This is a genomic window from Actinacidiphila rubida (assembly GCF_900110255.1).
Classification (GTDB): domain Bacteria; phylum Actinomycetota; class Actinomycetes; order Streptomycetales; family Streptomycetaceae; genus Actinacidiphila; species Actinacidiphila rubida.
In genome coordinates, this window is record NZ_FODD01000012.1 from 1 (window position 1) to 57,671 (window position 57,671).

At 71.4% G+C, this 57,671-nt stretch carries 47 protein-coding genes, 1 tRNA gene and 1 riboswitch (1 of these 49 running past the window's edge); of the genes, 25 read left to right on the forward strand and 23 right to left on the reverse strand.

Going from position 1 to position 57,671, the window contains the following annotated elements; translation table 11 throughout:
• The 4 genes from secY to BMW99_RS13765 all read right to left on the reverse strand — a co-directional run.
• Positions 1-779, reverse strand: a 779-nt coding sequence (gene secY, locus BMW99_RS13750) for a preprotein translocase subunit SecY (RefSeq protein WP_075016881.1), incomplete at its 3' end; no start/stop codon positions are given.
• 307 nt (positions 780-1,086) lie between these two features.
• Positions 1,087-1,881: an SDR family oxidoreductase gene (locus BMW99_RS13755; RefSeq protein ID WP_069461898.1), complete on the reverse strand. Its 795-nt coding sequence runs from the start codon at positions 1,879-1,881 to the stop codon at positions 1,087-1,089.
• Between the two features lie 300 nt (positions 1,882-2,181).
• Positions 2,182-2,535, reverse strand: coding sequence for a nuclear transport factor 2 family protein (locus BMW99_RS13760; RefSeq protein WP_069461877.1), 354 nt, complete (start codon positions 2,533-2,535; stop codon positions 2,182-2,184).
• A 110-nt stretch (positions 2,536-2,645) separates the two neighbouring features.
• On the reverse strand, positions 2,646-3,392 hold the full coding sequence (locus tag BMW99_RS13765) for an SDR family NAD(P)-dependent oxidoreductase (RefSeq protein ID WP_069461878.1): 747 nt from the start codon (positions 3,390-3,392) through the stop codon (positions 2,646-2,648).
• 193 nt (positions 3,393-3,585) lie between these two features.
• Here BMW99_RS13765 and BMW99_RS13770 point away from each other — a divergent pair, with 193 nt between their 5' ends.
• The 3 genes from BMW99_RS13770 to BMW99_RS13780 all read left to right on the forward strand — a co-directional run bounded on the left by BMW99_RS13770 (position 3,586) and on the right by BMW99_RS13780 (position 5,278).
• A complete protein-coding gene (locus BMW99_RS13770; protein WP_069461879.1) occupies positions 3,586-4,200 on the forward strand; it encodes a TetR/AcrR family transcriptional regulator in 615 nt (204 codons plus the stop codon).
• A 192-nt stretch (positions 4,201-4,392) separates the two neighbouring features.
• The gene (locus tag BMW99_RS13775; RefSeq protein WP_141725980.1) at positions 4,393-4,671 is read left to right on the forward strand and encodes a hypothetical protein; all 279 of its coding nucleotides are present in this window, start codon (positions 4,393-4,395) and stop codon (positions 4,669-4,671) included.
• A 100-nt stretch (positions 4,672-4,771) separates the two neighbouring features.
• Positions 4,772-5,278, forward strand: a complete 507-nt coding sequence (locus tag BMW99_RS13780) for a hypothetical protein (protein ID WP_069461881.1) — start codon at positions 4,772-4,774, stop codon at positions 5,276-5,278.
• A 656-nt stretch (positions 5,279-5,934) separates the two neighbouring features.
• Here the strand turns inward: BMW99_RS13780 and BMW99_RS42055 are convergent.
• From BMW99_RS42055 to BMW99_RS13805, 4 genes are all read right to left on the reverse strand, one after another.
• Positions 5,935-6,459: an NUDIX domain-containing protein gene (locus tag BMW99_RS42055; RefSeq protein WP_069461882.1), complete on the reverse strand. Its 525-nt coding sequence runs from the start codon at positions 6,457-6,459 to the stop codon at positions 5,935-5,937.
• 118 nt (positions 6,460-6,577) lie between these two features.
• A complete protein-coding gene (locus BMW99_RS13795; protein ID WP_245791450.1) occupies positions 6,578-8,986 on the reverse strand; it encodes a hypothetical protein in 2,409 nt (802 codons plus the stop codon).
• A 2-nt stretch (positions 8,987-8,988) separates the two neighbouring features.
• Positions 8,989-9,061 (reverse strand) — tRNA-Pro (locus BMW99_RS13800).
• A 671-nt stretch (positions 9,062-9,732) separates the two neighbouring features.
• Entirely contained in the window at positions 9,733-10,104 is a 372-nt protein-coding gene (locus BMW99_RS13805) for a hypothetical protein (RefSeq protein ID WP_069461883.1), read from the reverse strand.
• A gap of 250 nt (positions 10,105-10,354) precedes the next feature.
• Positions 10,355-10,437, forward strand: a riboswitch (Fluoride riboswitch).
• A 143-nt stretch (positions 10,438-10,580) separates the two neighbouring features.
• Between BMW99_RS13805 and BMW99_RS43070 the strand changes: the two genes are divergently transcribed.
• The 3 genes from BMW99_RS43070 to BMW99_RS13820 all read left to right on the forward strand — a co-directional run bounded on the left by BMW99_RS43070 (position 10,581) and on the right by BMW99_RS13820 (position 12,709).
• Positions 10,581-10,784, forward strand: a complete 204-nt coding sequence (locus BMW99_RS43070) for a DUF2180 family protein (RefSeq protein ID WP_075016883.1) — start codon at positions 10,581-10,583, stop codon at positions 10,782-10,784.
• A gap of 207 nt (positions 10,785-10,991) precedes the next feature.
• The gene (locus BMW99_RS13815) at positions 10,992-12,071 is read left to right on the forward strand and encodes a cation diffusion facilitator family transporter (protein ID WP_069461884.1); all 1,080 of its coding nucleotides are present in this window, start codon (positions 10,992-10,994) and stop codon (positions 12,069-12,071) included.
• 32 nt (positions 12,072-12,103) lie between these two features.
• Positions 12,104-12,709, forward strand: a complete 606-nt coding sequence (locus BMW99_RS13820) for a cation transporter (RefSeq protein ID WP_069461885.1) — start codon at positions 12,104-12,106, stop codon at positions 12,707-12,709.
• Positions 12,710-12,721: 12 nt separating this feature from the next.
• On the opposite strand, the gene BMW99_RS13825 is transcribed toward BMW99_RS13820, so the two are convergent.
• On the reverse strand, positions 12,722-13,141 hold the full coding sequence (locus BMW99_RS13825; RefSeq protein ID WP_069461886.1) for an ArsR/SmtB family transcription factor: 420 nt from the start codon (positions 13,139-13,141) through the stop codon (positions 12,722-12,724).
• Positions 13,142-13,237: 96 nt separating this feature from the next.
• Between BMW99_RS13825 and BMW99_RS13830 the strand changes: the two genes are divergently transcribed.
• The 3 genes from BMW99_RS13830 (at position 13,238) to BMW99_RS13840 (ending at position 17,003) form a co-directional block, all read left to right on the forward strand.
• Complete coding sequence (locus BMW99_RS13830) at positions 13,238-15,229, forward strand: heavy metal translocating P-type ATPase (protein ID WP_069461887.1); 1,992 nt, start codon at positions 13,238-13,240, stop codon at positions 15,227-15,229.
• Positions 15,230-15,558: 329 nt separating this feature from the next.
• Positions 15,559-16,524, forward strand: a complete 966-nt coding sequence (locus tag BMW99_RS13835; protein WP_069461888.1) for an acyl-ACP desaturase — start codon at positions 15,559-15,561, stop codon at positions 16,522-16,524.
• Positions 16,525-16,613: 89 nt separating this feature from the next.
• Positions 16,614-17,003, forward strand: a complete 390-nt coding sequence (locus BMW99_RS13840) for a BlaI/MecI/CopY family transcriptional regulator (RefSeq protein ID WP_069461889.1) — start codon at positions 16,614-16,616, stop codon at positions 17,001-17,003.
• A gap of 151 nt (positions 17,004-17,154) precedes the next feature.
• On the opposite strand, the gene BMW99_RS13845 is transcribed toward BMW99_RS13840, so the two are convergent.
• The 4 genes from BMW99_RS13845 to BMW99_RS13860 form a co-directional block, all read right to left on the reverse strand.
• The gene (locus BMW99_RS13845; protein WP_069461890.1) at positions 17,155-17,889 is read right to left on the reverse strand and encodes a phosphatase PAP2 family protein; all 735 of its coding nucleotides are present in this window, start codon (positions 17,887-17,889) and stop codon (positions 17,155-17,157) included.
• 217 nt (positions 17,890-18,106) lie between these two features.
• Positions 18,107-18,808 (reverse strand): DedA family protein, encoded by a 702-nt coding sequence (locus BMW99_RS13850; protein WP_069461891.1) that lies wholly within the window; start codon positions 18,806-18,808, stop codon positions 18,107-18,109.
• 284 nt (positions 18,809-19,092) lie between these two features.
• On the reverse strand, positions 19,093-19,854 hold the full coding sequence (locus BMW99_RS13855; RefSeq protein ID WP_107451402.1) for a phosphatase PAP2 family protein: 762 nt from the start codon (positions 19,852-19,854) through the stop codon (positions 19,093-19,095).
• 149 nt (positions 19,855-20,003) lie between these two features.
• Positions 20,004-20,630, reverse strand: coding sequence for a dihydrofolate reductase family protein (locus BMW99_RS13860; protein WP_069461893.1), 627 nt, complete (start codon positions 20,628-20,630; stop codon positions 20,004-20,006).
• A gap of 203 nt (positions 20,631-20,833) precedes the next feature.
• On the opposite strand from BMW99_RS13860, the gene BMW99_RS13865 reads away from it, so the two are divergent.
• Positions 20,834-21,925, forward strand: coding sequence for an RNA polymerase subunit sigma-70 (locus tag BMW99_RS13865; protein ID WP_069461894.1), 1,092 nt, complete (start codon positions 20,834-20,836; stop codon positions 21,923-21,925).
• 33 nt (positions 21,926-21,958) lie between these two features.
• Here the strand turns inward: BMW99_RS13865 and BMW99_RS13870 are convergent, their stop codons facing one another.
• Positions 21,959-23,227 carry an SGNH/GDSL hydrolase family protein gene (locus tag BMW99_RS13870; protein ID WP_069461895.1) on the reverse strand — a complete coding sequence of 423 codons (1,269 nt, stop codon included), beginning with the start codon at positions 23,225-23,227 and terminating at the stop codon, positions 21,959-21,961.
• 30 nt (positions 23,228-23,257) lie between these two features.
• Positions 23,258-25,873, reverse strand: a complete 2,616-nt coding sequence (locus BMW99_RS41310; RefSeq protein WP_069461896.1) for a hypothetical protein — start codon at positions 25,871-25,873, stop codon at positions 23,258-23,260.
• 379 nt (positions 25,874-26,252) lie between these two features.
• Between BMW99_RS41310 and BMW99_RS13880 the strand changes: the two genes are divergently transcribed.
• The 7 genes from BMW99_RS13880 (at position 26,253) to BMW99_RS13910 (ending at position 36,233) form a co-directional block, all read left to right on the forward strand.
• Positions 26,253-26,537 carry a hypothetical protein gene (locus BMW99_RS13880; protein WP_069461897.1) on the forward strand — a complete coding sequence of 95 codons (285 nt, stop codon included), beginning with the start codon at positions 26,253-26,255 and terminating at the stop codon, positions 26,535-26,537.
• Between the two features lie 173 nt (positions 26,538-26,710).
• Positions 26,711-28,771, forward strand: coding sequence for a SpoIIE family protein phosphatase (locus tag BMW99_RS13885; RefSeq protein WP_245791451.1), 2,061 nt, complete (start codon positions 26,711-26,713; stop codon positions 28,769-28,771).
• A gap of 371 nt (positions 28,772-29,142) precedes the next feature.
• Entirely contained in the window at positions 29,143-30,222 is a 1,080-nt protein-coding gene (locus BMW99_RS13890) for an MBL fold metallo-hydrolase (protein ID WP_069464500.1), read from the forward strand.
• Positions 30,223-30,287: 65 nt separating this feature from the next.
• On the forward strand, positions 30,288-31,079 hold the full coding sequence (locus BMW99_RS13895) for an SDR family NAD(P)-dependent oxidoreductase (RefSeq protein WP_069464499.1): 792 nt from the start codon (positions 30,288-30,290) through the stop codon (positions 31,077-31,079).
• A 193-nt stretch (positions 31,080-31,272) separates the two neighbouring features.
• On the forward strand, positions 31,273-32,262 hold the full coding sequence (locus tag BMW99_RS13900) for an alpha/beta fold hydrolase (protein ID WP_218108393.1): 990 nt from the start codon (positions 31,273-31,275) through the stop codon (positions 32,260-32,262).
• 94 nt (positions 32,263-32,356) lie between these two features.
• Entirely contained in the window at positions 32,357-33,190 is an 834-nt protein-coding gene (locus BMW99_RS13905; protein ID WP_069462675.1) for an alpha/beta fold hydrolase, read from the forward strand.
• 274 nt (positions 33,191-33,464) lie between these two features.
• Positions 33,465-36,233 (forward strand): helix-turn-helix transcriptional regulator, encoded by a 2,769-nt coding sequence (locus tag BMW99_RS13910; protein ID WP_079176042.1) that lies wholly within the window; start codon positions 33,465-33,467, stop codon positions 36,231-36,233.
• 23 nt (positions 36,234-36,256) lie between these two features.
• Here BMW99_RS13910 and BMW99_RS13915 read toward each other — a convergent pair whose 3' ends face one another.
• The 4 genes from BMW99_RS13915 to BMW99_RS13930 all read right to left on the reverse strand — a co-directional run bounded on the left by BMW99_RS13915 (position 36,257) and on the right by BMW99_RS13930 (position 39,578).
• Positions 36,257-36,883: a YceI family protein gene (locus BMW99_RS13915; protein WP_069466852.1), complete on the reverse strand. Its 627-nt coding sequence runs from the start codon at positions 36,881-36,883 to the stop codon at positions 36,257-36,259.
• A 140-nt stretch (positions 36,884-37,023) separates the two neighbouring features.
• Positions 37,024-37,677 (reverse strand): helix-turn-helix transcriptional regulator, encoded by a 654-nt coding sequence (locus BMW99_RS13920; protein ID WP_075016885.1) that lies wholly within the window; start codon positions 37,675-37,677, stop codon positions 37,024-37,026.
• A 155-nt stretch (positions 37,678-37,832) separates the two neighbouring features.
• Positions 37,833-38,627: an SDR family NAD(P)-dependent oxidoreductase gene (locus tag BMW99_RS13925; protein ID WP_069462301.1), complete on the reverse strand. Its 795-nt coding sequence runs from the start codon at positions 38,625-38,627 to the stop codon at positions 37,833-37,835.
• 297 nt (positions 38,628-38,924) lie between these two features.
• The gene (locus BMW99_RS13930; protein ID WP_079138220.1) at positions 38,925-39,578 is read right to left on the reverse strand and encodes a response regulator transcription factor; all 654 of its coding nucleotides are present in this window, start codon (positions 39,576-39,578) and stop codon (positions 38,925-38,927) included.
• 906 nt (positions 39,579-40,484) lie between these two features.
• Here BMW99_RS13930 and BMW99_RS13935 point away from each other — a divergent pair.
• The gene (locus BMW99_RS13935) at positions 40,485-41,507 is read left to right on the forward strand and encodes a methyltransferase (RefSeq protein ID WP_069462300.1); all 1,023 of its coding nucleotides are present in this window, start codon (positions 40,485-40,487) and stop codon (positions 41,505-41,507) included.
• Positions 41,508-41,602: 95 nt separating this feature from the next.
• Here BMW99_RS13935 and BMW99_RS13940 read toward each other — a convergent pair whose 3' ends face one another.
• On the reverse strand, positions 41,603-42,043 hold the full coding sequence (locus BMW99_RS13940) for an SsgA family sporulation/cell division regulator (protein ID WP_069462299.1): 441 nt from the start codon (positions 42,041-42,043) through the stop codon (positions 41,603-41,605).
• A gap of 369 nt (positions 42,044-42,412) precedes the next feature.
• Between BMW99_RS13940 and BMW99_RS13945 the strand changes: the two genes are divergently transcribed.
• The gene (locus BMW99_RS13945; RefSeq protein ID WP_075016886.1) at positions 42,413-44,671 is read left to right on the forward strand and encodes an ATP-binding protein; all 2,259 of its coding nucleotides are present in this window, start codon (positions 42,413-42,415) and stop codon (positions 44,669-44,671) included.
• Position 44,672: 1 nt separating this feature from the next.
• On the opposite strand, the gene BMW99_RS13950 is transcribed toward BMW99_RS13945, so the two are convergent.
• The gene (locus BMW99_RS13950; RefSeq protein WP_079138475.1) at positions 44,673-48,767 is read right to left on the reverse strand and encodes a Kelch repeat-containing protein; all 4,095 of its coding nucleotides are present in this window, start codon (positions 48,765-48,767) and stop codon (positions 44,673-44,675) included.
• 465 nt (positions 48,768-49,232) lie between these two features.
• Here BMW99_RS13950 and BMW99_RS13955 point away from each other — a divergent pair, with 465 nt between their 5' ends.
• Entirely contained in the window at positions 49,233-49,508 is a 276-nt protein-coding gene (locus tag BMW99_RS13955) for a WhiB family transcriptional regulator (RefSeq protein ID WP_075016912.1), read from the forward strand.
• A gap of 19 nt (positions 49,509-49,527) precedes the next feature.
• On the opposite strand, the gene BMW99_RS13960 is transcribed toward BMW99_RS13955, so the two are convergent.
• On the reverse strand, positions 49,528-50,181 hold the full coding sequence (locus BMW99_RS13960; protein WP_069463960.1) for a hypothetical protein: 654 nt from the start codon (positions 50,179-50,181) through the stop codon (positions 49,528-49,530).
• 380 nt (positions 50,182-50,561) lie between these two features.
• Between BMW99_RS13960 and BMW99_RS13965 the strand changes: the two genes are divergently transcribed.
• From BMW99_RS13965 to BMW99_RS13985, 5 genes are all read left to right on the forward strand, one after another.
• Positions 50,562-51,524, forward strand: coding sequence for a helix-turn-helix domain-containing protein (locus tag BMW99_RS13965; RefSeq protein WP_069463961.1), 963 nt, complete (start codon positions 50,562-50,564; stop codon positions 51,522-51,524).
• Positions 51,525-51,538: 14 nt separating this feature from the next.
• Positions 51,539-52,600 (forward strand): helix-turn-helix domain-containing protein, encoded by a 1,062-nt coding sequence (locus BMW99_RS13970; RefSeq protein WP_141726169.1) that lies wholly within the window; start codon positions 51,539-51,541, stop codon positions 52,598-52,600.
• 145 nt (positions 52,601-52,745) lie between these two features.
• Positions 52,746-55,289, forward strand: a complete 2,544-nt coding sequence (locus BMW99_RS13975) for a SpoIIE family protein phosphatase (RefSeq protein ID WP_322899656.1) — start codon at positions 52,746-52,748, stop codon at positions 55,287-55,289.
• A gap of 162 nt (positions 55,290-55,451) precedes the next feature.
• The gene (locus tag BMW99_RS13980) at positions 55,452-56,027 is read left to right on the forward strand and encodes a transketolase-like TK C-terminal-containing protein (RefSeq protein WP_069463962.1); all 576 of its coding nucleotides are present in this window, start codon (positions 55,452-55,454) and stop codon (positions 56,025-56,027) included.
• Between the two features lie 316 nt (positions 56,028-56,343).
• Entirely contained in the window at positions 56,344-56,868 is a 525-nt protein-coding gene (locus tag BMW99_RS13985; RefSeq protein WP_075016888.1) for an Ohr family peroxiredoxin, read from the forward strand.
• A 181-nt stretch (positions 56,869-57,049) separates the two neighbouring features.
• Here BMW99_RS13985 and BMW99_RS13990 read toward each other — a convergent pair whose 3' ends face one another.
• On the reverse strand, positions 57,050-57,671 hold the final stretch of the coding sequence (locus BMW99_RS13990) for an L-aspartate oxidase (RefSeq protein ID WP_069466117.1). The gene runs 1,112 nt beyond the window's last position; only the last 622 of its 1,734 coding nucleotides appear in the window; its start codon lies off the right edge, out of view; its stop codon occupies positions 57,050-57,052.

Below are 57,671 nucleotides of genomic sequence, written 5' to 3' on the forward strand. Positions count from 1 at the left end.
TAGGAACGCCGGCCGATCATGCGCTTCGCGTACTGCACCGGGATGCGGCGCTGCGCCTGCTCGACGAAGACCACGAGACCGACGATCACCAGGCCGATCGCGATCACCGACAGGAACTCGACCCACCCGTCGGCGATCTTGCCGGAGACCTTGATCGCCCACAGCTGACCGGGGAGGCCGGCGGCGATGGAGACGAACATCAGCAGCGACATGCCGTTGCCGACACCGCGGTCGGTGATCAGCTCACCGACCCACATGACCAGCCCGGTGCCCGCGGTGATGCAGACGACCATCGTGATGGTGGTGAAGATCGACTGGTTCGGCACGATCTGCGAGGCCTGCGTGCAGTTGGAGAACAGGCTGCCGGAACGGGCGGTGGCCACCAGGCCGGTGGCCTGGAGCACGGCGAGCGCGACGGTCAGGTACCGCGTGTACTGCGTGATCTTCGTGGTGCCGGACTGCCCCTCCTTCTTGAGGGCCTCCAGACGCGGGATCACGACCGTGAGCAGCTGCAGGATGATGCTCGCCGTGATGTACGGCAGGATCCCGAGCGCGAAGATGGTCAGCTGCAGCAGCGCGCCGCCGCTGAACATGTTCACCAGGCCGAAGAGGCTGTTGTTCCCCTTCGTGTCCCTGATGCAGTTGGTGACCACGGTGTAGTCGATACCCGGCACCGGCACGTGCGCGCCGAGCCGGTAGACCACCAGAATGCCCAGCGTGAAGAGCAGCTTCTTGCGCAGGTCGGGCGTCCTGAACGCCCGGGCGAACGCGGTGAGCACGGTACCTCCTGCACCCCGACCATGGCCGGAATTCCCTCACTGAACGGGCGGGGACTGACCGATGGGGAAAGGCCTCATCGTCAGGGTCAAAATACCGTCGGACCGGATTGCGGAGACGGAGGCGGGCGCGCCCGCGTGTTCGCGTGACCTCACCTTTGTTCGTGCTCCTGCCACTCATGACCGCACACCGATCGCCGCACGCATTCGCCTCGCGCCGCACTGGCTTTCCACGGCTTCCTTTTCCGGTCGATCGCCCATGAGGGGTATTCGGCCGTAGCGCGCTCGCACGGACGCTCACGCGGACGCTTCAGCCGCCGGTGGCGAATCCGGGGAAGAGCGTCATACCGCCGTCGACATACAAGGTGGCGCCCACGACGTAGTCGAGCAGGTCCGAGGCCATCGCGACGACGGCGTCGGCGATGTCCTCGGGATCACCCACGCGGCGGTACGGGATGAGCTTGAGGAGTGCGGCCTCGGCTTCGGGAGTGTCCCAGGCCGCCGTGTTGATGGGCGTGCGGATCGCGCCCGGCCCGATCGCGTTCACGCGGATGTGGTGCGGGGCCAGCTCCTGGGCCAGGGTCTGCATCATCATGCCGACCCCGCCCTTGGAGGAGGCGTAGTTCACGTGGCCCGTCCAGGGGACGATCTGGTGGACCGAACTCATGCAGATGATCTTCCCGGCCGAACGCGAGACCTCCGGGACGACGCCGCGCCGCATGAACTCCTTGGCGGCCTCCCGGGCGCACAGGAACTGCCCGGTGAGGTTGACGTCGATGACCTTCTGCCACTGGGCCAGCGACATGTCCACGAGCGAGGAGTCCCGCTGGAGGCCGGCATTGGCCACCATGATGTCGAGGGTGCCGAACTCCTTCACCATCCGGGCCACCATGGCGACGACCTGCTCCTCGTCGGACACGTCGGCCTCGTGGGCGTAGGCGCGGACGCCGTAGCGCCTGATCCGCGCCACGACCTCCTCGGCCGCGTCCGCCCCGACGACGTAGTTGACGACGACGTCGGCTCCGGCGCGGCCCAGCGCGATGGCCGTGGCCTTGCCGATGCCCGAGTTCCCGCCGGTCACCATGGCCTTCTGCCCGCGCAGCAGCCGGGCCTCCGGCGATGGGTGGTTCTCGTCGGAGCGTCCCGCCACAGCGATCCCTCCTTGTCCGTTCCCCGAAAGCGGACTCGCACCCGGCTTGCGGCCGGCACCCGCCGCGCTTGCCGTCACGTCCCCGCCGTCCGACGAAACCACCCGCGCCCCGCGGGGAGCCCCGTCGGCGCGCCCACTCGGACGCCCTCCGACCTGAGTGGCCTAAGCCTCGTGGCGGCCCGACGACCGGCACCGCTCGGCCCGGACGCCGGCCGGGAGGGGAGCTCGGCCCCGGGTCCGCGTTCCAGGTGCGGCTCAGGCGGCGAAGAGGGTGAGGAGCGTGGCGATCCTTCCCTCGCGGACGGTGATGATGTCGATGCCGCGTGCCGCGGGTTCCCCCTCCGGGCCGAAGGTCCACGCCAGGGCCCCGTTGTGCGCGCTGACGTAGCGCTCACCGTCCTCGTCGAAGCGGAAGGCCGGCGGAACCCTCTCCAGCAGTGCACGCGCCTTGTCCTCGAGGGCGTCCCAGCCCGTGATGACGCCCTCCGGATCGGTGAACTCGACGTCCTCGGTGTAGATCCGCTCGATCGCCGCACGGCGGGAGGCGGCGTCGCGGTTTCCGAAGACGTCGTGCAGGTTGGCGGACAGCAGGTCGCTCACGCTGGGCATGGTGCTCCTTCGAGGGGGTTCGCCGGGGCCGGCCGGTGCGGGGGCCACGGCCGGCACCCGGCGTGGTGCACGGTGACGGGCTCATTCGATCATGCGTCGCCCGGCTGCCGTCAGATCTGGCTGGCGCCGCCGTCCACGTAGATCTCCGCGCCGGTCATGTAGCTGCTCGCGTCGGATGCGAGGAACAGCACGGTCTCGGCGATCTCCTCGGGGCGTCCGAGCCGGTTCATCGGCACACCGGCGGCCAGCCCCTTGAGCAGCTGCTCGGCCGCTCCCGGGTCGCCGGCCAGACCGCTCAGCCCCGGGGTCGCGATCGGCCCGGGGGCGATGCTGTTGACCCGGATCCCGCGGGTGACGAGTTCGGCGGCCCAACTGCGGGTGAGCGAGCGGAGCGCGGCCTTGGTGGCGGCGTAGACGCTGAACGAGGCGGCGCCCTTGGTGTCGATGTTGGAGCTGGTCACGATGATCGAGGCGCCCCGTGTGAGCAGGGGCAGCGCCTTCTGCACGGTGAACAGGGTGCCTCCGACGTTGGTGTTGAAGGTGTCGGCGTAGTGCTGCCAGGTGATGTCGGGCAGGGCCGCGAATTCACCGCCGCCGGCGTTGGCGAAGACGATGTCGAGGTTTCCGCGCTGTCCGATGGACGCGAAGAGCCGGTCGAGGTCGCCGGGATCCGCGACGTCGGCGCGTATCCCGGTGGCGCGGTCGCCGATCGAGGCCACCGCCTCGTCCAGTGCCTGCTGCCTGCGGCCGGTGAGGAAGACGTGTGCGCCTTCCGCCGCGAACCGCCGGGCGGTGGCGAGTCCGATGCCGGAGGTGGCTCCGGTGACGAGGGCGGTCCTGCCGTCGAGCTGTCCCATGATCGTTACTCCTTGGAAGGGCGTTGCGTACTGGTGCGGACGGCCGGTGCAACCAATTTCCGTACCGTTCGGTACTGAATAACCACGGGGTCGCGCCGCCTATTTCCGTACCGATCGGTTAAGATTTGGCAACGGCCCGCGGAGCCCGGAGACGGCCACGGGCGGCGCGGAACGGTCACGAGCGGAGGTGGCGATGGCGGAGCGAGGCAGACCCCGGGGGTTCGACGCCGGTGCGGCGCTCGACCGTGCGGTGGAGGTCTTCTGGCGGCAGGGGTACGAAGGCGCGTCGCTGACCGATCTCACCGACGCCATGGGCATCAACCGGACCAGCATGTACGCGGCGTTCGGCAACAAGGAGGATCTGTTCCGCCGCGCGGTCGCCCGGTACGCCGAGGCGGACATGGCCTACGCGCGCGAAGCGCTCACCCGGCCCACCGCGTACGACGTCATCGAGACCTTCCTGCGGGCCAACGCCGATGCGCTCACCCGGCCCGACCGCCCCGCCGGATGCCTGTCCGTGCAGGGCGGCCTCGCCGAGGGCGGCGACCACGGCCACATCGCCAGGTTCCTCGCCGGCAGTCGTCTTGCCGGCGAGCAGGAGCTGGCCGACCGCCTCGCCCGCGCGGTCGCCGAAGGCGACCTGCCCGCCGGCACCGATGCCCGCGAGCTCGCCCGCTACGTCATGGTCGTCAGCGAGGGCAACGCCGTCCATGCCGCGGCGGGGGCGGCGCGCGCCACCCTGCACGCGACGGTCGACATCGCGCTGCGCGCGGTCCCCCGCGCACGAGCGGGCAACTCCGCCGGCTAGACCGGCGACACGTGTCTCACCCCCGCGACCCCGAATCCGCCGAGATGCGCGCCGCTTCCACCGCACGGAGGGACGCGGCCCGCCCCGGGTCGCCAACGAGCACCACGACGCCACGAGACACCGGGCCCCTGCCAGACTGACGCCGCACACGTCGCGACATGCGGCGTCGAGAGGGTAAGGAACTGCTCGCGCATGCCTCGGTGGATAGTCCTGGCCGTGCCTGTCAGCGGCGTGTCGGACGCAGGTCGTGACGGGCGGACCGTCGCGGAGTTCGAAGCAAGCCCGGAAGAGGCGGAAGCGGCACTCCTGAAGGCGGCGCACACCTACGAGCACGGTGTGTGGAAGGTGCGCCGCCGCGAGATCTTCAAGTGCTCGAACACGTCCTACGTCATTCGCCTCCGCAACCGCCTGGCGACGTACAGCTTCCTCATCCAACTCGCCGAACTCGTCCACGACTCCGATCCGCGTTAAAGAGTGTTTTGTCCCGGCTGGGCTGTTTGGGAAGTCGACGGTTGGTCGCCGCTCGGGACTGCGTTGATCCCAGGAAGGGCGCCTCTGGCAAGATGACGTCATGTTCGATTTCGGCATCCCGGGCTACCAGCCAGCATGGTTGGACAGCCGTGGTGATGTCGTGCAGGAGCATGGGCATCGTTTGCGCGGTCTTGCTGGCCGGACGCTCACGAGAGTGTGGATGGTCTGGAACCTCAGGGATGACGAGTGGTTCTGCGACTGTCCGGTGCTGTTCGACTTCGATGGCCAGCAGGTCGAGATCAACCATCACAAGCTGGGTGATGTCTCCCTGACGTGGAACACGATCGACCCCACCTGCCCCGTTCGGTGGCCCGGCTTCGACCTGCAGTGGCGCCCTGAACCTTTTCCCGGGCTGCATGCTCTGCGGGGGCTGCCACTCAGGGTGGCCGAACTCCTCGAATGGACGAGCAGGGACGTCGCGCTGGGAAACGTCGACATCAGCTTCGCCTTCGAAACGGGTCGCGTGACCGTCTTCAACGCAATCGACGAGAACGGGGTGAGCTTTGACCCTCCCGGTCTGAGCCAGCGATCCCACCCGTTCCATTGACGTCGGAGTTCAGGTATCGCGCCACCTCCATCTCGACGAATGCTTCCGAAGCACCGAAGACCACGGATACACCAGTCCCGGCACTCCTTCAGGTGACCGGGTTTTCAGCAGGGCACCCACCGTAGACGTACGGGTCGATTTCGTTACCGTTCCTGTCGCTGAGGTGGAAGCAGTGGCCGTTAACCCACACCGTGACCCAAGCAGGTCCATGGCCAACGTGAAACGGTTCGTCCCCAAGCTGCGTCCCGGGCCAAGAACCATCTCCCGCAGAGGAATGAGTGACAACGACGCACGTCTCCTTCGGCAAGATCCGATGGACGTCGCCCCAGGGCTCTAGTATCAGATCCAGCGGCTCCTCGCCGTCGTTGCTGACCACCAGCCGTGCCGCTCTCCCGGCGAACATTTCCGTCACCTCTCTTTGGCCCTTCGGGCACGCGCGCGACTGCCGCCCTCTTCGGTCCACACACAGCAAAATCCTCACATGTACGATCACGCCAACCAGGGGTCTATGCCCGAGTTACCAAACACTCCTGCTGGGGCAAAACGCTCTTTTAGGCCGCGTCCGGGGTGGCGATCACGGGGCAGGGGCCTGGTGGTCTGGTGGCCGGGTGATCGATCCGCGCGGCTGAAGTCCGGCGAGGTGGCTCTGGGACCCCTCACCAGGCAGCGGCACCCGATCTCAGAAGCTTCACGTACTGCCGGACGCGCAGGACGTCATCGGGGAAGCAGCTGTCCCAGCCCTGGTCGAGCCGTATCCAGCTCACCGGCTGTCCGGCCTCCGCGATCAGCGGCACTTCCGGGTCGGCGATCGCCGCGTACGACAGCGACAGAGTGACCGGCAAACCCGGGAGGAACGACCGCACCGCCACCGCGGCGGGACGCTCCGACAACCGCGGCCGCAACCCACTCTCCTCGGCCAGCTCCCGGGCCGCGCCCTCGCGCGGACACTCCCCGGGCTCGACCTCGCCGCCCGGCGGGACCAGCCCGCGCACCGAATGCGTGACCAGCACGATCTGCTCCAGGGCCGGATCCAGCACCCACACCTCGGCGCCCAGTGGCTCCACGACCCCAGCCATCGCGGCTTGCAACCAGGCCCTGGCCTGGTCGAACTCCAGCGTCGCGGCCGCGGCATCAGCGACGGCGGCATCAAGCGGACGCTGCTCGAACGGGCTTCGCATCATGACGGCACGCTACAGACCCCCACTGACACCACCTGGCCGGCTCGGTCGGCCGCGAAGGGGGCCGTCGCCGCGGCGACCGCGCGCGCCGCGACATCGACGCACGATTCGACATCACCGATCACCACCCCGAACAGGCACCAGGAGGTCTCCACGGCCGGGCTCGCCGACCGCCGCGGACCCTCCTCCAGAAGGTGGCTCTAGGCCTGGAGCCAGTGGCGGCCCGCAGGTGCCCAGCCGACGAGTCGGCGTACTCCCCCCCGTTCGCCGGGCTGCCGGTGGGGGCGAGAGCGCCACCCTCGCGGACGAGGTGCAGACCCGCCAGGACGGGGGCAAGGCGCGCGCGGGCATGGCCGGGACACCGCGTGGCGTCGTCGTCGAACCGGGCCAGGGTCGCGGCCTGTGCGTCGGGGGTGGCCAACGATAGGTAGAACAGGGCCTGACGCCATGCATAGGCCATGTCCTTGATCGTTGTCAGCGGTCGCGGGTTGCCGTGGATCCGCGCGGCCAGGCGGCAGGTGGTGGCGAACGCGCTGCGGGCCAGCGGCGCCCAGCCGGACGGCGGGGTCACCCCGACCGGTCCCGCGAGCAGGGCGAGGTTGTGCGTGGTGAGGATCTGGGCCTGCTCGATCACCGCGCCCGCCTGGGCGACCGACAGCCACGTCGTCCTGTCGACGCCCGCACGTTCGTGGCACAGTGCCGCGAACCGCGGAGCGTCGCGGTGCCCTCTGCTGTGAGGGGTCGCCTCGTCGATGCCGGCGAGGTTCGCGTAGTCGATGCCGTAGTAGGCCGCGTACAGGGTGCCGTCGAGGAGTTCGGCCGCGGCCTCGGCGGCGGCGGGGAACTTGGGCGTGAAGGTGCCCATGAAGATGTCGGCCGCGAGCTCCTCCGTCCACGGCAGCATGAGCCCGGCGGTTCGGGCGAGCGTGGCGAGCTCGCTGACCAGCGGGTTGGGCAGGACCGTACCGGCCCAGCCGTGCAGGGCGAGTTCGCCGAGGTCGGCGAGGGTACGGGCTGCCGTGGCGCGTACCGGGTCGGTCGTCCGGCGGTGCTGTTCGACGGCCCGCACCCAGGGCAGTTCCTCGAAGCGGACCTGGTGCTGGAGGTCGACCAGGAGCAGCGAACGCCGGTTGCGGAACGCCCCGTAGACGGCGGTCATCAGGCGGCGCAACTCGGGGTCCGGGTAGGCTGCGGCGCTCGCGGTCGCGACGAGCTGGGGTACGAGGGCAGCCAGCACCTCAGCGGACGGCACGATGCCGGCACCGATGAGCGTCGGAACGTCGGCGGCCAGCGATCGGCGTACCAGGCGGGCGATGGCCTCGGGCACGTCGGCGCCGGTGGGCAGACTCGTGGCCTCGTGCTCGGCCGGGGTGACTGGGACCGTGAAGGTGCCGGCCTGCGGCGTGCCTGTGTCCGGTGGCAGGTCCGCGAGACGCCCGGTGACCAGCTGGGCCATGGCGTGATGGGTGGGACGAGCGGCGTCCGCGGCCTGGCGGGAGCGCAGTGCCGTGTGCTCGGGTGTGCCGGGAGCCCCGCGGCGGCGCACCATCGCGTCGACGGTGTTCTGCACCATCCCGCGGCGCCGCGCATCCAGGTCGCGCCCACGGACCAGCTCTTCCATCGCCGTCCGGAGAATGAACGCGTTCTCCTTCGGACGGCGGTGCTTGCCGCAGCGGGTGTGCTCGGCGGCGAGGGTGCGGTAGCGCTCCAGCAGCGCGGCCGCGTGCCTGAGCCACGCCTGCTTGGGGGCCCTGGCCAAGACGCGGCCGTTCCGTACGGTCGTCAGCCAGTGGTCGAGCAGTTCGTCCGCGAAGGGGTTCCACACAGCCAGCGCCTCGTTCATGGCATCGACATCGGCCCGCGGGCGTCGTTCCTGCAGCCGCCCCCGCACTTCTCCGACGGTCCAGCGGAACACGATGGCGCCGTCGGGCCCGGAGGGCGGGGCAGGAACCGGGCGCGGCAGGAATCGCAACCGGTCGGCGAACGGCTCCAGGATGTCGAGGAGTTCCAGTGCGGCTGCGGTCTCCCCCTGATCGGCAAGCCACGCAACGGTCAGCAGGGCCGCCTCTTCGGGCAGGTCGACGGCGTAGGCGCCTGACCTCAGCAGGTCCGTCAGGTCGGCGAGCCCCGTCGTGGTCAAGGCGTGCGCGAACAGGGCACGGCGCTCGGCGGGCAGACCGGCCTGGTGCGCAACCTGGGTCTCATGCGGAAGCAGCGGCCCGCTCGCGGCTGGTGTGCCGGTGGCGAACCCGCCGCGGACCACCTGCGGGGTGACCCACCCAGGCAGTGCCGCCACGGGAGTACGTGATCCGACGGCCAGCGTGCCGTCGGCCATGCCGGCCAGAACCTTCCGCCAGCGGTCCACACGGTCCTCCGCGCGGGCACGCACGCGCCGGTCGTGGTGGGTCAAGGCGGTCGTGAATGCCTTGGCCAACTCGCCCAGTGGATACGCCGAGTGCACGTGCACGGGCTCCCGGCCGGGCGTGATCGCGTCGTGGCCGTCGTTGCGGCCGGAATCGTTCCTGTCCATAGCCGACGTGGCGGGCTCCGCCCCCGCGCCCTCCGGGTCCCGAGCCCGATGCTCTCCTGACTGAGCTACACGCCGATATGCCTGGTGAGGCTACTGGTCGGGCACCGTGCCCGGCCAACGGTTTCTTTGCGATCGCAGAGCCAGGGCTGCTTCTTCGGCTTGGAGTCCGTGCCGACCTTCGAACGGGTCCTTGAGGCCGGAGCCGACAACCCCATCACCGTGGCATTCCAACACCCGGCGAGAATGCCGTCGCGGCGATCCTCAGCGACGCAGCCGGCGGACAAGCGATGGCCGTCCTCCGCTCGGCCAGGGAGACGGCTCCCGTCCGACCTGGATCGGCCACAACACCTCCGGAGGCATGATCGCCTGGCCAAGCGCGGTGACCCGTCTTCCCTTCGGCCGATTTGGCTTCGTAGGCGTTTCGGCCTGAAGTTTCTTGTCGGTGATGTGCCGCAGGCTCTCCTGTAGGCCGGCGACCTCACCGCGCCACTGCCTCCGTTGGGCCTCTCGGAGCGCTGACGGGTGCTGGCTTCGATCTCCACCAGTCGGGATTCCAGGGCCAGGTCGAGGCGGAGCATCGGACACCCGTAGCGATACAAGGTCCTCGCCTGCTCCGGCCCCCGTCGGCGGAACAACGCGACGGATCGCGTCCGGGCCGTCCGCGCCGCGTCGGCGGTCGGCCACACGCGACGGTCAGCCGCACGCGCCGGCCGCGACGGGGCACCGTGGGCGACGCCCGGCAGTGGTCAGTTGTCGGGGCCGAAGTAGTACGCGCCGTTGGCCTCGTCGATCACCTCGACCGAGAGGGTCACGCCGGGGCCGTCGTAGACGCCGTCGGGCTGCGGCTGGTCCCCGGCGGGCGACCACGTGTCGAAGGCCGAGTAGCCGGTGTTCATATTGACGATCAGGTAGTAGCAGGAGCTGTTGTCGACCGTCGGGTCCACGAACATGTGGTCGTGACCGTCGATGATCTTGGTGAGCTCCAGCGCCTGGCACGCCGAGTCGGCGACCACCGCGGTGGGGGCCACGCTGGCACTGGCCACGCCAGAGGTGCAGATCACCATCGCGGAAGCGGCGGCCGCCAGCCCACCGACCCGGTAGAGGCCCTTGCGAGACATGTTCCACTCCTTCCCGCCCACGGCCCCAGCGGCCGCCGGTCTCCACCGATTCTGGGGAAGGGGCCTAGCGTCCACCGTGACGCCGCCTATCGCGCGGCCAACGTCAGGCGCGGACGCGCGGTGAGCGCGTAGGCACATAGGCACAGACGCCGGTCGCACGTCGCCGTCGCACGGTGGCACCCGCCACTGGAGGTACCCGGGGCCGACGTGCTGCGCGGTGCCTTGACCACGCGGCAGCGCGCGAGTTCACTCACGAACTGGCGATGGACCCCGCCAGGGACGGCGCGATGCCGCCCCGAACCGCCCCTCCGGGCTGATGGCTCCTGACCGAGTGTCAGCGACGCACGCCCACCGGAGGTGCCCAGGAGTCTTCCCCACCGAGACCACGCGGCAGACCACTGCCGCCCTGTGCACCCCCGCAGTCCTCACCCGGGTCCGTACCTTCCCACCCCTTTCCCAGAACGGAGTCCACCCCCATGAACTGTTTCGACTGCGACACGAGCGGCCTCGCCACGCCGGCCGTGGCCGTCTGCAACGGCTGCGGGGCCGGAATGTGTTCAGGTCACTCGACGAGCATGCCGCGGTCCGTGCAGCGCCCGAACGGCCTGGGTCAGTCGGCCACTCCGCGCTCGGCACGGCAGATGCACTGCGCCACCTGCGCCGACGCACACATCGCCTGACGTCGCAGCGGCCCGCTGGAGGTGTGGGCCCACACCTCCAGCGACCCACACCTCCGGTGACCCGCCGCGTCCGCGTCGAGCGACCCGCGGCCGTGCCAGGTGGGCGGCACCTGGTCGTGGTAATCGATGTCGTTGCAGCCTTTGACCTGTGCAGATAGCGGCGATTGACTGGTCGGTGACGATCGTTCCCGGCATCTGGAGGGCCCCGTGGCCGACCACCACGACCACGACCACACAGGCCCATCGGGTCATGCGGGCGGCGATCACGCGCACGGTGGACACGAAGGCCACAGCCACACCGTCGCGGCGGACGCCGACCGGGGCTGGCTGACCACCGCGCTGGCCCTGATCGTGGCGTTCATGGCGGCCGAGGTCGTCGTCGGCATCGTGGCGCACTCGCTGGCACTGCTGTCGGACGCGGCACACATGCTGACCGACGCCGGCGCGCTCGGGCTCGCCCTGGTGGCGATGCGACTGGCGGCACGGCCGGCCCGCGGCGGTTACACCTTCGGCCTCAAACGGGCCGAGATCCTCTCGGCGCAGGCCAACGGCATCACGTTGCTGGTGCTGTCCGTGTGGCTGACCTACGAGGCCGTGCGGCGGCTGATCTCACCCCCGCCCGTGGCCGGTGGCCTGGTCCTGGCGACCGCCCTGGTCGGCGTGGCCGTCAACATCGCCGCCGCCTGGTCCATCTCGAAGGCCAACAGGACCTCGCTGAACGTCGAGGGCGCCTTCCAGCACATCCTCACGGACCTGTACGGGTTCATCGCCACCGCCGTCGCCGGCGCGATCGTCCTGACCACGGGGTTCTCCCGCGCGGACGCGCTCGCCTCGCTCGTGGTCGTCGCACTCATGCTCAAAGCCGGCATCGGCCTGGTCCGCGCGTCCGGGCGGATCTTCCTGGAGGCCGCGCCCGCAGGGCTCGACCCGGACCTGGTCGGTGACGCGATGGCCCACGCCGACCAGGTGGTGGAGGTGCACGACCTGCACGTCTGGCTGATCACCTCCGGCCAGCCGGCGCTGTCCGCCCACGTCCTGGTCCAGCCGGGGGGCGACTGCCACGCCGTACGCCGTCATCTGCAGGGCTGGTTGCGCGACACCCACGGCATCACCCACACCACCCTGCAGGTCGACCATCTGGGCGAGGACCAGGACGACGGCTGCGGCGACCTCCTCCAGATCACCGGCCCCGACGACGAGCCGGACGACAGCTCGGCGCACGAGCAGTCCGGGCACGCCGAGGACACCCACGGGCCGGTCCACCGCCCCGGCCCCCACGAGCACTGACCACCGCGCACGGCACACCCGCCAGGAGCCCCGTGACCACTGTGCAACCGCCCGCCCGCGTCGCCCTGTTGCGTCGCGGATTCGCCCTGGAGTACGCCACCCTGGCGTGGAACGTCGCCGGTATCGCCGTGCTCGCCTACGCGGCGGTCGCGGCGAGGTCGGTGGCGCTCGCCGGATTCGGCCTGGACTCCCTGATCGAGATCGGCGCCTCGACCGTGGTCCTGTGGGAACTGTCCGGGAGCGGCGAGGAGCGACAGCGCCGCGCGATGAAATGCATCGGGGTCGGTTTCGCCCTGCTGGCGGCCTACCTGCTGGTGCAGTCCACCTGGGTCCTGGCCGCCGGGTTCCGCCCCCACCCCTCCCCGCTCGGCATCGCGTGGACGGCCGTCACCGCGGCGGTGATGTTCGCCCTGGCCGCCGGCAAGGCCCGCACGGGTGCCGCTCTGGGCAATCCGGTCCTCGCGACGGAGGGCCGCGTCACCTTCATCGACGGGCTGCTCGCGGCGGCCGTGCTCCTCGGCCTCGTCCTGAACGCCGCGGCCGGCTGGTGGTGGGCGGACCCGGCGGCCGGGTACGTGCTCGTCCATTACGCGGCCCGCGAGGTCAGGGAGGTCTTCCGGCACGGTCACGGGGGCTGAGCGGGCCACGCGTCAGTACAGGGACGGCTCCGTGTCGCCCGCGGCGGCGTCGGCGCTGACCGCGGCGGCATCGGCGCTGGCCGCCGGGCTGTCGACGACACCGAGGCGGAGGTGCTCGATGTGGTGGACGGCCTGGTCGAGCAGTGCGGCGACGTGGTTGTCGTGGAGCGCGTAGACGACGGAGCGGCCCTGGCGGGTGCCGGTGACCAACCCGAGGTTGCGCAGCAGGCGCAGCTGGTGGGAGCAGGCGGACTGCTCCATGCCGACCGCGGCGGCCAGTTCGGTCGCCGCGCAGGGCCCCTCGCGCAGCCGGGCCAGGATCAGCAGTCGTGAGGGCGTCGAGAGGGCCTGCAGCGTGGTGGCGACCTGCGCGGCGTTCGCCGGCGTCAGGCGGGTGCGCGGCGTGCTGTCGTTGCGTGCTCCGTGGCCCATGGCACCATCCTACGAAATGAATGCATGAACGAGTCTTCATGTATTCCTGTTACCGTGGTCGGGTCGTACCCCCTTCGCGAAGGAACCGCTCCCGTCATGACCTCCGTCCTCGTCCGGCGCCCGGCCCAGGCTCCGCCGGAGCCCGCACCCGCCGTACCCCCGCGCCGGCGCACCCGGATCCTCGCGCTGCCCGAGGCCCGCTGGGCGGCGGCCGCCCTGGTGTCGTTCCTGGCGGCACTGCCGCTCCATCTGGCCGGGGCTCCGGCCTGGGCGTGGGGGCCGCTGTTCGCGCTGGCCTACGCCACCGGGGGCTGGGAGCCGGGCTGGGCGGGCCTGCGGGCGCTGAAGGACAGGACCCTCGACGTGGACCTGCTCATGATCGTCGCCGCGCTCGGCGCGGCCGCGATCGGGCAGGTGCTGGACGGCGCGCTGCTGATCGTCATCTTCGCCACCTCCGGTGCGCTGGAGGCCGTGGCCACCGCCCGCACCGCGGACTCCGTCCGCGGCCTGCTCGACCTCGCCCCGACGACCGCCACGCGACTGGGCGACGACGGCGGCGAGGAGACCGTACCCACCGGCGCGCTCGCCGTGGGCGACACCATCCTGGTGCGGCCGGGCGAGCGGGTCGGCGCCGACGGCCGCGTGCTCGACGGCACGAGCGACGTCGACCAGGCCACCATCACCGGCGAGCCCCTGCCGGTGGCGAAGGAAGCCGGGGACGAGGTCTTCGCCGGGACACTGAACGGCACCGGGGCGCTGCGGGTGAAGGTCGAGCGCGACCCGTCGGACTCGGTGATCGCCCGGATCGTGGCCATGGTCGAGGAGGCCTCCGAGACCAAGGCGCCCACGCAGCTGTTCATCGAGAAGATCGAGCAGCGCTACTCGATCGGCATGGTCGCCGCGACCGTCGCCCTGTTCGTCCTCCCCCTGCTGCTCGGGTCGGCGCTCCAGCCGACACTGCTGCGGGCGATGACGTTCATGATCGTCGCCTCCCCGTGCGCGGTGGTGCTGGCGACCATGCCGCCGCTCCTGTCCGCGATCGCCAACGCCGGACGCCACGGGGTGCTGGTGAAGTCGGCCGTGGTGATGGAGCGCCTCGGCCAGGTCGACGCCGTCGCGCTGGACAAGACCGGGACCCTGACCGAAGGCGCGCCCCAGGTCACGGACGTCCGCCCGCTGGCCGCCGCCGGCCCGAGCTCAGGCGTGGGGGGCCGCCTGAGTGAGGACGCGCTGCTGCGACTGGCGGCCGCCGCCGAGCACCCGAGCGAGCACCCGCTGGCCCGAGCTGTCGTGAACGCCGCGCGCGCCCGCGGTCTCGACATCCCGGCGGTGCGGGACTTCGCCTCCGCGCCCGGAGCCGGTGTCACCGCCACCGTCGGCGGCACCGTGGTCGCGGTCGGCAGTCCGGCCCGGCTGCTGAACGGCCGCGCCCACCCCGCCGCCACGGTGGCCGCCGCCCTGGAGGCCGAGGGCCGCACCGCCGTCCTCGTCACGGCCGACGGCACCCCGGTGGGCGTGCTGGGCGTCGCCGACCGCCTGCGCGACGACGCCGCCGCGACCGTCACCGCGCTCACCGCCCTGACCGGCGGCGCGCCGGTGCTCGTCACCGGCGACAATCCCCGCGCGGCCACCCGCCTGGCCCGCGACGTCGGCATCACCGACGTGCGCGCGGGCCTGCTGCCCGAGGAAAAGGTCCATGCCGTGCGGGAGCTGGAGCAGGCGGGGCGCAAGGTCCTCGTGGTCGGCGACGGCGTCAACGACGCACCGGCGCTCGCCGCCGCGCACACCGGTGTCGCCATGGGCCGCGCCGGTTCCGACCTCGCCCTGGAGACCGCCGACGCGGTCGTCGTCCGCGACGAACTCGCCACCGTCCCGACCGTCGTCGGCCTGTCCCGGCGGGCCCGGCGCATGGTGGTGCAGAACCTCGTCATCGCCGCGGCGTTCATCACCGGCCTGGTCGTCTGGGACCTCGCCGGCCACCTGCCCCTGCCCCTCGGCGTGGCGGGCCACGAGGGCTCCACGGTCATCGTCGGTCTCAACGGCCTCCGCCTGCTCGCCGACCGGGCCTGGCGCCGCGCCGCCGGGTGACGACCTCGCGCCGGTGCCGCATCGCGACGTTCCGCACCCGCCCCGATTTCTACATCATGTAGTACGCTCCCGTGAGGCCACGGCCCGCGACGGAGCCGTGTCGTGCGGTCCGCAGCTGCTCGCCGCCCCTCCCGGGCGTGGTTCCCGCGCCTGGCCGGTACCGTGGCCCACGCTCGTGCGTACGGGTCGGACGGGCCGGACGGCGGCATTGCGTCCGCCCCACCCGAACCGCGGGGCGAACACGACGGGCCACGTGCTCGCTCTCGTCCCGCGGGCCCGCTCCGGTCGCGCCCCCACCGCGACCTGCCCCCACCGTCTCAGGAGTACTCATGCCCCTCGGTTCGCCGTACCTCGCCCCCTCGGAGACCTGGAGCGACACCTCCCTGCTCCATGCGCTGGAGGAGGTCGTGGAGCGCGAACTCGACCGGCACCTGGGGGTGGCCAAGGAGTGGATGCCGCACGAGTACGTGCCCTGGAGCGACGGCCGCAACTTCGACGGCGTGCTCGGCGGCGAGGCGTGGGCCCCCGAGCAGTCCAAGGTCTCCGAGGTCGGCCGCGTCTCGCTGGTGGTGAACCTGCTCACCGAGGACAACCTGCCGAGCTACCACCACGAGATCGCCACCCTCTTCGGCCGGGACGGCGCGTGGGGCACCTGGGTGCACCGGTGGACGGCCGAGGAGGGCCGGCACGCGATCGTGATGCGGGACTACCTGCTGGCCAGTCGCGCGGTCGACCCGTGCGAGCTGGAGCGGTTCCGGATGCGGCACATGGCGGAGGGGTTCGAGCACGACCACCGGCACAGCGTGCTGCACTCGGTCGCGTACGTGGCGTTCCAGGAGCTGGCCACCCGGGTCTCGCACCGCAACACCGGCCGCGAGTCGGGTGATCCGGTGTGCGAGCGGATGCTGACCAGGATCGCCACCGACGAGAACCTGCACATGGTCTTCTACCGGAATCTGCTGGCCGCGGCGCTCGAACTGGCCCCGGATCCGGCGCTGGTGGCCATCCGCGACGTCGTGGTGGACTTCCGGATGCCGGGGCACGGGATGCCCGGTTTCGAGCGCGCCGCGGCCCGGATGGCCCTCGGCGGGATCTACAACCTGCGGGTGCACCACGACGACGTGCTGCTGCCGGTGCTGCGGCATCTCAAGGTGCTGGAGCTCGGCGGGCTCGGCCCCGACGGGTTGCGGGCGCAGGAGGAACTGGGCGTGTTCATGGGCGGTCTGAACGATCAGGCGGTGCGTTTCGACGAGCGGCGCGCCGCCCTGCTCGCCCGCCGCCGGGCCCGCGCCTGACACGGGGCCCGGATCGCCGGGTTCCTCCCACCCGGAGGAGCTGGGCCGGACGGACGAGATCCCACTGGTGACCGATCGGGAGGTGCCGGGTGACGGAAACGCAGGGCCGTGGGGAGGCCCGGCGGCGAGCACGCGGTGAGCTGGAGGGCGAGGTGCTGTCGGCCCTGTGGGCGGCGGGCGGGCCGGTGACGGCGGCCGTGGTCCAGGAGAGCGTGCCCGGCGCCGCGTACACGACGGTGCTGACGATCCTGACGCGGCTGTGCGACAAGGGCCTGGTGACCAGGCGCCGCGAGGGCCGCGGCCACGTGTACGCGCCCGTCGACGACCAGGCCGGGGTCGTGGCCGCGGGGATGCACTCGCTGCTGGACGAGGGCGGCGACCGCGCGGCGGTGCTGGCCCGGTTCGTGTCCGAGCTGTCCGACGAGGACGAGCAGCTGCTGGAGCAGGTGCTGCACGGCGAGCCGCCCGGCCGGGAGTGACCGCGTTCCCCGACGTTCCCGTACTGAGGCCTGAGAAGCGGGCGGCCTGCGCCGGAAGCCGGTGGTGCGGGCCTTCGAGGTCGGTTCCGTGCGGGAAGGCCGGGCGCCCGGCCCGGGGGTGAGCCGGGCGCCCGGAGTGAGGAGGGCGCCGTCAGCCCGCGGTCCGGCGGGCGGTGACCGGCTCGGTGACCGGCTCGCCCATCGGCTCGGGGACCGGCACGGCCGTCCGCTCGGCGGCCGGCTGGGGCTGCGCGTCGGCGGCCGGCTCGGCCGTCAGCACGGGCCGTAGCGGGCCCCGGCCCAGCGCCGCCACGAGCGGGGTGGCCCAGCGGCGCAGCGCGAGACTGATCACGAAGGCCACGGGGAGGGCGAGGACCGCGGACCCGAGAACGTCGTGCGGGTAGTGCGCGCCGACGTAGACCCGGCTGAAGCCCTCGACGAGCGCGAACACCGCGGCGATCGCGCACAGCCGGCGGTTGAGCAGGAACAGTGCGGCCACCGTCGCGGCGGCGACCGTGGCGTGCCCGCTGGGGAAGGCGTAGTCCGAGGGCGCGGGGCACGCGTCGACCAGGTAGGCGTGCGGCATCGAACGGCAGGGCCGCACCTCGCCGACGATCTTCTTGACCACTTCGGCGACCGCGAAGGCGGTCACCACGGCGACCGGTGCGGCGAGCGCGACGGTCATCGCCCGGGTGTCGCGGCGGCGCGCGGTCCACCAGCCCACGACCATGAGCACCGCGAAGACGCCCAGACCCAGATTGGTCCACACCTCCATGGGCGTGTTGAGCCACTTGGTGTCCCGGGCGAAGTCGGTGACGGAGGTGAACAGGGAGCCGTCGATCCCGGATCCGTCGAAGGCCAGCTGCGCGGTGGCGGCCGCGGTCATAGCGGGACGTCCTTCCGTAGGAGCACGACGTGTCAGGTGGGTCCGCCGCGTCGATGCCCGCCCGGATCCGTTGGTCCGCCTTCACGGTCGCGTGTCCTGTCGGTGCCATCCCGGTGACGTGAAGGTGACTACGGGAGAAACGTACTACATGTTGTAGGAGAGCAGTCCGGAGGGATCCCGTCGTCGCAGCGGCTCACCGGCTCCTGGCCGGCCCGGGCTACGACGAGGCGCCCGGCGCTGATTCCTCCGGACGCGGTGCGCGGTCCGCGGGGGCCGGCCGGCGTCCGGCCCGACGGCCGCGCATCCACTGCAGCGCGGCGGGCAGGAGCCCGACGGCGAGGACCGCGGCCACCGCGGGCACCAGGTAGGCCGATCCGTGCCGCCCGCTCTCCCCCAGGGCGTATCCGGCGAGCACCATCGACTGCGACCAGGCGAGTCCGGCCAGGATCTGCCACGCCGTGAACGTCGAGACGGGCATGCCCAGCAGTCCGGCCGCCGGGTGGACCAAGGTGCGCACGACCGGGACGAACCGCCCCAGGACCAGCGCCCGTCGTGGCCCGTAGCGCGCGAAGAGCGCCTCGGCCCGCGCCATGCGGGAGCCGGCCCTCCGGCCTGTCCCGCGGTGCCGCAGGGACACCCGCCCACGCCGCCCCAGCCAGAACCCGGTCTGCGCTCCCGCGATCGAGCCCGCACCCCCGCAGGCAAGGACCAGCGCCAACGGCAACCGGGCGGAAGGCGGCACGCCCGCGGAGCACGCCAGTCCCGCCGGCAGGAGCAGGGTGTCCCCAGGGAGGAACACGCCCAGGACGGGTATCCCCGCCTCGGCGAAGACCACGAACAGGACCGCCCAGGCACCGAATCTGCCCAGCATGGCCTGCGGATCCAGAGCGCCGGCCATGACCGCTGAGCCCGGTGCCATCGACGATCCCCTCCCTGCGAGCGCTTCACCGACCCCCGGGCGCGCCCCTCCCTGTTTTCTACATCATGTAGGAGATCTCCGGGCGGCGTTGCCGTAGGGGAAGGACCCCTCCGTGGCGCGGCGGCCTTGCCCCCGCCCTCTCGGATGATGCCCGGCAGGGGCCACCAGATCGCTCGTGCGCAACTGGTGCGATGTCCTTCCCCGGCCCGCGCGCCCCCGGACGCCGACCTGGCGCGCGACGGCGACGATCCGGCCTGCGTCACCAGCCGACCGGACGTGTGGCGCTACGCGCCCCCGCGGGGGCCGGAACTCTCCCCCGCACCTTCGCTCTTCACGTCGCCCGCCCGGCCTTCCCCGTCGGTCCCCGCCGCGTCACCCGACCCGGGGCCGACGGGGCCGAGGGGGTCGACGCGGCCGAGGAGGGCGAAGCCGGCCGCCAGCCATCCTGCGGCCAGCAGCCAGGACCCGAGGACGTCGAGCGGCCAGTGCACCCCCAGGTAGACACGGCTGAGCCCGACCGCGACCGCGTAGAGGACGGCCGTCGCGCTCGTGATCGGCGTCCACGACGGACGGCGCCTGGCGACAGCCACGACGAGCAGGCCGGCGCACACCGCAGACGTGAAGGAGTGGCCGGACGGGAACGAGAACCCCGCAGCCGATGTCGCCCACCGGGCGACGGGCGGCCGCGGGCGCCCGAAGCCGTGCATCAGGGCGTCGCGCAGCAGCTGGCCGCAGGCCAGCCACAGGACGGGCGCCAGAAGGAGCGCGACACGCGCACGGCGAGGCCGGGCGGCCGCTCGGCGGCGAGCCAGGACCAGGCCGGCGATCAGGGAGACGAGGTACGGCGCCACTCCCGTGCCGAGCACGGTGACGCCGATCGCGACGCGCCGTGCGCCGGGGGGCCGGTGGTGGGCGCTCCAGTCGATCGCCGCCCGTTCGAAGCCGAACGGCCCCCACCCGTGCGCGGCCAGGGCGACGGCCACCGCGGCGAACGCCGCCAAGGCCGCCGCCACCACCGCGGGCCACCGACGCAGGATTGCACTCATGCGGAAACACCTGCCCACGCTGCACCGTCTACACGACTGTAGACCGCCGGAACTCTCCTCCTCCCTCACGGAGGAGAGTGCTCCCGGGGCGGGCCTGCCCTGCCGAAGGGACGTGCCGGACAGGCCCCCACGGCCCGGATGACACGGGACTACGCCGGGTTCCCGGGCTGGAGCCGCGGGCCGTGCGCGAATGCGTAGGTGCAGAGCACGAGACGGTCGCCGACCCTTCGCGTGTCGACCGGACGCAGCGCCTTGCTGCCGCTGGTCCCGTCGAAGATCCGCAGGCCGGCTCCCACTACGACCGGGAACACCACCAGCCGCAGTTCGTCGGCCAGGTCCTGTTCGGTCAGCATGCGCACGAGCTGGTAGCTGCCGTAGACCAGGATGTCCCCGTCGACGTTCTCCTTCAGCTCCGAGATCTCCTTCACCACATCGCCGTTGACGAGAGTGGCATGGCTCCACCGAGGGTCGTCGAGCGTCGACGACACGACGTACTTGGGGATGCTCTTCACCCGGTCCGCCCACGCGCGGCTCACGCGGACGTCCGCGTCGTCGCCCGTCAGCATCCGGGACGCGAACCACTCACTGGTCCGTCCCCCCAGCAGCAGCGCCTCGGCACCCAGCACTTCCTCGGTCTCGCGGGCGGCCCACGCCGCGAGGTCCTCGCCCTCCACGAACTGGTGGAACCAGCCGCCCCGCTCGAAGCCCTCCTCGCCGTCCGGGTCCTGGACCACTCCGTCGAGCGTGGCGTTCGAGCTGATGATGATCTTTCCCATGGTCCTGCTCCTCTGAGAGTCCTGCCCGCGGGCAGTCCGTGTCCGGGGCGCGCCCCGGAACGGGACCGCCTCCCATCGGGCAGACGCCGGCTCGGTCGCGAAATGGGCGCCCGGGCATCGCCCATTTCGCGGGCCGGGCGACGTCAGTACAGGTGGGGGAAGCGAACGCGCCCCGCGCGAGAGGAAGGGAAGAGCGAGGATCCATGGCCACGGAGAGGGACACGACGGACCTGATCGCCCGGGCCCGGGCAGGCGACCAGAACGCGTTCCGCGACCTGGTCCAGGGCCACTCCCACGAGTTGGAGGTGCACTGCTACCGCATCCTGGGATCCCTGCAGGACGCCGAGGACGCACTTCAGGAGACCCTGCTGTCCGCCTGGCGTCACCTCGGCGAGTTCGGCCAGCAGTCCTCACTGCGGACATGGCTCTACAAGATCGCGACCAATCGGTGCCTGAGCATGGTGCGGGCCGACCGCCGACGTCCCAGGATCGCTCCCCCTCGGCCCGCGGCCACCCTGCCCGAGCCCAGCGGTGCCGGCGACGCCCCGCCCTGGCTGGAGCCCTACCCCGACGTCCGGCTCGACCGCTTCGTCGACCAGCGCCCCGGGCCGGAGGCCCGCTACGAGAGCACCGAGGCCATCTCCCTGGCCTTCGTCACCGCCCTGCAGCTGCTGCCCCCACGCCAACGCGCCGCGCTCGTCCTCCGCGACGTCCTCGGCTACCACGCGGCGGAAGCCGCCGAGATGCTGGGCACCACCCGGGAAGCCGTGAACAGCGCCCTCAAACGCGCCCGCACCACCGTCGACAGCCACCTCGCCGTGTCCGGCGGCGGCGGCAACCACCGGCCCGCACGCCGCCCCGGCGACGCCTCCGAACACCGGCTCGTCGCCCGGCTCACCGACGCCCTGGAACGCGCCGACCTGGACGCATTGATCGAACTGCTCGCCACCGACGTGCGACTGTCCATGCCCCCGGCCACGCTGGAATACCGCGGCATCGCATCGGCCCGGCGCCTCTTCGCCGCCGTCGTCTTCCGCCCCGGCCGCGACTACCGCGTGGTCCCGACCCGCGCCAACGGCCAGCCGGCCTTCGGCGTGTACATGGCCGACCCCCACGCGCGTGTCCACCGCGCCTACACGCTGCTGGTCGTCACCACCGCCGGCGACCGCGTCACTTCCCTCTCCGGCTTCAGCGACACCACCGTCATGGCGCGCTTCGGACTGCCCCGGACCCTGCCGAAGCGGACCGGCGGACCCCTGGCACCGCTCCGCCGCCTGCCTGGCGGCGGAGGATGACTCCGCCGCCAGGCTGCCGCTGCGGACCTGACGTCACCCCAGCAGGCCCAGGTCGACGGCGTCGGCCATCGCCTGCATCCCGTCGGCGTTCGGGTGCAGGTGGTCGCCGGAGTCGTAGCGCGGGTCGAGGGCGGTGGGGTCGGCCGGGTCGGCGACGGCCTTGTCGAAGTCGACGACACCGTCGAAGGCCCCGCCGGTGCGGATCCAGGTGTTGACCGCCTGGCGGAGGCTCTCGGCCGTGTCGCTGTAGTAGCCGTTGCCGCGGTCCGGCAGGAGGGTGCCGCCGATGATGCGCACGCCAGCCGCGTGGGCTTGGCCGATCAGCTCCTGGTACCCGCCGATCAGGTCCTGCGCGGTGAGCGGGCCGCCGCCGGGGCGGGCGTTGTTGCCGATGTCGTTGATGCCTTCGAGCAGGATCACGTCCTTCACCCCGGGCTGGCCCAGTGCGTCGTGGGCGAACCGCTGGGTGGCGCTGACCCCCTGCCAGATGTTGGGCACGTCGGTGAGGACACGGTTGCCGCCGATACCGGCGTCCACCACGCCCATCGGCCGGCTGCCGGCCAGTCTCCTGGCCAGGTCGTCGGGCCAGCGCCGGTACGCGCCGGCCGGGGTGTTGTAGCCGTCAGTGATGGAGTCGCCGAAGGCCACGACGGTGCCCCGGGCGTCGGGCGACAGGACGTCCAGTCCCGACAGGTAGTACCAGGAGGTGGTCGACGCGACGTAGTTCCCGTCGCCCGTGTCGGCGGTGTGGTCGCCGGCCGCGGACAGGTAGGTGGTGTCGAACGCGTCCGAGTGCCAGGTGGCCGAAGTCGTCGCGTCGGGAAGGTAGATGCTCACCAGGATGCTGCGGTCGGCGGTGACGGTCATGGGGACGGGATCGCTGACGGCCTCGGTCCCGGCGGCCAGTGTCAGGGAGGCGTGGTGGGCGAAGGTGACGGCGTGCCCGGTGCCGGGCACGGCCGTCGCCCGGTCCGCCTGCACGGCCACGCTCGTGGACCGGATGGTCAGCGGGGTGGTGCCCCGCAGGTTGGACAGGTGGATGCGCAGTCCGTGCCCGTTGACGCTGGAGTGGACCACCATGCGGATGGTCCGGTCGACGAAGTCGGGCCCGCCGATGGTCATGCTCGGCGACCATGCCGCCAGCCGCTGCCCCGGGGCCGTGTGATCGGCCCCGGGAGAAGCGGGAGAGGCAGCGGGTGCGGCGGGGGCGGCAGGTGCCGCCGGGGCGGCACCGAGCAGGGTGGTGACGACGGCGGCCACCGCGGCCAGCACCGGCGCCGTCCGCTTCTTGACGAGGAACATGTCTGCCTTCCTTCGGCCCGTGACGGCCGGTCAGCTCAGCGTGAAGCCGTCGACGAGGAGGTAGGAGCCACCGCGTTTGGTCACCGTCAGCGTGTGCGGCCCGTCGCTCAGGCCGGAGACCGACCAGAGTTTCTGCTGCACGTGCCGTTGCGGGGTGTCGGCGCTCACCGTTCCCCGGGAGACGCCGTCGAGGGTGATGCCGACGTCCCCTTCGTCGGAGTTGGTCTCGGTCAGGAAGCCGACCGCGGTGCCGGTGAAGGTGAGGGTGGCCGACGCGCCGTCGTGCTCGGTGTAGTGCACGCCGTTGTCGAGGTCACCGAGGTTGCGCGAGCCGCTGGAGGACCAGCTCCCGCTGTAGGCGACGCGCAGGTCGTCGTCGTCGGCCTGCGGGCCCGGCCGGATGCCCGGTCCCGCCGCGGCGACGAGGGCCTGCGCGGCGGCCGGCCAGTTGCCGTCGGTCACGACGGTGGCCTGCTGGAAGGAGATGTTCGTGCCGTTGTCGTTGTAGGCGGCGGTGTCCGACCAGTTGTCGTGGATGGAGTCGTCGTGGATGCTCGGCGTCCACAGGTTCAGCCAGAGCGAGCCGTTGCCGTAGCGCACCAGGTTGTCGTGGGTGTTCCACTGCGAGCTGCCCTCGTCGTGGTAGATCATGTTGCATCCGTCGATGCACTCGGCGAGCACGTTCCCGGTGAACTCCGCGGGTGACGCCAGACCGCCGAGGGTGTAGATCGGCCCGCCGTCGAAGAGCGCCCCCATGACGCTGTGCACGTGGTTGCCGACGATGTGGTGGCCGCCGGCGTAGGTGGTGCCGTGCGCGCACGGGGTGGGCAGGCCCTGCTTGGCCTGCAGCGTGCAGTCCGAGGCCCAGCCCCAGCCCCAGCCGATGGAGATGCCGGAGTAGGGCGTGTAACCGACGTCGTTGTGCGACAGCGTGGTGCCGCGGCTGTAGCCGACCCAGATGCCGACCGCGTCGGCGTACTCCTGGCCGGGGAACTGCACGACACTGCCGGAGACCGTGTCGCCGCTGGTCATCAGTGCCGGATCGGTCTGGTAGTAGTCGTCGACCTCGCCGATGGCGACGCCGGTGCCCGCGGTGTCGGTGACGGTGCTGCCGGTCACCGCCGAGTCCTGTGTCTGGTCCGCGAGGTCGATGCCGCTGGTACCGGTGTGCGTGACGGTGTCGCCGTCGAAGGTGATCCGCAGGCCGCGGTGCACCTGGACGGCGGCCGGGATGCGGGTCGGGGTGTGCGTGGTCGGGTCCCAGAGGACACCGGCCTGGTTGTCGACGTAGCCCGCGGCGGTCGGGGCGGTCCAGGCGGTGCCGGTGAAGGTGAGGCCGGAGAAGGTGATGTCGTGCACCGGCGCGATGGCGTCCGGGATCACCGTGAAGCCGTCCACCAGCAGGTACGACCCGCCGGTCTTGACCACGCGGAGGGTGTGGGTGCCCTTGGCCAGCCCGGTGACCGAGACCATGGCCTGCTGGGCCAGCCGCACCGGTCCGTCGCCGGAGACCGTGGACACCTTCGTGCCGTCCACGTAGACGTCCGCGCTGCCCTCGTCGTCGTTGGTCTCGGACAGCATCTGGATGCCGGTACCGGTGAAGGTGTAGCTGACCGCGTCACCGTCGGTCGAGGTGTAGTGCACGTCGGCGTTCAGGTCGCCGAGCGGCCGGCCGCCGGAGTAGTTCCACGAGCCGGTGTACACGGCCCGCCAGTCGGTGTCGTCGAGCGGCGCGAGGTGGCCGGGGGTGCCGGACGCGTCCACCAGCTGCGACGCCACGGGGAGTTCGACGTCGGCCGTCGCCAGGTCCTCGCCCGGCCGCGGCACGTAGTACAGGTGCCCGGCGTCCTGGTCGAGGTAGAACTGGCCCGGTGTGCCGAGCAGTTGATAGGCGTTCTCCAGCCAGCTCACACCGTCGAGGGTCGGCAGGCCGGCGCCGTTGAACGGGAACCCGGGGTGGGGAACCGAGGTGTGGTTGTTGTTCCAGCACGCGGGGTCCACCGTCAGGTTCGAACCGCCGGACGCGGAGGCCGTGAGGGAGGCGAGGGGGCAGCGCATCTGCTTCCATCCGCTGTCGCGCACGACCTCGACCCGGGCGGCGTCCGTCCACGAGGCGTACGCGGGGTCCGCGGTGGTGAACCCGGTGGACGTGACGGAGAATCCGGACGGGTCGCGCGGGCCACGGTCACGGTCGGCGCGTACGCCGTTGACGAACAGTTCGCGGGCGGCGGTACCCGCGGGCACGTCGGCACGGTAGATGTTCCGGGCCGCGTCGACCCTGGTGAACCCCGTGACCTTGACGGCGCCGGTGAGCACCGGCTGCTGGCCGGCGGCGGCCTGATAGACCACCGGGTGGCCCGGCCGCCCGGAGTCCTGGACGCCGAGCCGGAACGGACTGGTCAACCGGTAGGTCCCGCCCTGCAGTTCGACCACGACGTCCCCCGGCGCCGTGGGGACGAGCGACCGCGCCTGGTCCCGGGCGGTGTCCAGCGCACAGGGGCTGTGCGTCGAGCAGGCCGTGCCGTGCCCGTCGGGCGCGACGGACAGGGTGTCGGTCGGTGGAGCGGCTCCCGCCGAACTGCCGCCCACCACACCGAAGGTGGTGGCGACGACGGCCAGGAGGCATGCAACAACAGCCCTGGGCATGTGAGTTCTCCAGAGGGCAGGCAACGATGCGGGGGAAGACGTCCCATGAATGTACGGGACTACCCCCCTCCTTCCTAGGCCTCGCACAGCTTTTCCCCCTGGAGGTCCGACCTTTCCGCGGGGCCTCAGGGCCCTGATGTCCGGAAGGCCTGAGTCGGGGCGCCGGCGCGTGCGGCGCGACGCGTGCGCACGGTCCCGCCCCGCGCGGACCGCCCTCCGGACCGCCGTCCGGATCGCGCTCGGGACCGCCGTCCGGATCGCCCCCCGGACCGCCGCGGACGGCCCTTCCAGTGATTACCGCACGCCGGGTGATCCGGACGGCCGCCGCAGGGGTACGGCGTGTCAGCAGGAACGAACCCGGAACCCGAGGAGATGGGCCATGTACGCAGCTGTACGACGCTATGAAGGGGTCACCGACCCCGTCGAGGCGGCACGCCTCGTCAACGAGGGGTTCGTGCCGCTCATGCGGCAGGTCTCCGGCTTCGTGGCCTACTACTGGCTCGACGCCGGGAACGGGGTGATGGTCTCCACCAGCGTCTTCCAGGACCGGGCCGGCGCCGAGGAATCCATCATGCGGGCATCGAACTTCGTGCAGGACCACCTCGCCGCGCTGCTCCCCAACCCTCCCCAGGTCATGGCCGGGGAAGTCGTGGCCACCGCCTGACAGCGGCACCCACACGTGCGCCCCGGCCCCCGGGGCGCCCCGGGCCGTTCCGGGTGGGGAGGGGTGACGGTGTGCGTCCTCGGCGCCGAAATGCCCGGATCGACGCATCATGGAACGGAGAGGGAGGGATCCCCACCGGGACCGGCAATGTGAGCTGACGGGAGGTATCGTCGGTGGTGCGCTCGAGTCTGGACGGATTCCTGTCCTCGATGCGCCTCGACGTCTTCGATTCGATGGCCGCGGCTGTCGTGATCACCTATGGGCCCGAGCACCGGATCGCCTACGCCAACGCGCCCTACCGCCAGATGTTCGGTGAACGTCTCCTCGGCAGGCAGGTTCGTGAGGCCTTCAGCGACGTGACTCAGGGCACGTATTTCGAGGTCCTCGACCGGGTCCTGGCCACGGGCCGGCCCGAGGTGCTCACGGCCGCCCCCACGAGCCTGTCCCGTACCGCGTCGACGGAGTCGACGGATGCCTCGCCGTGCTTCATCACGTGCAGCGTCTCCCGGCTCGCCTCGGCGGACGGGACACACGGCCTGGTGGGAGTGATCCTGGAGGTCACCGAGCAGGTGAGCGCCGCGGAGCGGATCCGGGTGCTGTCCGAGGAGCGCCGGCGTGCCGTCCTGCGGTACTCCAGCCTGGTCGCCGCGGCCTCGGAGGTGATCTGGGTGATGGACGCCCGGGGCGGTGTCATCGAGCGGAGCCCCGGCTGGGAACACGTGACGGGACAGAGCTGGGAGGAGTACCGCGGCGACGGCTGGGCGGACGCGCTGCACCCCGAGGACCGGGACTCGGTCGTACGGGACTGGTACGCGGCGCTCGCCGAGGTCCCGCCCCTGTTCACCACCTCGTACCGGGTGCGCACGGTGGACGGGAGCTACCGCCACATCGCGGTCGAAGCCGCACCCGTCATCGACGGTGAGCGGGTGCTGGAGTGGGTGGGCACCTGCAAGGACGTCGAGCAGGACTGGCAGAAGGCCCGCCGTGAGGAACTGCTGGCCCGGGCGAACGCGTCGACCCTCGGCCTCGTGCAGTTGGAGGAGATTCTCGTCGCGCTCACCGCGGTGATCGTGCCCGCCGTGGCCGACAGCTGCGCCGTCTACCTCCTGCCCCAGGCGTTGCCGCACCCCGGCGGCATCCAGTCCGCCGAGCGCGTGGCCGCCACCACGGGGCGCGATCTGCCGGCGCTGCCGCCGCACCGCGAGGAGCATCTGCGGCCGGGCAGCCCGTTGGCGCACGCCGTCGAGCACCGGGTCCCGGTCCAGGCCGTCTTCCCGCCCGGGCAGCCGCCGCCCGAGCTCGCACCTCCCGGCACCGAGCCCTGGCTGCCGCCCCGGGCGAACAGCGCGATCATTCTCCCCGTTGTCGTCGAGGGCACCGTCGCGGCGCTGGTCACCGCCTCGGCCAGCGGGGAGCGCACGCCCCTGGGGCAGGCCGACACCGAGCTTCTGGGGCTTCTCCTGGGGCAGGCCCACGCGCCGCTCAGCAACGCCCTGGAGTACCAGCGCACCAAGCAGGTGGCGCTCGCGCTGCAGCGCTGCCTGCTCACCGACCCACCGGACCTGCCCGATCTCGACCTCACCGTGCGCTACCGGCCCAGCAACACCGCGGCCGAGGTCGGCGGGGACTGGTACGACTCCTTCGAACTGGCCGACGGGACCCTCGTGCTCACCATCGGCGACGTCTCCGGCCACGACCTCCCCGCGGCGGCCATCATGAGCCAGTTGCGCACCATGCTGCGCGGGCTGGCCCTGGACCGGCAGGAATCCACCGGCGGCGTCCTGCGCCGCCTGGATCTGTCGGTGCAGACCCTCTATCTGGAGTGCACCGCGACCTGCGTCCTCGCCCGGGTGCAGCGCCCGGCGCCCGGGCGGTTCACCTTCCACTACTCGGTGGCCGGGCACCCGCCGCCGCTCCTGGTGGAGGCCGACGGCACCGCTCGCTTCCTGACCGCCGCACACGACCAGCTGCTCGGTCTCGACCCGGACCCGCGGTACGACAGCGCCGCCGAACCCCTGCCCGGCGGCTCCACGCTGCTGCTCTACACCGACGGACTGGTCGAGCGCCGGTACGAGGACATCGACATCAGCCTGGAGCGGCTGCGCCTGCACGGGTGCAAGGCGGCCCGGCTCCCGTTGGGCGACTTCTGCGACTCGGTCCTGGCCCGGGTCCCCGCCGACGACAGCAATGACGACGTGGCCATCGTGGCCCTTCGGGTGCCCCAGGTCCCCTGACCCCGAGGGCGTTCGCCCCGGCAGGCCACGGTCCGCCACCTCCCGCACCGGTGCTCACCCCGTACCCCCCGGCCACCGGTGGCCGCGTCCGGCTGGGGTGGTTCCCCGGTGCGAACGGCCCCGCCCCGGTGCTGTCCTGAACGGGCCGGCGATCACGGCCCGCACGGCCGGGAACACCCGGTCGCCGGCACCCGTCCGGACCGGGGGGCTCAGAGCGGGCCGCCCGGGCCGGTGACCGCCGGTCGCGCCCCGGCGCCTCGGTCCCAGTCCCGGCTCACCACAGCCGAACACACCCGGATCCACCTCCGCTTCGGGCCTCCTGGGCCCGGCCGGCCCTCCCCGGCCCCGAACCGAAAGGCACCCAGATCGCCATGTCCCGTGAACTCCCGTCTCCGACCGGCCGCCGTACCTTCCTCAAGGGAGCCGCCGGTGCCCTCGCCGTTCCGGCCGCCGCCGGCCTCGTCGGCGCGCTGGCCGCGCCCGCCCGCGCCGACGACACCGGCCTGCCCGACTTCGCACCGGTCCCGGCCGCCTCGGCCGGCCCCGCCCCGAACAGCGACGGCTACTACGTCGGCCGGATCTCCGGGCACCTCTACTGGGTCACCGACACCTACTACCAGGCCATGTTCCTCACGACCACGCGCGGTGTCGTCCTCGTCGACGCCCCACCGACCATCGGGCACAACCTGCTGCGCGCGATCGACGACATCACGCGGGCCAACGGGCGCCCCAGCAGGGTCACCCACCTCGTCTACTCCCACTCGCACGCCGACCACATCGGCGCCGCCGGTCTCTTCGGACCCGACGTCGAACGGATCTCCCACGCCGCCACGGCCGGCCTGCTGGCCCGCGCGGCCGATCCCAACCGGCCGCTGCCGACGGTCACCTTCCGCGACAGGTACCGGCTCGACGTCGGCGGGGAGACCCTGCAGTTGGCCTACCACGGGCCCAACCACTCCCCCGACAACATCTTCGTCTACGCACCCGACCACGCCACGCTCATGCTGGTCGACGTCCTCTACCCGGGCTGGGTGCCGTTCAAGAACCTCGCCGTATCCCAGGACATCCCCGACTGGATCACGGCGCAGCGCATCGCCATGGACTACCCGTGGAAGACGTTCGTCGGCGGCCACCTCGGACGGCTGGGCGTCCGCGCGGACGGCACCCGGCAGATCCAGTACATGGACGATCTCGAAGCCAGTACCCGCGCCGCCATCGACTCCGTCGACCCGAGCCCCTACTTCGCCAAGTACGGCGCGCAGGGCAACGCGTGGGCCATCTTCAGGACCTTCCTCGACGCCGTCGCGGACACCGCCGCCGCTCCGGTCGCCGCGAAGTACGCCGGAGTCCTCGCCGCCGCCGACGTCTTCACCAAGGACAACGCCTGGGCCCTGCTGGAGTCCCTGCGCATCGACGCCGGCGTCCTCGGGCCGTTCGGCGTCCGGCCCTGAACCAGCCGAACAGCACCACCGGTGAGGAAGCCCCGTATGACGTCCATCAGCCCAGGAGGCACCCCGTGAGCCCAGCGCCACGCCGTACCGTACTCGTCACCGGCTCCACCTCCGGCATCGGCGAGGCGATCGCCGCGGCCTTCGCCCGCGACGGCGCCGACGTCGTCGTCAACGGCCGTGATCCCCGGCGCACCAGGGCCGCTGCCGAACGCATCCGCGCCACCGGCGGGCAGGGCGACGTCCGGGCCGTCGCCGCCGACGTCGGATCCGCGGACGGCGTCCGCATCCTGACGGAGGCGGTGCCGGACGTGGACGTCCTCGTCAACAACGCCGGGATCTTCGGTGCGACACCCGCGTTCGAGATCACCGACGAGGAATGGAACCGCTACTTCGCGACCAATGTTCTCAGCGGTGTCCGGCTCACCCGCCACTACGCGCCCCGCATGGTGGAGCGCGGGTGGGGCCGCGTCCTGTTCATCAGCAGCGAGTCGGCCATCAGCACCCCCCGGGACATGATCCACTACGGCACCACGAAGACCGCTCAGCTGGCCGTCGCCCGCGGTTTCGCCCAGGAGGTCGCGGGCACCGGTGTGACGGTCAACAGCGTCCTGCCCGGTCCCACCCTCACCCCGGGCGTCAGGGTGTTCATCACCGACCGCTTCGGGGCCGACGTCCCCTTCGACGAAGCCGAACGCCGCTTCATCGCCGAGGAGCGCCCCACCTCGCTTCTGGGACGCCTCATCCGCCCGGAAGAGGTCGCCAGCCTCGTCCACCACCTCGGGTCCGACGGCGCCTCGGCCACCACGGGCGCCGCGCTGCGCGTCGACGGCGGCGTGGTGAACAGCATCATCCCCTGACGCCGGCCCCTTGCCGACCGGCCGCCGCCCCCTCCCGAACCACTGGGGTGCCACCCCGGTGCGAGAGGACCGGGATTCACGGTTCCGTTCAGCACATGGCGGGTCGGACGACCCGCCGGCTCCGTCGCCGACGGCGGCCCCGTCGAACTCTCCTGACCGGTTGTCACACCCCTCCCATCCCTTGGAGCAACCCGTGCGATTCCCCCTGCCCCGATCCCGCCGCCTGATGGCCGCGGTCTTCGCCACGGTCGTCGGCCTCGGCTCGACCACCCTCACCGCCGCGGCCTCCGACCGCACCGCGGACGCGCCCGCCGAGCACATGCCCGCCGGGTTCAGCGAGCACAAGACCGACATCGCCGGGACCGGCATCGACTACGTGATCGGCGGCCACGGACCCACCCTGGTCCTCATCCACGGCTATCCCCAGACCTGGTACGAGTGGCACGACATCATGCCCGAACTCGCCCGGCACTACACCGTCATCGCACCCGACCTGCCCGGCGCGGGCCGCAGCGACGCCCCCGCGTCCGGCTACGACAAGAAGACCATGGCCGCCGAGCTCCACGCGCTCCTGGTCTCCCTCGGCAAGGACCAGAATGTCGACATCGTCGGCCACGACATCGGCACGATGGTCTCCTACGCCTACGCCGCCCAGTACCCGCACAGCGTCCACAAGCTCGTACTCAGCGAGGCGCCCATCCCCGACCCGGGCATCTACACGTTCCCCTCGCTGACGGCCCAGGGACCCGGAGCATGGCACTTCGGCTTCTTCGCCCTGCAGACCGGCCTGCCCGAAAGCCTCATCCAGGGGCGTGAGCTGACCTGGACCTCCGGCTTCATGCGCGAGATCGCGGTCAAGAAGGACACCCTCACCCCCGAGGACCTGCAGATCTTCGCGTCCTACCTGCGCGACTACGCCCACCTGGAGGCCAGCTTCGCGTGGTTCCGCACGATCCCCCAGGACATCACCGACAACGCGCAGTTCCAGAAGACGAAGCTGACCATGCCCGTCCTCGCCATCGGCGCCGACGGCAGCCTCGGGTCCTCGGTGGCCAAGCAGGTGCGGCACTACGCCACCCACGTCACGCCGGTGGTCGTCAAGGACTCCGGCCACTGGATCTACGAGGAGCACCCGAAGGAGATGACCGAGCTGCTGCTGCGGTTCTTCGGCGACGGGCGATGACCGGAGGAACGGAACCGACCGGGTCCTTCGTCCACCAGGCCCGCCCCGGCGCGTCACCGCGCCGGTCCATCCCGCATCGCGAAGGGAAACCGCCATGCCCTACATCACCGTCGGCCAGGAGAACTCCACCGACATCGAGCTGTACTACGAGGACCACGGCAGCGGCCGGCCGGTCGTCCTGATCCACGGCTACCCGCTGGACGGCCACTCCTGGGAGAGGCAGCTGCCGGCCCTGCTCGACGCCGGCCACCGGGTCATCACCTACGACCGGCGCGGCTTCGGCCGCTCGTCGCAGCCGACGACCGGGTACGACTACGACACCTTCGCCGCCGATCTCGACGCGGTGCTGACCGCGCTGGACCTCACGGACGCGGTGCTCGTCGGCTTCTCCATGGGAACCGGCGAAGTCGGCCGCTACCTGGGCGCCTACGGCTCGCAACGCGTCGCGAAGGCCGTCTTCCTGGCCTCCCTGGAACCCTTCCTCCTGAAGACCGACGACAACCAGGAAGGCGTCGACCAGTCCGTCTTCGACGGCATCCTGGAAGCCGTCACGAAGGACCGCTACGCCTACTTCACCAGCTTCTTCGAGGCGTTCTACAACCTCGACGAGACGCTCGGCGTCCGGATCGGCAAAGAGGCGGTACAGGCGAGCTGGACCGTCGCGGCGGGCGCCTCGGCCCACGCGTCGGTGGCCTGCGTGCCCACCTGGATCACCGACTTCCGCGCCGACGTCGCCAGGATCGACGTACCGGCGCTGATCGTGCACGGCTCGGGCGACCGCATCCTGCCGATCGACTCCACGGCACGGCCCTTCCACGCGCTGCTGCCCTCGGCGGAGTACGTCGAGATCGAGGGTGCCCCGCACGGTCTGCTGTGGACGCACGCCGAGGAGGTCAACGCCGCGCTGCTGGCCTTCCTGGCCAAGTAGGCGCGGACCCAGGCCTGGAGAAGGCCCCTGTCCCGGCCCGGTGCGGGTCCTCGCGGCTCCCCCCCGCTGACGACCCGCACCGGGCCGGACCACGCTCCGGACCCCCGGCGAGTGCGCGGTCCGCACAGGGCCGGTACACGTTGGGCAAAAACCCCCACCCTCCGGCTTTCTAGGCTGCGACGTGTCATCGTCCGACGCGCGCCTGCCTCCCTCGCTCTGCCACCCGCCCGAGCGCGCCTTCGCCTGAGCCGACAGCCGAACGAAGGAGAAGCTCATGGTGCGGTCCGACGTCTTCCCCTCGGCCGGGCCGCCGATGGTCGGTCGGCTCGCGGAGCGTGAGGCGATCGGAAGGCTCCTGGAAGCCGTCCGTGACGGCTTCAGCGGAGTCCTGGTGATCGACGGCGACGCGGGTGTCGGCAAGTCCCGGCTGCTGGAGTACGCGGCCGAGTCCGCCCAGGACCTGTCCGTCGTCCGGCTGGTGGGCGTGGAGGCCGAGACCCGGCTGGGCTACGCCGCCCTGCACCGCCTGCTGAGGCCCTACCTCGCCCTGCTGCCCGAACTGCCGCGGCGTCAGCGCGACGCCCTGAACGCCGTGTTCGGGCTGGACGACGCCCCGCCACCCGACCGCCATCTGGTCGGGCTGGCCACACTGACCCTGCTGTCGGACGCGGCCGCCGCGACCCCCATGCTCTGCCTGGTCGACGACGTGCAGTGGCTGGACCGCGAGTCGGCCGAGACGCTCGCCTTCGTCGGCCGGCGCCTGTACGCGGACTGCCTCGGGCTGCTTTTCGCCGGCCGAGGGGGGACCGACGGCCTCGACGGCCTGGGCGACCTGCCCGCGCTCCGGCTCGAGGGACTGCCGGACGCGGAGGCACGGGCGCTGCTGGTCTCCGGCGTGACCGGGCACCTGGACCAGGCGGTCGCCGAGCGGCTGGTCGCCGGCACCGGAGGCAACCCGCTGGCGCTGCGTGAGCTGGCGGAGAACCTGAGCCCGGAGCAGCTGGCCGGGATCACGTCACTGCCCGAACCGCTGCCGGTCAACCGGGAGTTGGAGGCCCACTTCCAGCAGACGGCGGCGCTCCTGCCCGCCGGCACCCGGACCCTGCTGCTGCTCATGGCCATGACGCCGACGGACGATCAGGCGGCGCTGTGGCGGGCCGCCGGAGCCCTGGGGCTGTCCGTCCGGTCCGCCACGCCCGCGGTCACCGCCGGGATACTGAGCCGCGGGACCACCGCCGCGTTCCGCCACCCGCTGATCCGCTCCGCGGTCCACTCGGCCGCCTCCCCGGAGGAGCGCCGCACCGTCCAGGCGGCACTCGCCGCCACCAGCGCCCCCGAGCGCCGGGCGTGGCATCTGGCCGAGGCGGCCGAAGGGCCGGACGACGACGTGGCCGCGGAGCTCGAAGCCGCCTCCGAACTGGCGCAGGCGCGTGGCGGATACTCCGAGCAGGCGCTGGTGCTCACCAGGGCGGCGGAGATGACGGCGCATCCCGGCCGGCGGGCCGAGCGGTATCTGGCCGCCGCGTCGGCACACCTGACCTCCGGCAATCTCGCGGCGGTCCAGCCGCTCCTCGAACTCGCCACTCCCGAGCTGGCCGGTCCCGCGGCACAGGTGCGGGCGACCCGGCTGCGGGCGTCCGTGGAGATGTTCTGCTGCCGTCCCCGCGAGGTGCCGGCGATGCTGCTGGACGCCGCGGCCGGCCTCGGCGCCACCGACCCGGAGGCGAGCTGGAACCTGCTGCGCGAGGCGGTGCAGGCCGCGATCATCGGAGGCCGGATGATCACGGGCACGACCCCCCGCGAAGTGGCGCGGGCCGCTGCGGAGGCCTGGCACGGGGCGGAGCTGCCGGCCTGGAGCCCCGATCCGCTGATGGCGGCACTGGCCCACTCGATGGCCTACGGCTACGCGACGGGAGCCCCGGCCCTGGCGGCGGCCCTGGCGCGTCTGCGCAAGGCCGACGAGCTCCACGGACAGGACGCGTTCAGCGTCATGATCAGCATCGCGGGCGACGAGCTGTGGGACATCGAGGCGAAGCGGGAGATCCTGCAGAAGCTGGTGCGGTCGGACCGCGACCGGGGCGCGCTCTACGGGCTCGGCCTGGGGCTGCTCGCCCTCGCCAAGGCCGAGATCTGGAACGGGCGGTTCGCGGCCGCCGAAAGCTGCTACACCGAGTCGGACGACTACATGTCCGCGACGGGGTACTTCAGGTCGGGCGACTTCCACAAGGTCCTGCTGTACGCCTGGACCGGCCGGGAGACGGAGTTGCGGACCGCGGTCGCGGCGATGCGCGAGCTGGCGCGGAGCCGGCGGACCGGAGTGACGCACCGGTGGGCCGCCCAGGCCCTGAGCATCTTCGAGATCGGCCGCGGGCACTACCGGGCGGCGCTGGACGCCCAGCTCGAGATGTTCGACGACCACCCGGTGATTCTCGGCGACATCAACCTCGCCGGCATGGTCGAGGCCGGCCTGCGGGCCGGTGACCGCGAGGCCGCGACCATGGCGATGGACCGGTTGGAGGAGCGCGCTCCGCTGGCCGGGACGCCGTGGGCACTGGGGTTGCTCGCCCGCTGCCGGGCGCTCCTGGCCGACGGCGACGAGGCCGAGCAGCTGTACCAGGAGTCGGTCGCGCAGTTGGGGAAGGTCCCGGTGGCGGTGGAACTGGCGTGGTCCCACCTGCTGTTCGGGGAGTGGCTGCGCCGCCGCAAGCGACGGGCCGACGCCAGGGTCCACCTGCGGATCGCGTACGAGTCCTTCGACTCCTGGGGAGCCGCGCCCTTCGCCGAACGGGCGCGAGCCGAGCTGCTGGCCACCGGGGAGACCGCCCGCAGGCGAACGGCCGACACCGTGTCCGACCTCACCCCGCAGGAGCGGCACGTGGCGACCCTGGCCGCCTCAGGGCTCACCAACGCGGAGATCGCCGGCCAGTTGTTCATCACCACCTCGACCGTCGAGTTCCATCTGAGCCGGGTGTTCCGCAAGCTCGGCATCACCTCGCGCAAGCACATCGCGTCCCGGCTGGACGCACGCGGCCCCGAGGACTGACCGGCAGCGCACGAGGTGCCGGTTCAGGCGTTCTTGATGGCCGAGATGTCGAAGTGCAGCTTGATCTTGTCGGAGACCAGCACGCCACCGGTCTCCAGCTTGGCGTTCCAGGTCAGGCCCCACTCGGAGCGCAGGATCTCCGCCCTGCCCTCGAAGCCGACGCGCTCGTTGCCGTACGGGTCCGTGGCGGCACCGCTGAACTCGAGGTCGATGCTCAGGGGCTTGGTCACGCCGAGGATCGTCAGGTCGCCGGTGATCCTGAAGTCGTCCCCGCCCAGCGCCTCCGCCTTGAGGGAGCGGAAGGTCATCGCCGGGAACTCGTCGGTCCTGAAGAAGTCCGCGCTCTTGAGGTGACCGTCGCGGTCGGCGGACCCGGTGTCGATGCTGTCCATCGTGACGTCGATGGTCGCGGTCGAGGAGGCCGGGTCGCGGCCGTCCAGGTGCAGGGTGCCGGTGAAGTCGTTGAACTTGCCCTTGACGTTGGTGACCATCGCGTGGCGCGCGACGAAGCCGAGCGTGGAGTGCGCGGGGTCGATGGTGTAGTCACCGCTCACGGCGGCGAGGTTCGGGTCCACAGCCGCCTCGGTGGCCGGGACGGCGGTAGCGGTGGCGGTCTGGCTGGCGGTGTTCCTGCGGCCGAAGATGCCCATGGTCTGTCTGCTCCTTGGAGGATCCAGGTTGTTTAACTTTCAATCATCTGAACATCCGCGGTCGCGGACCTATTCCGCCCCGCCCGGCGCCGCCCGGCGCCTGTCCGACGGGCTCGGCCGCACCGCGGCACGAGCCGGGGTCAGAGCAGCCCCTGCTTCAGGGCGTAGGCGACCGCATGGACCCGGTTGCGCAGGCCGTGCCGCACGACCATCGCGTGGATGACGTACTTCACCGTCCGCTCCGAGTAGTGCAGGGCCGCCGCGATCTCCGCGGTGGTGAACCCGGCGGCGAGCTGTCGCAGGACGGCGATCTCCCTCGAGGTGAAGGATGCCGGGCCCTCCCCCGCCGCCGCGGTGGTGTCGCTCCCCGGCCGGGTGCGCATCTCCTCCAGCAGCGAGCCGAGGAGTGGCTGCGGCAGCGACGCGGCGCCGCGGGTCACCTCGCACAGCATGTCGGTGATGTCCGCGAGGGTGGTCCGCTCCCGCGGCATGAAGGCCACGAGACCCATTCCGACGACCCGGACGAGTTGCTTCGCCGTGGGCTTCTCGGCCACGAGCATCAGCAGGGGGTGGTCGGCCGGGTCGTCCCCGGCGAACCGCCGGATCGAGGCCAGGGTGCCGTCGGTCACCTCGCCGGTGACGACCAGCACGACGTCCGGTCTCTCCTCGGTGTCCGAGGGGAGGACCAGAACCCGGTCGTCGGCCGTCAGATGTGCTTCGACGCCCTGCGCGGTGAGCGCGTCCTCCGACAGGACGACGATCCGTACGGTGCGCGACGATCCGGGACCGCGCACCGGGCCGACGTCTCCTGGAGTGCGAACTTCTTCGCTTCGCACGGAACGACCTCCTCGCTCGTTGAAGAAGCCCGGCGTCGCCGCCGCGGCGGCTTTCGGATGCGCAGGACGTGTCCACGTCCCGCGCATCCGGCATCGCACTCCTGGGTGCCGGGTCAGAGGGTCTTGATCTGACCGCCGTCGATCACGATCTCGGCTCCGGTGATGTTGCCCGCCACCGGGGAGGCCAGGAAGAGGACGAGGTCGGCGACCTCGTGCGCCTCGGTGATCCGGCCCAGGGTGATGCCCATGCTCTGCGGCACGATCACGTCGAGTGCCTCTTGCGCGGTGGTGCCGGCGGCCGCGGCGGTGGCGTCGGCGAAGGCGCCCGGCGCCGTCCAGAAAGGAGTGCGGACCGGCCCCGGGGAGACGGCGTTGACGCGGACGCCCTGGGGGGCGAACTCCTCGGACAGCGCCTTGCTCAGATTGGTCAGCGCCGCCTTGGCCGCCGAGTAGTCCACGACCATCGGGAAGGGCAGCCGGGCGTTGATGGACGTGATGTTGACGATCGCGGCCGCGTCGGCCCGGAGCAGGTGCGGCAGGGCCGCCCGGCTGGCGCGCACGGCGCTGAAGAAGGTCAGGCCGAAGACGTCCTGCCACTGCTGGTCGCCGACCTTGAGGAACGACTCGCGGGGCTCGGCCGCGCCGACGTTGTTGACCAGGATGTCGATCCGGCCGTGATGCTCCACGGCCTGGCGGATCAGGGCGTCGGGGCCCTCGGGGATCGACAGGTCGACCGGCACGACGGTGACGTCGTGGTTCACCGCGAGCGCGTCGAGCTCGGCGGTGGAGGTGCGGCTGCCCGCCACGACCTTGGCCCCCTCGCGGGCGAGTCCCTCGGCGACCGCCAGGCCGATGCCCTTGCTGGCTCCGGTGACGACGGCGACCTTGTCCTTGAGGTGCAGTTCCATGGGGATGTCCTTTTCTGGAATGATCAATACAGATTCACGATGCGGGTCGGCCGTGCGGCGTCAGCGGACGAGCGAACCCCGTCAGGGTGTCCGGTGGGCCTTCCCTGCGCGCTCCCCGGCGGGGGCGCGGTGCATTCTTGAATGTTCAATCAAGTATCGGTCCGAACTATTCCGCACCCCGGGACCGCGTCCGTCACCCCCCGGGCGCCCCACCTCGTGCCCGTCGGCCGGCGTGAGCGCCGCGGCGGCGCACCGTACACGAGCTCCAGCGGCGCGCAGCGCGAGGGTTCCAGCGGCTCACAGCGCGCCCACCCGCATCGCGTAGGCGACCGCGTGGGTGCGGTTGCGCAGGTTGAGCCGCCGTGTCACCGCGAAGATGATGTTCTTGATGGTGCGCTCGGAGTAGTTGAGCTTCGCCGCTATCTCCGTCGTGTCCAGGCCCTCGGCCAGCAGTCTCAGCACCTCTACCTCGCGGCCTTCGAAGCCGCCCGGCAGGACCCCGCCGCCCGGATCGTTCAGCAGTGTGCGCATCTGCTCGACCAGGGATCTGAGCAGTTCCCCCGGCATCTGCGCGCCGCCCGCCCGGCTCGTCAGCACGGCCTCGACGATCTCGGGGAAGCCGGTCTGCGCCCGGGGCAGCACGCTGACGAGACCGTGCCGGACGGCGCGGGCCAGCCGCGGTCGGCTGATGCGGTCGGCGACCAGGACGATCCGCATCCCCGGATTGGAGGAGACCGCGGACGCCTCCTCCATCCACGCCATGGTCTCCTCGGTCACCTCGTTCGCCAGGATCAGGAGGACGTCCGCGCGGTCCGCTCGGTCGACCGGCAGCAGCGTCGTCCCTTCCGACCTGCGCAGAAGGACTTCGGCGCCCTGCAGGGACACCGGATCGGCCGCCCGGACGACGATCGAGGTCGAGGTCGAGGCAGGAGGATTCTCCTTGAAGGTCAACGCAGGTCCTCCTGGATCGGCGCGACGTGGTCTCGGCGCACGACCGCGGTGATGTGGGGGAAGTGGTTCCACGGGTGGGCCTCGCCGTGGAACCGCCGACAGGCGGCCTCCGGAAGCCGGGCGTTCGCCGGCCGCCCCGCGGGGACGGCGCGGCCCTCCTCAGTTCCGGACGCCCACCCGGGCGGGCCGAGCCGCCGTCCGCGTCCGGCGCACCCGTTCCGCGGAGGCGTCCCCGCCGCCGTCGGCGCCCGCGCACCGCCGGAGGAACACCACTCCGGTCGCGTTCACGGGGCGGTGCCCCGGGGCCTTCCCGCGACAGCGCGACGGCATGCCGCACCGGGCACTCCGTCCGGCGACAGACCTAGTGCTGCGACCGGACGAATCCATCGGTCAGGCTTTCCGGCCACACCATCGACACGACGCGCCTTGTCACATTCCCGTTCATGCCCACCGTCGTTCCACGCGACAACGCTTGCTCGTTTCGAGGGACCATACAACCGCTGCCGGCCGTCGCCGCGCACACGGCGCCTTCGCATAAGGAGAGTTGCCCTTTCAGGCGGTCTCATTGCTCGATCGGCCCATCAGGCGTGGCCACCCGCGGGCACGAACACCACCGGAGAAATGGCGAAAGCACGCCGCGGCGATTCCCCGCTTTCGGCGGAACCCCGTCCTTGGCGGGCACCGCACCCGGCCCCGAGCCCGAACGACCCGTGCACGGCGCCGGTGTCGACGGCACCGGCACCGGCACCGGCCCGAACGGGGTTGGCCCGAACGGGCAACTCCGCTGGTCAGAGAGCCCCACTCCCCCATCCTTCAGGCCGGTGGAGCGCCCGTCGCGCGTCTCACGAAGCGCACAGGCCCCTGAACATGTTTAGCATTCAACTTCCCAATCCGATGGAGAGAAACATGCCGGTCGACGACCTGATCACTCCTGAGCCGATACTTCAGCTCGGCCTCGGTTTCATGGCGTCCAAGACGCTTCTCAGCGCTGTGGAGTTGGGCGTCTTCACCGCGCTCGCCGGCGGTGGGCGCGACGGCGCGGCCCTGGCCGCGGAGGTGGGCCTGCACCCGAGGTCCTCGGCGGACTTCCTCGACGCGCTGGTCTCCCTGGCCCTGCTGACACGCGACGAGGACGGCACCTACCGCAACACCCCCGCCGCGGACCTCTTCCTGGACCGGGACAAGCCGTCCTACGTCGGCGGGATCCTGGAGATGGCCAACGCCCGTCTCTTCGGCTTCTGGAACCACCTCACCGACGCCCTCAAGACCGGCACCCCGCAGAACGAGGTCGCCCACAGCGGCGCCCCGTTCTTCGCCACCCTCAGCCAGGACCCCGCCGCCTGGCGGAACTTCCTCAACGGCATGAACGGCGTCAGCACACCCCTGGCCGGCGCCCTGGCCGCCGACTTCGACTGGACCGGCCGCCGCCACCTCGTCGACCTCGGAGGAGCGCTGGGCGCCGTACCCGCCGCGGTCCTGCACACCAACCCCGACATCACCGCAGCCGTCTTCGAACTGCCCCCCGTGGAACCGGTCTTCCAGGAGTTCGTCACCAGCCGCGGCCTGACCGGCCGGCTCACCTTCCACAGCGGCGACTTCTTCACCGACCCCCTGCCCGCCGCCGACGTCTACGTCATGGGCCAGATCCTCCACGACTGGAACCTCGAACAGCGCCGGCTCCTCCTGCAGAAGGCCTACGACGCACTCCCCGACGGCGGCACCCTCATCGTCTACGACGCCATGATCGACGACGAACGCCGCCACAACACCTACGGCCTCATGCTGTCCCTGAACATGCTCATCGACACCGAAGGCGGCTCCGAATACACCGTCGCCGACGCCACCCGATGGCTCCGGACGGCCGGCTTCACCACGATCGACACCCGCCCGCTCATCGGCGGCTACACCGCCCTCTACGCCACCAAGTGACCCTGGGCCTCACCGGCCCACGCTGACGGGCGGCGCGGCGAACAACACCCCCGGACTCCGTTCGCCGCGCATCGGGGCGAGCCACCGATCGCCGCTCATTCGCCGGTGCCCGACAGAAGGGTCACGAGGTGGTCGATGTCGGTGTGACTTCCCTCCGTGCCCGGCGGCACGAGCCGGTGAGCGCGATGCAGGAAGTCGGCGACGGCGGCGGTCCTGATGTCGAACATCGCCGACCCGGCCGGCGATCTGACGATGATGCGCACCACAGGGCCGCGCGCCGAACTCCGGGGCGACACGAGGACGGCTCCTTCACCCACGGGCCGGCTCATTCCCTCCCACAGGAGATCACGCGCGAATACCCAGTCGACCGTGCCGCTGCATTTCGTCCCGATCGCCAGGCGTACGGCGTAGGGGTCCGCACGGTGATAGTGAAAACTGGCGGGCAGTGACACCTGCGGCTCGCCTGCGACGACCACACGCACGACGACTTCACACGTGACTCTCGTTTCGGCGGCGCTCGAAAACGGTTGGTTCATTTCCTATCCGTTCACCAAGGTCTGGGGATGGCAACGCTTCTCCCCACGACCGTAGGCGCGCCCACGGCACGGCATTTGCCGAGCGGTGTACGAAATGTTGCCCAGGAGAGCACCGGGCGGCCCGGAGGGTCGTCCGCGTCCGCGCGCGCCGGGCACCTCCCCGGAGGGGGGTGCCCGGCTGCGGCCGGCTCCTGGACGGGGCCCGGAGGCAACGTGCATTCCGGTCCATCTGCGGCATCACGTGTGAATATCATGGGACGCACCAAGCATGATCGCCAAGGGCGTTCGTGGTCCCCGGCCTGCGGAAGGTGCGGGGATCCTTCGAGCTGCTTCCGGCGCAGGGGGTCGAAGCACAGGGGGGTGGGTCGGGTGACCGGCGAGAACGCAGTCGGCTTCGGGGCGCTGCTCAGGCAGTTGCGTCTGGAGGCGTCGCTGACGATCGAGGCGCTGGCCGAGTCGTCGGGAGTCAGTGGCCGCGGGATCGGGGACCTGGAGCGGGGACGCCGGGCGACTCCGCAGAGAGGAACGGTCGCCGCGCTGGCGAACGGACTGAACCTGCGTGAGGCGGAGCGCGAACAGCTCCTGGCCGCGGCCCGGATCGGCCGCAACCCCCGCCAGGCTCCCGCCGACGTGCGCGCCTTCCCGCGCGGCATCGACGACTTCGTCGGCCGGGAACACGAACGCACCCGACTGGCCGAGTTGGCCGAGCAGGCATCCCTCGGACGCTCGCAGGTGGTCGCGGTGTCCGGGCCTCCTGGCAGCGGGAAGACCACCCTGGCCCTGCACGCCGCCCGTGAGTTGGCGGATCGTTTCCCCGACGGCCAGCTGGTCCTCGATCTGGGGGGCATGGACGACGAGCCGCGCGCGCCGGCCGAGTTGATGCTGCGGGTGCTCAAGGCGGTCGGGGTGTCCGACCGGGACCTCAGCAAGGCCGGCCCGCAAGGTCACCCGGAGCTCTACCGGCAGGCGCTGGCCGGGCGTCGGTGTCTGCTGGTGCTGGACAACGCGCGTGACGAGGCCCAGGTCCGCCCTCTCCTGCCGGGCTCCGGTGCGGGGATGGTCCTGATCACCAGCCGGCGGATGCTCACCGGTCTGGAGGACGTCGAGCGCCTGCCCATCGGCGAGCTCTCCCCCACCGATGCCGCCGTCTTCCTGGCCAATGTGATCGGCAAGGACCGCGCGGACACGGATCGCGAGGCCGTTGCCGAGGTCGCCCTGCGCTGCGCGTACCTGCCGCTCGCCCTGCGTGTGGCGGGCAACTGGCTGGCGACGCGCACCGGTTGGACGGTACGCCGGCTGGCCGATCGTCTGGCCCTGCAGGAACGGCGTCTGGACACCCTGGCCGCCGGTGACATCCGCGTCTCGGCGGCCTTCGACCTGTCCTACCGGCAGCTCACCCCCGACGCCGCCCGGCTCTTCCGCCTCCTCGCTCTCGTCGACGGTCCGGATGTCAGCGTCGCGGGCAGTGCCCGACTCACCGGCCAGGAGCTCTTCGACGCCGAGGACACCCTCGAGGAGCTGGTCGAGACCGGGCTCCTGGGCTCTCACCAGGACCGGTACCGCCTGCACGACCTGCTGCGGCTGTACGCCCGCGAACGGCTGGGAGCCGAGGAGTCCGCGGAGGTGGCGGCGGCGGCCCGGTCCGCGCTGCATCGCTGGCTGCTGGAGACCGCGGTCGTGGCCGGCCGCTGGTTCGATCCCGACTTCGGTCCCCCACCGCCCACGTGGCAGGGGCTCGTCCCGCTGTCCACCGCGGACCAGGCCCGCGAATGGCTCCAGGCAGAGGGCGTCAACTGGCTTGCCGCCTATCGCTGCGCCGCACTCCAGGAGGACCACGCCGCCGTCGTGGAGGTCGCGGAGGCCCTCCACTGGTTCTCCGACCAGTGGATCTTCTGGGGACACTGGCCCGAGGTCTCCGCCACGGCCACCGACAGCGCCCACGCCCTCGACGATCCCCGTCTCGAAGCCACTCACCTGAACCTTCACGCCTGGGCCCTGCTGGTCTGCGAAGGCCGCCACCACGACAGCATGGAGCGGGCCGCCGCGGCACTCGAGGCAGCCCGGCGCGCCGGCGATCTCGCCCAGCAGGCCTGGGCCCACAGCTACACCGCCTGGGCCCTCAGCCACCTCGCCGACTACTCCGCGGCGGCACCGCACAACAGCGAAGCGGCCCGCCTGTTCGAGGCAGCGGGTGACCTGCCCGGGACCCTGCACGCCATGTGCAGCCACGCCGACACCCTGCTGCGGGCCGGACGTTACGAGGAGTCCATCGCCGAGCACCTCCGGACGCTCGCCTTTCTCGATCAGGCCGGGGACCGCATCGAACCGCACAGCGCCGCCTTCAACCGCACCAACGTGCAGACGTCGATCGGCCAAGCCCACACCCTCCTCAAGAACTGGGAGGAGGCCGCCGAGCACCTGCGCACCGCGGTGAGCCTCGCCCACGCGGGCGCCAATCCCGGGCTCGAGAGCCGCGCGCTGATCCATCTCGCCGAGGCCCTGCTCGGCGGCGGGCACCGGGAGCAGGCCCACGAGGTCTACTCCCAATGCCTCGCCCTCGGGAACGCCGCCAACCCCCAGCATCTGGCGACGGCCCGCGAACGCCTGGCCGAACTCGATCACCGGTGAGTCACGGCGCCTCCTGCAGCGTGAAGTCACCGGGAGTCGACCGCCCCTTGACGAGCTTCACCTGAGTGGTCTGCGACGCGTAGCCGTCCATCGACACGGTCACGTCGAGCGGGCCACCACGGGCGTCGAGCCACAGCGAGAACGTGCCGTCGTCACCGGTCGTCACGGTATGGCTCGACTCCTTGCCGACGAGCTGAACCGTGGCCCCGGCCAAGGGTGTCACGCCGCCGGCCCCGTCGGCACCGAGCACGGTGCCGACGTATCTGCCCCAGCCCTCGGGCGGTTTGACGGTCATCGTCACCGGGATCGGGGCGACATGGTAGGGCGTGTCGGTGGTCACGCCCAACTGCGCCGGATAGTCGCCGGGTTGAGTGACGTCGGAGACCGTGGCATCCAGGGAGACGGTCACCGTGGTGCTGGCCCCCGGGCGGAGTGTCGCCTGCTGTCGCTGGAGACCGAGCCAGGACACGTCGTCCGTACGGTCGCCCTGGTCGTATCCGGGCAGCACGTCCACGGTGCTCGCCGGCATCTGGAGATCGGAAGGAGTGCGTCTGCCTCCGACGACGTAGAACCCGGGAGCCGCACCCCCGCGATAGATCGAGGTCGGGGCGTTGGGCAGGGCCGTCCAGGTGCTGGTTCGGGGATCGTAGGCGAAGCTCCTGCTGGTGACGCCGGACGCGGTCCTGCCGCCGATGGTGAGCAGCCGGCCGTTCGCCGCCGTGTGCCCCGCTCCCCACAGCGCGACGGGCATGTCGGCGATCCGCGACCAGCTGTCGGTCACCGGGTCGTACGCGTACGAGTGCTTCGTGATACCGCTGTCCGTCAGGCCGCCGGCGCAGTAGAGCATGTCGGCGATCTCACCGCAGGAGGTCCAGGAGATGGGTTCGGGGTACGAGGCCATCGTCGACCACTTGTCGGTGCGCGGGTCGTACGCGTACACGTCCCTGTTGACACAGGAGGTCTTGGTGCAACCGCCGACGACGAAGAGCCTGCCGTCCACAACGGCGCTTCCGGAGGACGCGTAGGGCTTGGGTGAGGGCGCTCCTGTGGTCCAGGTGTCGGTGGCCGGGTCGTAGATCTCCAGCTTCGCATCGGGTTCGTAGTCGGTGGCGTGCCCGCCCACGACATAGAACCTGCCACCGATGAATCCCCCGGCGGCTGAGTCGCGTGCGTCGGCTGCCGAGGCCAGTTGCGACCAGGTGTCGCTTCCGGCGTCGTAGGTGTACAGGCTGGAAGTGTAGGAGGAGCCGTCGAAGCCGGAGGCGGAGTAGAGCCGCCCGCCGTCCGCGGCGACCACGTTGTCCATGATGGGCGTCGGCAGGTCCGCCACCGGCTGCCAGGCGTCACCGACCACGGGTGTTCCGCCGGCATCGGGGTTGCTGAGCTGTTCGGTGACGGTGAAGGTGGCGGGAGCCGTGCCCGTGTTCCTCACCGTCAGTTTCTTCGTGCCTGTGCCGTCCCAGGCCACGGTCTTGTCCACGGCTGCGGACTCGACGGTGATCCTTCCCGCCTCGAGGGCGCGGTCGATCCGGGTCACCCCGTCCGGCGCCACGCGCGCCGTGCCGGTCCCGGAGGCGAACTTGCTCTTGGTCACCGTGAAGGACTGTTTGCCGCGAGCGTCGGTGAACAGCCAGTAGAAGCCGTCGTCCAGCTGCGGATCGCTCGGAGTGGCCACCGTCACGCCGGTCTGCCCGGGGTGGTCGTCGTTGCCGACGGTCGCGTCCAGGACGCCGGCGCCGGTGTTGGCGTCGGTGACGACACCGGCCACCAGCCCGCCGCTCTGCGGAGTGACGGGGTGGTCACCGACGAAGAGGTTGTCCAGTTCCCACCAGAGGCTGTGGGAACCGATGAAGCGGAACCGCACTTGGACGGTTTTGGCTCCGTCGTAGGCGGCGATCGGAATGTCGATGTGTCCGGTCTGCGTGGCCGTGAACGCCCGCAGATTGGTCCAGGTGGCGCCGCCGTCGGTCGTGATGTCGACCGCGCCGCTCTGCCCGGGGGTGTGGAAGTAGTTCGTGTCGAAGGAGATCCGGGGCCTGGTGTAGCCGCTGAAGTCGTAGACCGGGCTGACCAGTGACGAGTCCTGCCGGCTGCCCGCGGCGGCGAAGTAGTAGCTGTCGGCTATCGCGAAGCCCCCGCTGCCACCGGTGGTGTTCAACCGGTGTCCAAGGTCCGAGAACGCCCAGCCTCCGGTGGTGCCTGCCGCGTTGACGACGCTCCAGCCGTCGGGCGGGGAGTCCGTCGCATCGAACGGTTCGGTGCGTCCGACGGTCCCCACGTCGTAGCCCGCGACGGTGTCCTTCTCGGGGTCCACGGGCAGGGCGACGTCGACCGCGCCTGTCGAGGAGGCGACGGTGACGTCCTTGGTGACCGTCTGGTAGCCGGGGTACTGGGCGACGACCTTCAGCGTGTAGTCATGGTCTTCCGGCAGTGTCAGCGTGTAGGTGCCGGTGTAGGGGTTCGTGAAGACCGGCGCGCCGGGCACGTCCTGGGCGGTGACCGACGCGTAGAGCGGATACCCGTGGCCGGATCCGTCGGTGACCTTGCCGGTGATGGTCCGTGACGGGGCGGTGTCCAGCGAGAGGTCCTGGGCGATCGCGTCGTGGTCGGCGACGGTGACCGCCTGGACGGTCCTGGTGCGATAGCCGTAGGCGGAGGCGCGCAGATCGTAGCTGCCGGGCGGGAGCGTCAGCGAGTAGTGCCCGCGGGAGTTCACGGTGACCTGATAGCCGTCGGCGCTCACGGTGGCCCCGGTCAGGGGAGCCCCGGCGGAGTCCGTGACGGTGCCGCTCACCGTGCCGTTCGGGTAACTGCGGAAGGCGGCCAGACCGTTGGGGGTGCCGAGACCCGTCGGCCCGTCGTAACCAGCCGCCGCGGTGCACAGGTAGGACGGCGAACACGTGGCGGTGACACCGCTGGTCACGTCGTTGAGGGCGGACGGCTTGAAGTACGGGTAGGAGTTCGCATAAGTGCCGGCGGCGGGAGCGCCGGCGTCGGCGTACACACCCGTGATGAGGGGAGCGCCGACGCTGGTGCCGGCCATCGTCGCCCAGCCGTAGCCTCCGTACGTCTGGTAGATCGCCACACCGGGGGTGGCGTCGGCGACCGCGGACACGTCCACCACGGATCGCCCGTCGCAGCCGGTGTCCGTCTGGAAACCGGGTTTGGGCTCGTACGCCGAACATCCCGACCCGGTCGCGTACCACGCCGACTCGGTCCAGCCGCGCGAGTTCGTCGTGCTCCGGGTGAGCGTCGTACCGCCGACGGCGGTGACGTACGGGGATGCGGCCGGGTAGCTCACGCCGTACCCGAAGTCGCCGGACGAGGCCACCATCACGACACCGGGACGGTTGAAGTGGGTGTCGAACTCGGTGGACTCCGCCGGGTCCTCACCGCTGCCGGGCGCCCCGCGGTAGTCGCTTCCGTAGGAGTTGGAGACGTACTGCGCTCCCTGGGCGACGGCCTGGTCGACGGCGGCGAACATGTCCTCGAAGAGGGTGCTGTCCGCTTCCACCAGCAGGATGTGTGCGGCGGGCGCGGAAGCCGAGACCATGTCCATGTCGAGGGACGCCTCGCCGGCCCAACCGGCCTCGGGTTCGGGGTAGTCGGTGCCGCCCCGCTGGTCGATCTTGCGGAAGCAGCCGTTGGCGGTCGTGCACGCGGGCAGACCGTACTGCGCACGGTAGACGGCCAGATCGGCCTCCGCCGTCGGATCGTCGTTGGCCACCACGATGGCGACGGTCCGGCCGTCGCCCCCGTCCGCCGGGAGGTTGTACGCGCTCTGCAGATCCGCTGCACCGTATCCGTCGGGTGGTGCGGCGGCCGACAGCACTCCCTGGCGGCTGACGGGTTGGTTGCGCCGCAGGGCGAAACACCCGACCCTGCCGGGCTGCGGCACCTGGCACAACGGCTCGACCGACGCGCCGCTGGGCGGCGCCTCGGCGGCCGGCGCGGCCGTGCCGCCGCTGGTCTCCGCCGCCACCGCCACGGCGGGAGGCAGGCCGGCGAGCACCACCGTCACCACCATCGAGGCGGCCGCCGCCAGACGCAGGCGCGCCGGCCGAACTCTCTCAGTGAACAGCCTGGATATTCGCAACGTGCGACTCCTGTGCGCTTGTGCCTGGGACCCGCTCCGGGAACAGCCGGTCGAGGGCGAACTCACGTTCGCCAGGGACGTTCTTGCAGACGCGACGATGAAACGTCAAGTAACGATTTTTGTCGGCATGTTGTAGGGCATGCGCCATCGAACCGGCGGTCGGGGGTCCGGTGACGGCGCGGAAGGGTTCCACGTCCGCCCGGACCGAAGCCTAGGAGTCGGGACCCGGCGCGTGCGCCTGTCCGTGCACCGACTCTGTTCTGTCCGTGCACGGATCCGTCGGCACGGGGCCGAGTGCTTCCCTGGGCAAGGCGCTGTGCGTTCGCCGACGCCTGCCTCGAACACCAGAACCCTAGATTCCGCCTGAGCGACGTCGCCGGGCTGGTCCGGCGTCCGCGTCCTCGCCCCGCGCGCATGCCCCTGAGGCAGCGCGTCCCCGTTCCGCCGATCTCCGAGGAGACGAGCATGAAGGTTCTCACCCAACCACTTCTCCGGGTCTGGGCATGGCAGAAGCACGCCGCATGCCGAGGGATGGACAGCTCCGTGTTCTTCTCGCCCGTCAGCGAAAGGGGCCGGGCCCGGCGACGCCGGGAGGAGGCGGCACGGTCCATCTGCCGCGCGTGCCCCGTGAGCGGTCCCTGCGGCCGCTTCGCCCGTGCGTCACGGCAGGAGTACGGCGTCTGGGGCGGCTCCACGGAGAGTGAGCGGCGTTCCGCGGGCCCTGCCGCCGACCACCCCTGATCCCGGGGAGCCGGACCACTCAGCCGCCGGCGTTCCTCCGTGCCATGAGCAGGGGAATCGCGCGAAGGTCGTCCAGCGTGAGAACGACGCCTGCCAGGGCGCAGGCGGCCCGCATGCCGAGCAGGCTGTCGACCTCGCCGGGGCCGAGGTCCTCCCAGTCCGCGATTCCGGCGGACTCGAACGCGGCAGCCAGCTCGGCGGGCATGCGCGGAAGCCGTTCCTCCAGGCGGAGATCGTCGATGACGACCTCCTCGACCCGCTCGCCGTCCACGGCGTAGTGGAGGCTGGCATGGCCGTTCATGGAGGACATCGTGGAGACCGCCGTCCGCCCCGCGCCGGAGAGTATCTCCGCGGCGCCGTCGAAGGTGAACCCCAGATCGTCGTAGACGAAGGTCCATGGACCGACGCGTCCGGCCAGCAGCGTGGCGGCGTCTCCCGTGCCGCCGCCGAACGCCGCGCCCGGCAGTGAGGTGTACCGGTTCGGCTTGCTGTCGGGCAGCACGCACGGCCGGATCGAACCGGCCTCGGCGCCAAGGGCCAGCAGGGCCTGGACGGGTTCGACGTTGTGCGCGAAATGCAGGCTGTGGTGTGGATCTTCGCAGGCCAGGCCGCGTATCCACACCGGCAGTCCGTCCGGATCGAGCGTGTTCCGCGGAAATCCAGGCGTGACCATCGGTGACCTCCTCTCACGTCGACGGCGATCCTTGGCGGGCCCCCGATCCCCGTCAAGGTCCGGCATCAGGATCTGCCCGAAAGCGCCATGCCGGTGCCTGGGAGGGACGCTCCGGCCCGGGGCACGACGGCACGTTCCACGCCGGGCGGGGCCGGCGCCCGGGCCGGCGCGCCCGAGTGCCGGAACACCAGGTCAGAGGGCGTCACGAGAATTCTTCCTGCACTTCTTCCTGGTACGGCGCGTGAAGCTGCGATGTGCTGGCACTGCTCGCTGTGAGCCCTCGGGCCGCTCTGATCGTCGACCGGTCAGGCGGCCGGAGATCGCCCGCGCTGGACGGCCGCGTCGGCTGCACGTCCGCATGACCTCATCAGGGAGTTGCCGTGTCCGTGGTTCTGTCCACTGCTCCTCTGTCCGCGTCGGAGAGAGCGGACTCCTGGCAGGATGCCGTGTCGCGCGCGTTGGTCCCGCTGGATGTCGTCCTCCACGAGGACGCGTCGGCCGCGGGGACGATCGTCAGCCGTCAGGTGGGCTTCATGCGGGTCACCACCGTCACGGCCGGGCCGCAGACGGTCACCCGAAGTCCCCGGACGATCGCGAAGGGCGGCAAGGAGACGCTGGCCCTCACGCTCCTGCACCGAGGGATCGCCGAGCGTTCGCAGGACGGCCGGAACGCCGTCGTGCACCCCGGGCAGTTCTCGCTCTCGGATTCCCGGCGCCCTTTCAGCGAGTCGCTGCGACAGGCGTTCAGCCTCACGTCGTTCCAGTTCCCCCGGTCCGCGCTCGGCGTGACCGACCTCGAACTCCAGGCGGTGACGGCCACGTCCTTCGGCGAGGACGAGGCACTCTCCGCGCTCCTCGCCGGACACCTGAAGCGCCTTGACAGGAGCGCGGGTTCGGTCCCCGCCGCACAGGCCGACAGGCTCGCCACGGTCACCTGCGACCTGCTGGCCTGCCTGATCCAGGAAAGACAGGGGCGGATGACTCCCCAGGAGCCCGCGGCGGTCCAGGCGATGCTCCTTCGGGTCAAGGAGTACATCCTGCGGCACCTCGCGGATCCGGGCCTGTCCCTTGCCGCGATCGCCTCCGCTCACCACATGTCCCTCCGGTACCTGCACAAGCTCTTCGAGTCCGAAGGCGTCACCGCGGCGCGGTGGATCCAGCAACAGCGCCTGGAGTGCTGCCGGAAGGAGCTCGCACGGCCGACGTCCCACGCCCCGACCGTGGCGATGGTGGCCCAGAGCTGGGGCTTCGCCAACTCCTCCCATTTCAGTCGTGTCTTCAGACACGCCTACGGAATCTCCCCGCGGGAGTACCAGGCGGCCGCGCGCGGACGTCTGGGGTGACGGAGGTGGGAGGCGTGAGTGGGGTGAGTGCGGTGCAGGTGCCGAGGGACGCGATCGCGGTGCGAGACGTGAAAGAGGGCATGCACCGTGCGCCCGCCGAACCGGCCGACGACGTCGCCTCGATGGCGGTGCTGTCCTCCGGACAGGAACGGGGCCACTGGCGCCGGGCCCTGCACCACACGCTCGGGGCCGTCGAGGTCGCCGGCCCCTGCGGCCGGTACCCGGGAGCCGTCCGGACCTTCCGGCTGGGCCACGTGAAGGTCGCCACCATCGAAGGGGGTGCGATGCGCCTGCGGCGGGCTCAGCCACCTGCCACCGGGGACGACGGCCTCCTGGTCGTCATGGTGATGGTCAGCGGGGCCGCCGTGGTCGAGCAGGACGGCCGGAGCGTTTCCCTCCAGCCCGGCGACCTGGTCCTGTACGACACGTCCCGGCCCGTGTCGCTCGGGTTTCCCGACCCGTTCTGCGTCAAGTTGCTCGTCGTGCCACGCCGGCTCATCGGTCTGCGCGACGAGCAGTTGCGACGGATCCTCACGACGGCGATCCGTCCCGACACGACCGTGAGCTCGATGGCTGCCGGCTTTCTCGTCCACCTCGTCGACGCGGCGGCGAACTGCCCCGCGCCCACGGCGGTCCCGCTGGCCAGCAGCGCCATCGACCTTCTGAGTCTGCTGCTGGCCGAGGAGTTGGGGAACCTGAGACAACCGACGTCGGCGAACCTCGACCGCCTGCCGGCGATCAAGGAGTTCATCGAACGGCACATCAACGACCCGGATCTCACACCGCAGACGGTGGCCCACGCCAACTCGATCTCCGTGCGGTACCTGCACAAACTGTTCCAGGCCGACGGCGACACTCCCGGTCAGTGGATTCAGCGGTGCCGGCTCCAGAAATGCCGGGGTGAACTGGCCGGGCTGCACGCCACGAAACGTTCCATCGCCGGAGTGGCCCGCCAGTGGGGATTCACCAGCGCGTCCCACTTCAGCCGGGCGTTCCGGTCCCTCTACGGGATCACCCCCGCCGAGTGGCGGGACACCGGCGTCAAGGCCCTCGCGACCCGCTGCCCCGGGCCCTGAGCCGGGCCCGGCCGGCATCGCGGTGGGGCATGGCGTCCCTCAGGGGCGCGCCCTACCCGATCAATGCCCTTTCCGGCGCGCCGGCCGCCCGGACACGACGTGGCCAGGTGTCACAGGACCGGGCGCATGTCTGTCAATGAGGGAAATGCCCACATTTCCCCTGTGGCGCCTTCCCGTCACCCACCCCGAGGACGAGAGTTCCATGATCAGCAACGACACGATGCCGCTGAGCGACCACTCGAACCCGCGCCGGCCGCTCGAGTCGGCGATCGCCCTGGTCGACGACCAGGGCACCGTCGTCGCGTGGACGGACGCCGCTGAGCGGCTCGTGGGATACGCGGCCGGGGATGTGGTGGGGCGGTCCGCGGGCGTGGTCCTGCCCCTCACCGAGGACGTGCCCACGGTGGCGGCGTTCGTGGAACAGTGCCACCCCCAGAGCGGCTGGTCCGGCCTCACGCAGGTGCGTCGTCGCGACGGGCTCACCCTGAACGTCAACCTGCGGGTGTCGATGGTGTCGGGACAGGACGGAGCGGTGCGATGGCTGGTGTCCGTGAACGACGTCAGCGGCCACCCGTCCGAAGCGGCGCTCGGCTCGATTCGGGAGTCGCTGCTGACCCGCGCCCCGATCGGGGTGGTCGTGCGGGACACGGACCTGCGCTGCGCCTGGGTGAACGAGACGATGGCGGGCCACGACGGCGTCTCCCGTGACACCCGGCTCGGGTGTCGATTCACCGAGGCGCTTCCGGGTTCGAAATCCGAGGCTCTCGAAGCGGTCATGCGGCAGGTCCTGCTGAGCGGCACGACCAAGGTCCATCAGTACCGGATGTGGCCGGCCACGAGCCCTCGCCGGGACCACACCTTCGCTGCTTCGTTCTTCTGCCTGCAAGGCGCCGACGGGCGGCCGCTGGGGATGTGCACGATCAACGCCGATCTGACCGAGAGCCGGCGGGCGCAGGAGCGGCTCGCGGTCCTCAGCGAGGCCGGCGCGCGCCTCGGCAGCACGCTGGACGTGATGCAGACCAGCCAGGAGCTGGCCGACCTCGCCGTACCGCTGCTCGCCGACTACGCCGCGGTCGACCTGGAGCAGTCGGTTCCGTGCGGTCAGGAGCCGCCCGCACGCATCGGTTCGGACCGCGGGCACCCACCGGTCTTCCGCCGTGCAGGTCTGGCTTCCATCCATCGGGAGGTCCCGGAATCCCCGTGGGCGCGAGGCGATTCGATCGCCGTGCAGTCCCTCTCCCCGTTCACGGAGGTTCTGCGGACCGGAAGGTCACACCTGGAACCCATTCTGGACACCGCGCCCGGCACGTGGATCGATCACGACGGGACGCGGGCGCGGAAGATCCGGGAGAACGGCATCCACTCGCTCATGGTGGTGCCCATCCGGGCCCGGCGCACCGTGCTGGGTGTGGCCGTGTTCGTCCGCACCGAGAACTCCCTGCCCTTCCAGGAACTCGATCTGCTTCTCGCGGAGGAGCTCGCCGACCGGGCGGCGCTCTCGCTGGCCAACGCCCGTCGGTACACCCGGGAACGCAGCGCCGCGCTGACGCTCCAACGCGCCCTCCTCCCCCATCGTCTGGGGGGCGGCGCGGCGGTCGAGACGGCATCGCGGTACCTGCCCGCCGACATGGACAGCGGCGTCGGGGGCGACTGGTTCGACGTGATCTCGCTGTCCGGCGCCCGAGTGGCCATGGTCGTCGGCGACGTGGTCGGACACGGCATCACCGCCGCCGCGACGATGGGCAGGCTCCGCACAGCCGTGCACACGCTCGCCGACACGGAGTTGGCACCCGACGACCTGCTCACCCACCTCGACGACACCGTTCAGCGGCTGGCCGAGGAGGAGGCCGACGACACGGCCGAGACCCCCGCGGTGGTGGGTGCGACCTGCCTGTACGCCGTCTACGACCCCGTCACCCGCCGGTGCACGATGGCGCGGGCCGGCCACCCGCCGCCGGCGGTGATCAACCCGCAAGGCCATGTGGTCTTCCCCGACATCCCTTCCGGAGCCCCGCTCGGCCTCGGTCTGGGCGTGCCGTTCGAGTCGGTGGAACTGGAACTGCCCGAGGGCAGCCTGCTGGCCCTCTACACCGACGGCCTGGTGGAGACCCGCGACGCCGACATCTCCACGGGCATGGACCGCCTGGGCAGTGCTCTCGCCGAACCGGACCGCGACCTCGAGGACCTCTGCACCCGCGCGATCGAGTTCTCCGCGGAGCGGGCACCCTGCGACGACGCCACCCTGCTCCTGGTCCGGACCCGTTCTCTCGACCCGGCTCGGGTCGCCTCCTGGACGTTGCCGAACTCCGAGACCGCCGCCCGCGACGCCCGCGAGGTGACCGCCTCGCAGTTGGCCGACTGGGGCGTCGAGGACCTCGCGGAGTCCACCCGGCTGATCGTCAGTGAACTGGTCACCAACGCCGTCCGCCACAGCAGGGACCCGATCGGCCTGCGCCTGATCCAGCACCAGGTCCTGACCTGCGAGGTGTTCGACACGGACACGTGCCCGCCACGCCAGCAGCACGCGCTCACCGTCGACGAGCACGGCCGCGGGCTGTTCCTGGTGGCCCAGTTGGCTCGTCGATGGGGCTCCCGGACCGTCGCGGGCGGCAAGGTCGTGTGGGCCGAGGAGGAACTGGCTCACACGCCCTCCCCGGCAGGTGCGCCCGGGCACCGAGGAAACCGGTGACGCACGGGCTCCTGGCCCGATCTCCTTTCGCGGAATCAGTGGGCCGCACTGTCACAACAGCGGCACCGACCCTGTCGTAGGAAATGACACGGTTTCCCGGCCAAGCGCCTCGTGCGACGCGGGCACGTGTCCCGATCCCCATGCCCTGACAGGGAGTCCGTCATGAGCGACCCTTCTCCGCCGGTGACCTCGTCCGCCCCTGCTTTCGTGGGCCGGACGGCGGTGGTTCTCGGCGGTATGTACCGCCTTCGCACGGCGGAATCGCCACTGCACGGCCCGCGGATCCAGCTGCTGGCCTCAGGCGCGGCCGTCCACGACGTGCTGGGCGCCCAGAGGGTTCTCGGATCGGACTGGGGGGTCCATGCCGACGTCTGGTCCGTCGCCTCGTGGACGGATCTGCACCGGGACGCTCTGGACGCGGACCGGGCGCGGCGACGCGGTGAGGACCGCATCCCGTGTGTCACGGCAAGGCTTTCCGGCACGCAGGGCCCCGTCCTGGCGGTCAGCGAAGGGAAGCGGCAGGTACTCGATCGCCTCGGGCCATGGGTCGAGCAGGACTACGCCACGCTGGGGTCGGACGGCACTGCATGGCCGGGCACCTGCGAGGGCCTCCCCGGTGAGGTCCGTGTGGACGTCGGGACGATCGTGGTGACGGCTCTGCACCGGCTGAGGCGGCTCGGCGCGGTCGACCCCGAGACCGTCGTCAACTCCCGTGTCCGGTACGGCTGGCGGGCCTGAGACGCCGGCCGGCCGTCTCGGCTTCCGCCCGGTGACTCACGACCCCGCGCGGGAGCGCACGTTCCGCGTGTCACACATGGGCCGGCTTCCCGGTCCTTTCATTACCGGCCGGCCAGGAGTCCGAGGCAAAGGACCACAGCATGTCAGGCGTCACCACCGCGGTAGTCGGACTTCCTTGTGAAGCCCCTTCCTCCGAAGGGTGCGGGCCGCACGGCTCGGTACGGATCTTCCCGGGCCACCCGGCCCGCCTGCCCGATCTCTGTGTCAGACCAGCCGCCCGCTGGTGACGACGCCCCAGCACGAGAGGAGTCACGCCGTGGCCAAGCAGGACCAGTTGCCCGATCTGTCCGTCGAGAAGGACTTCGACGGACCGTCGTTCTCTCCGATCTACACGACCACGGTGACCGTCGAGGGCGGGGCAGTGGCGCACGGTCGCGCGTCGGGGCGCGCCCGCTCGGCCGACGGCGTCCTGGACATCAGCCTCGAAATGCCCGCCGAACTGGGAGGAGGAGGCGCGGGGACGAATCCGGAGCAGCTGTTCGCCGCCGGCTTCGCTGCCTGCTTCCACGGAGCGCTGAGCCTCCTGGCGCGGCGCTCTGCCCTCGATCCCGGCGCCATCACCGTGGACGCGACCGTGGTGTTCGGCCGGGATCCTGGGGACGGTGGGTACCAGCTGCGCGTCGCCCTGGAGGTCATATGGCCCGGCGTCGATCAGGGAGTCGCCGATCCCCTTCTGGAGAAGGCCTTCTCCCTGTGCCCCTACGCGAGGATGGCGGTACGGGGAACTCCCGTCACCGTCGCGCTCGCCTCGCGGCGGGTGCCGTCCACGGACGCCGGGTGACGGGGAGGGGCGCCGGGGAACGGGGAGGGGCGCCGGACGCGGCGTCTGCGGCGCCCCCTGGGGCCGGCTCACACTCCTCACGTGCGGGGCGTGTGCTCGGTGGGGTCGTCCCGCCGTCCCGCCGTCCGGACAGCGGGACGGCGGGACGAACGGCGAGGGGCCCCGGCCCGCGGCCGGAGGGTCACTCCGCGAGCTTGCCCACGGTCGAGACCTCGCGCATCAGCGGGGCGATCTCGTCCGGGACGGCCGGAATGCTCTCGCGGGTGATGCCCGTCGTCGGGGACCACACCATGTTGACCCGCAGGGCGGGGTCGAGTTCGGGGTGGTCGCTGCGGTTGTGGCAGCCGCGGGTCTCCCTGCGCTCCAGGGCCGCCTCGAGCGTGGCGCGGGCCGCCAGCGCGGCGGACTTGAGATCGAACGCGTGCGCGAGGTCCTGGAAACCGGCGATGTCGGGGTGGACGCCGACCTCCCGCATCCGCTCCTCGATCGCGGCGAGCTCCGCGAGGCCCGCCAGCAGCCCCTTCTCGTCGCGGACGACACCCGCGTGCTCGGTCATGGTGTCGCGGATGGCCCGTTGCAGGGCGCGCACGTTCTCCGGCCCGTCCGAGGCGAGCAGATCGTCGATCTCGGCCCGGGCGTCCGCGACGGCGGTCGCCGACCGCGTCTGCGCCGCCAGGCCCCTGGAGTAGGCCGCTGCCGCCTGGCCGGTGAGGCGCCCGAAGACCAGCAACTCGATGAGGCTGTTGCCGCCGAGGCGATTGGCCCCGTGCAGCCCGCTCGACGCCTCTCCGATGGCGTAGAGG

What these genes read in the sequence shown, in the direction of transcription:
- BMW99_RS13760 (WP_069461877.1), bottom strand. Translation starts at nt 2,535, where the DNA reads ATGCCCAGCGTGAGCGACCTGCTGTCCGCCAACCTGCACGACGTCTTC.
- BMW99_RS13765 (WP_069461878.1), bottom strand. Translation starts at nt 3,392, where the DNA reads ATGGGACAGCTCGACGGCAGGACCGCCCTCGTCACCGGAGCCACCTCC.
- BMW99_RS13770 (WP_069461879.1), top strand. Translation starts at nt 3,586, where the DNA reads ATGGCGGAGCGAGGCAGACCCCGGGGGTTCGACGCCGGTGCGGCGCTC.
- BMW99_RS13775 (WP_141725980.1), top strand. Translation starts at nt 4,393, where the DNA reads ATGCCTCGGTGGATAGTCCTGGCCGTGCCTGTCAGCGGCGTGTCGGAC.
- BMW99_RS13780 (WP_069461881.1), top strand. Translation starts at nt 4,772, where the DNA reads ATGTTCGATTTCGGCATCCCGGGCTACCAGCCAGCATGGTTGGACAGC.
- BMW99_RS42055 (WP_069461882.1), bottom strand. Translation starts at nt 6,459, where the DNA reads ATGATGCGAAGCCCGTTCGAGCAGCGTCCGCTTGATGCCGCCGTCGCT.
- BMW99_RS13795 (WP_245791450.1), bottom strand. Translation starts at nt 8,986, where the DNA reads ATGGACAGGAACGATTCCGGCCGCAACGACGGCCACGACGCGATCACG.
- BMW99_RS13805 (WP_069461883.1), bottom strand. Translation starts at nt 10,104, where the DNA reads ATGTCTCGCAAGGGCCTCTACCGGGTCGGTGGGCTGGCGGCCGCCGCT.
- BMW99_RS43070 (WP_075016883.1), top strand. Translation starts at nt 10,581, where the DNA reads ATGAACTGTTTCGACTGCGACACGAGCGGCCTCGCCACGCCGGCCGTG.
- BMW99_RS13825 (WP_069461886.1), bottom strand. Translation starts at nt 13,141, where the DNA reads ATGGGCCACGGAGCACGCAACGACAGCACGCCGCGCACCCGCCTGACG.
- BMW99_RS13830 (WP_069461887.1), top strand. Translation starts at nt 13,238, where the DNA reads ATGACCTCCGTCCTCGTCCGGCGCCCGGCCCAGGCTCCGCCGGAGCCC.
- BMW99_RS13835 (WP_069461888.1), top strand. Translation starts at nt 15,559, where the DNA reads ATGCCCCTCGGTTCGCCGTACCTCGCCCCCTCGGAGACCTGGAGCGAC.
- BMW99_RS13845 (WP_069461890.1), bottom strand. Translation starts at nt 17,889, where the DNA reads ATGACCGCGGCCGCCACCGCGCAGCTGGCCTTCGACGGATCCGGGATC.
- BMW99_RS13850 (WP_069461891.1), bottom strand. Translation starts at nt 18,808, where the DNA reads ATGGCACCGGGCTCAGCGGTCATGGCCGGCGCTCTGGATCCGCAGGCC.
- BMW99_RS13855 (WP_107451402.1), bottom strand. Translation starts at nt 19,854, where the DNA reads ATGAGTGCAATCCTGCGTCGGTGGCCCGCGGTGGTGGCGGCGGCCTTG.
- BMW99_RS13860 (WP_069461893.1), bottom strand. Translation starts at nt 20,630, where the DNA reads ATGGGAAAGATCATCATCAGCTCGAACGCCACGCTCGACGGAGTGGTC.
- BMW99_RS13865 (WP_069461894.1), top strand. Translation starts at nt 20,834, where the DNA reads ATGGCCACGGAGAGGGACACGACGGACCTGATCGCCCGGGCCCGGGCA.
- BMW99_RS13870 (WP_069461895.1), bottom strand. Translation starts at nt 23,227, where the DNA reads ATGTTCCTCGTCAAGAAGCGGACGGCGCCGGTGCTGGCCGCGGTGGCC.
- BMW99_RS41310 (WP_069461896.1), bottom strand. Translation starts at nt 25,873, where the DNA reads ATGCCCAGGGCTGTTGTTGCATGCCTCCTGGCCGTCGTCGCCACCACC.
- BMW99_RS13880 (WP_069461897.1), top strand. Translation starts at nt 26,253, where the DNA reads ATGTACGCAGCTGTACGACGCTATGAAGGGGTCACCGACCCCGTCGAG.
- BMW99_RS13890 (WP_069464500.1), top strand. Translation starts at nt 29,143, where the DNA reads ATGTCCCGTGAACTCCCGTCTCCGACCGGCCGCCGTACCTTCCTCAAG.
- BMW99_RS13905 (WP_069462675.1), top strand. Translation starts at nt 32,357, where the DNA reads ATGCCCTACATCACCGTCGGCCAGGAGAACTCCACCGACATCGAGCTG.
- BMW99_RS13910 (WP_079176042.1), top strand. Translation starts at nt 33,465, where the DNA reads ATGGTGCGGTCCGACGTCTTCCCCTCGGCCGGGCCGCCGATGGTCGGT.
- BMW99_RS13915 (WP_069466852.1), bottom strand. Translation starts at nt 36,883, where the DNA reads ATGGGCATCTTCGGCCGCAGGAACACCGCCAGCCAGACCGCCACCGCT.
- BMW99_RS13925 (WP_069462301.1), bottom strand. Translation starts at nt 38,627, where the DNA reads ATGGAACTGCACCTCAAGGACAAGGTCGCCGTCGTCACCGGAGCCAGC.
- BMW99_RS13935 (WP_069462300.1), top strand. Translation starts at nt 40,485, where the DNA reads ATGCCGGTCGACGACCTGATCACTCCTGAGCCGATACTTCAGCTCGGC.
- BMW99_RS13940 (WP_069462299.1), bottom strand. Translation starts at nt 42,043, where the DNA reads ATGAACCAACCGTTTTCGAGCGCCGCCGAAACGAGAGTCACGTGTGAA.
- BMW99_RS13955 (WP_075016912.1), top strand. Translation starts at nt 49,233, where the DNA reads ATGAAGGTTCTCACCCAACCACTTCTCCGGGTCTGGGCATGGCAGAAG.
- BMW99_RS13960 (WP_069463960.1), bottom strand. Translation starts at nt 50,181, where the DNA reads ATGGTCACGCCTGGATTTCCGCGGAACACGCTCGATCCGGACGGACTG.
- BMW99_RS13975 (WP_322899656.1), top strand. Translation starts at nt 52,746, where the DNA reads ATGCCCACATTTCCCCTGTGGCGCCTTCCCGTCACCCACCCCGAGGAC.
- BMW99_RS13980 (WP_069463962.1), top strand. Translation starts at nt 55,452, where the DNA reads ATGAGCGACCCTTCTCCGCCGGTGACCTCGTCCGCCCCTGCTTTCGTG.